Origin of the sequence: Bombilactobacillus apium (genome assembly GCF_013385145.1) — a bacterium.
In the GTDB taxonomy this organism is placed as follows: domain Bacteria; phylum Bacillota; class Bacilli; order Lactobacillales; family Lactobacillaceae; genus Bombilactobacillus; species Bombilactobacillus apium.
This window is the reverse complement of the sequence record NZ_JABZEC010000008.1, coordinates 1-52,327: the sequence shown is the minus strand read 5'-3', so window position 1 is coordinate 52,327 and position 52,327 is coordinate 1. Positions and strand designations below refer to the sequence as shown.

At 39.9% G+C, this 52,327-nt stretch carries 50 protein-coding genes, 27 tRNA genes, 1 rRNA gene and 2 pseudogenes; 10 read left to right on the top strand and 70 right to left on the bottom strand.

What is annotated here, in order from left to right:
* Window positions 1-58: 58 nt before the first annotated feature.
* Window positions 59-265 (top strand): annotated as a pseudogene (locus HU830_RS08195) (transposase); the annotation flags it as partial.
* 358 nt (window positions 266-623) lie between these two features.
* On the opposite strand, the gene HU830_RS08190 reads toward HU830_RS08195, so the two are convergent.
* The 11 genes from HU830_RS08190 to glmS all read right to left on the bottom strand — a co-directional run bounded on the left by HU830_RS08190 (window position 624) and on the right by glmS (window position 9,728).
* Window positions 624-1,814 carry an acetate/propionate family kinase gene (locus HU830_RS08190; protein ID WP_176943264.1) on the bottom strand — a complete coding sequence of 397 codons (1,191 nt, stop codon included), beginning with the start codon at window positions 1,812-1,814 and terminating at the stop codon, window positions 624-626.
* Window positions 1,807-2,841 carry a class I SAM-dependent methyltransferase gene (locus tag HU830_RS08185; RefSeq protein ID WP_176943263.1) on the bottom strand — a complete coding sequence of 345 codons (1,035 nt, stop codon included), beginning with the start codon at window positions 2,839-2,841 and terminating at the stop codon, window positions 1,807-1,809. The genes HU830_RS08190 and HU830_RS08185 overlap by 8 nt, the downstream gene beginning before the upstream one ends.
* Before the next feature lie 202 nt (window positions 2,842-3,043).
* Complete coding sequence (locus HU830_RS08180; protein ID WP_176943262.1) at window positions 3,044-3,523, bottom strand: hypothetical protein; 480 nt, start codon at window positions 3,521-3,523, stop codon at window positions 3,044-3,046.
* Window positions 3,450-3,758, bottom strand: a complete 309-nt coding sequence (locus HU830_RS08175; protein ID WP_176943261.1) for a hypothetical protein — start codon at window positions 3,756-3,758, stop codon at window positions 3,450-3,452. Before HU830_RS08175 ends, HU830_RS08180 begins: the two co-directional genes overlap by 74 nt.
* Complete coding sequence (locus HU830_RS08170) at window positions 3,742-4,215, bottom strand: hypothetical protein (protein WP_176943260.1); 474 nt, start codon at window positions 4,213-4,215, stop codon at window positions 3,742-3,744. The genes HU830_RS08175 and HU830_RS08170 overlap by 17 nt, the downstream gene beginning before the upstream one ends.
* Window positions 4,166-4,471, bottom strand: coding sequence for a competence type IV pilus major pilin ComGC (comGC, locus tag HU830_RS08165; RefSeq protein ID WP_176943259.1), 306 nt, complete (start codon window positions 4,469-4,471; stop codon window positions 4,166-4,168). Before comGC ends, HU830_RS08170 begins: the two co-directional genes overlap by 50 nt.
* Window positions 4,472-4,473: 2 nt before the next feature.
* The gene (locus HU830_RS08160; RefSeq protein WP_176943258.1) at window positions 4,474-5,475 is read right to left on the bottom strand and encodes a type II secretion system F family protein; all 1,002 of its coding nucleotides are present in this window, start codon (window positions 5,473-5,475) and stop codon (window positions 4,474-4,476) included.
* A complete protein-coding gene (gene comGA, locus HU830_RS08155) occupies window positions 5,441-6,412 on the bottom strand; it encodes a competence type IV pilus ATPase ComGA (protein WP_176943257.1) in 972 nt (323 codons plus the stop codon). Before comGA ends, HU830_RS08160 begins: the two co-directional genes overlap by 35 nt.
* 98 nt (window positions 6,413-6,510) lie before the next feature.
* On the bottom strand, window positions 6,511-7,242 hold the full coding sequence (locus tag HU830_RS08150; protein WP_176943256.1) for a YebC/PmpR family DNA-binding transcriptional regulator: 732 nt from the start codon (window positions 7,240-7,242) through the stop codon (window positions 6,511-6,513).
* Between the two features lie 71 nt (window positions 7,243-7,313).
* Window positions 7,314-7,832: a VanZ family protein gene (locus HU830_RS08145; RefSeq protein ID WP_176943255.1), complete on the bottom strand. Its 519-nt coding sequence runs from the start codon at window positions 7,830-7,832 to the stop codon at window positions 7,314-7,316.
* An 84-nt stretch (window positions 7,833-7,916) separates the two neighbouring features.
* Window positions 7,917-9,728, bottom strand: coding sequence for a glutamine--fructose-6-phosphate transaminase (isomerizing) (glmS, locus tag HU830_RS08140; RefSeq protein ID WP_176943254.1), 1,812 nt, complete (start codon window positions 9,726-9,728; stop codon window positions 7,917-7,919).
* A gap of 205 nt (window positions 9,729-9,933) precedes the next feature.
* Here glmS and HU830_RS08135 point away from each other — a divergent pair, with 205 nt between their 5' ends.
* Window positions 9,934-10,305 carry a hypothetical protein gene (locus HU830_RS08135; protein ID WP_176943253.1) on the top strand — a complete coding sequence of 124 codons (372 nt, stop codon included), beginning with the start codon at window positions 9,934-9,936 and terminating at the stop codon, window positions 10,303-10,305.
* Window positions 10,290-11,108, top strand: a complete 819-nt coding sequence (locus HU830_RS08130; protein WP_176943252.1) for an SPFH domain-containing protein — start codon at window positions 10,290-10,292, stop codon at window positions 11,106-11,108. Before HU830_RS08135 ends, HU830_RS08130 begins: the two co-directional genes overlap by 16 nt.
* A gap of 153 nt (window positions 11,109-11,261) precedes the next feature.
* On the opposite strand, the gene glmM is transcribed toward HU830_RS08130, so the two are convergent.
* From glmM to murB, 4 genes are read right to left on the bottom strand one after another with little or no spacing between them, the layout of a single operon-like run.
* Entirely contained in the window at window positions 11,262-12,626 is a 1,365-nt protein-coding gene (gene glmM / locus HU830_RS08125; RefSeq protein WP_176943251.1) for a phosphoglucosamine mutase, read from the bottom strand.
* A 15-nt stretch (window positions 12,627-12,641) separates the two neighbouring features.
* Window positions 12,642-13,634 (bottom strand): CdaR family protein, encoded by a 993-nt coding sequence (locus HU830_RS08120; RefSeq protein WP_176943250.1) that lies wholly within the window; start codon window positions 13,632-13,634, stop codon window positions 12,642-12,644.
* Window positions 13,634-14,476, bottom strand: coding sequence for a diadenylate cyclase CdaA (gene cdaA, locus HU830_RS08115; protein ID WP_176943249.1), 843 nt, complete (start codon window positions 14,474-14,476; stop codon window positions 13,634-13,636). The genes HU830_RS08120 and cdaA overlap by 1 nt, the downstream gene beginning before the upstream one ends.
* Before the next feature lie 16 nt (window positions 14,477-14,492).
* On the bottom strand, window positions 14,493-15,386 hold the full coding sequence (murB, locus tag HU830_RS08110) for a UDP-N-acetylmuramate dehydrogenase (RefSeq protein ID WP_176943248.1): 894 nt from the start codon (window positions 15,384-15,386) through the stop codon (window positions 14,493-14,495).
* Window positions 15,387-15,509: 123 nt separating this feature from the next.
* Between murB and HU830_RS08105 the strand changes: the two genes are divergently transcribed.
* Complete coding sequence (locus tag HU830_RS08105) at window positions 15,510-16,046, top strand: 3'-5' exonuclease (protein ID WP_176943247.1); 537 nt, start codon at window positions 15,510-15,512, stop codon at window positions 16,044-16,046.
* A 10-nt stretch (window positions 16,047-16,056) separates the two neighbouring features.
* On the opposite strand, the gene tsaE is transcribed toward HU830_RS08105, so the two are convergent.
* From tsaE to HU830_RS08090, 3 genes are read right to left on the bottom strand one after another with little or no spacing between them, the layout of a single operon-like run.
* Complete coding sequence (gene tsaE, locus HU830_RS08100) at window positions 16,057-16,515, bottom strand: tRNA (adenosine(37)-N6)-threonylcarbamoyltransferase complex ATPase subunit type 1 TsaE (protein WP_176943246.1); 459 nt, start codon at window positions 16,513-16,515, stop codon at window positions 16,057-16,059.
* 11 nt (window positions 16,516-16,526) lie between these two features.
* On the bottom strand, window positions 16,527-17,501 hold the full coding sequence (pta, locus tag HU830_RS08095) for a phosphate acetyltransferase (protein ID WP_176943245.1): 975 nt from the start codon (window positions 17,499-17,501) through the stop codon (window positions 16,527-16,529).
* Between the two features lie 21 nt (window positions 17,502-17,522).
* Window positions 17,523-18,203 (bottom strand): uracil-DNA glycosylase, encoded by a 681-nt coding sequence (locus HU830_RS08090; protein ID WP_176943244.1) that lies wholly within the window; start codon window positions 18,201-18,203, stop codon window positions 17,523-17,525.
* A 56-nt stretch (window positions 18,204-18,259) separates the two neighbouring features.
* Here HU830_RS08090 and HU830_RS08085 point away from each other — a divergent pair, with 56 nt between their 5' ends.
* Window positions 18,260-19,126 carry a Cof-type HAD-IIB family hydrolase gene (locus tag HU830_RS08085; RefSeq protein WP_176943243.1) on the top strand — a complete coding sequence of 289 codons (867 nt, stop codon included), beginning with the start codon at window positions 18,260-18,262 and terminating at the stop codon, window positions 19,124-19,126.
* Between the two features lie 20 nt (window positions 19,127-19,146).
* Window positions 19,147-19,671: a hypothetical protein gene (locus tag HU830_RS08080; protein ID WP_176943242.1), complete on the top strand. Its 525-nt coding sequence runs from the start codon at window positions 19,147-19,149 to the stop codon at window positions 19,669-19,671.
* On the opposite strand, the gene HU830_RS08075 is transcribed toward HU830_RS08080, so the two are convergent.
* The 19 genes and pseudogenes from HU830_RS08075 to HU830_RS07985 all read right to left on the bottom strand — a co-directional run bounded on the left by HU830_RS08075 (window position 19,668) and on the right by HU830_RS07985 (window position 40,231).
* The gene (locus tag HU830_RS08075; RefSeq protein WP_176943241.1) at window positions 19,668-19,841 is read right to left on the bottom strand and encodes a hypothetical protein; all 174 of its coding nucleotides are present in this window, start codon (window positions 19,839-19,841) and stop codon (window positions 19,668-19,670) included. The genes HU830_RS08080 and HU830_RS08075 overlap by 4 nt on opposite strands.
* A gap of 173 nt (window positions 19,842-20,014) precedes the next feature.
* Entirely contained in the window at window positions 20,015-20,317 is a 303-nt protein-coding gene (locus HU830_RS08070; protein ID WP_176943240.1) for a TetR/AcrR family transcriptional regulator, read from the bottom strand.
* A 2-nt stretch (window positions 20,318-20,319) separates the two neighbouring features.
* Window positions 20,320-21,349: pseudogene (locus tag HU830_RS08065) on the bottom strand (ABC transporter permease).
* A gap of 176 nt (window positions 21,350-21,525) precedes the next feature.
* Window positions 21,526-21,735: an ATP-binding cassette domain-containing protein gene (locus tag HU830_RS09115; protein WP_176943239.1), complete on the bottom strand. Its 210-nt coding sequence runs from the start codon at window positions 21,733-21,735 to the stop codon at window positions 21,526-21,528.
* 386 nt (window positions 21,736-22,121) lie between these two features.
* On the bottom strand, window positions 22,122-23,363 hold the full coding sequence (gene pepT, locus HU830_RS08055; protein WP_176943238.1) for a peptidase T: 1,242 nt from the start codon (window positions 23,361-23,363) through the stop codon (window positions 22,122-22,124).
* Window positions 23,364-23,366: 3 nt separating this feature from the next.
* Entirely contained in the window at window positions 23,367-25,001 is a 1,635-nt protein-coding gene (locus tag HU830_RS08050) for a peptide ABC transporter substrate-binding protein (RefSeq protein WP_176943237.1), read from the bottom strand.
* Window positions 25,002-25,517: 516 nt separating this feature from the next.
* Window positions 25,518-26,021 (bottom strand): hypothetical protein, encoded by a 504-nt coding sequence (locus HU830_RS08045; RefSeq protein WP_176943236.1) that lies wholly within the window; start codon window positions 26,019-26,021, stop codon window positions 25,518-25,520.
* A 37-nt stretch (window positions 26,022-26,058) separates the two neighbouring features.
* On the bottom strand, window positions 26,059-26,532 hold the full coding sequence (gene smpB, locus HU830_RS08040) for an SsrA-binding protein SmpB (RefSeq protein ID WP_176943235.1): 474 nt from the start codon (window positions 26,530-26,532) through the stop codon (window positions 26,059-26,061).
* 20 nt (window positions 26,533-26,552) lie between these two features.
* Window positions 26,553-28,859 carry a ribonuclease R gene (gene rnr / locus HU830_RS08035; RefSeq protein ID WP_407647503.1) on the bottom strand — a complete coding sequence of 769 codons (2,307 nt, stop codon included), beginning with the start codon at window positions 28,857-28,859 and terminating at the stop codon, window positions 26,553-26,555.
* 10 nt (window positions 28,860-28,869) lie between these two features.
* Window positions 28,870-29,622, bottom strand: a complete 753-nt coding sequence (locus HU830_RS08030) for an alpha/beta hydrolase (RefSeq protein WP_176943233.1) — start codon at window positions 29,620-29,622, stop codon at window positions 28,870-28,872.
* A 57-nt stretch (window positions 29,623-29,679) separates the two neighbouring features.
* On the bottom strand, window positions 29,680-29,916 hold the full coding sequence (secG, locus tag HU830_RS08025) for a preprotein translocase subunit SecG (RefSeq protein WP_176943232.1): 237 nt from the start codon (window positions 29,914-29,916) through the stop codon (window positions 29,680-29,682).
* Window positions 29,917-30,376: 460 nt separating this feature from the next.
* Window positions 30,377-33,223, bottom strand: a complete 2,847-nt coding sequence (locus HU830_RS08020) for a DUF3427 domain-containing protein (RefSeq protein ID WP_176943266.1) — start codon at window positions 33,221-33,223, stop codon at window positions 30,377-30,379.
* Window positions 33,224-33,255: 32 nt separating this feature from the next.
* Window positions 33,256-34,083 carry an exodeoxyribonuclease III gene (locus HU830_RS08015; RefSeq protein ID WP_176943231.1) on the bottom strand — a complete coding sequence of 276 codons (828 nt, stop codon included), beginning with the start codon at window positions 34,081-34,083 and terminating at the stop codon, window positions 33,256-33,258.
* Window positions 34,084-34,370: 287 nt separating this feature from the next.
* Entirely contained in the window at window positions 34,371-35,666 is a 1,296-nt protein-coding gene (gene eno, locus HU830_RS08010; protein WP_176943230.1) for a phosphopyruvate hydratase, read from the bottom strand.
* Window positions 35,667-35,735: 69 nt separating this feature from the next.
* Window positions 35,736-36,491: a triose-phosphate isomerase gene (gene tpiA / locus HU830_RS08005; RefSeq protein ID WP_176943229.1), complete on the bottom strand. Its 756-nt coding sequence runs from the start codon at window positions 36,489-36,491 to the stop codon at window positions 35,736-35,738.
* A gap of 21 nt (window positions 36,492-36,512) precedes the next feature.
* Window positions 36,513-37,727: a phosphoglycerate kinase gene (locus HU830_RS08000; protein ID WP_176943228.1), complete on the bottom strand. Its 1,215-nt coding sequence runs from the start codon at window positions 37,725-37,727 to the stop codon at window positions 36,513-36,515.
* A 95-nt stretch (window positions 37,728-37,822) separates the two neighbouring features.
* Complete coding sequence (gene gap / locus HU830_RS07995) at window positions 37,823-38,842, bottom strand: type I glyceraldehyde-3-phosphate dehydrogenase (RefSeq protein WP_176943227.1); 1,020 nt, start codon at window positions 38,840-38,842, stop codon at window positions 37,823-37,825.
* Window positions 38,843-38,873: 31 nt separating this feature from the next.
* Window positions 38,874-39,914, bottom strand: a complete 1,041-nt coding sequence (locus tag HU830_RS07990) for a sugar-binding transcriptional regulator (protein WP_176943226.1) — start codon at window positions 39,912-39,914, stop codon at window positions 38,874-38,876.
* Window positions 39,915-40,159: 245 nt separating this feature from the next.
* Window positions 40,160-40,231 (bottom strand) — tRNA-Arg (locus HU830_RS07985).
* A gap of 295 nt (window positions 40,232-40,526) precedes the next feature.
* On the opposite strand from HU830_RS07985, the gene HU830_RS07980 reads away from it, so the two are divergent.
* Window positions 40,527-41,081, top strand: a complete 555-nt coding sequence (locus tag HU830_RS07980; RefSeq protein WP_176943225.1) for an NADPH-dependent FMN reductase — start codon at window positions 40,527-40,529, stop codon at window positions 41,079-41,081.
* Window positions 41,082-41,184: 103 nt separating this feature from the next.
* Window positions 41,185-41,784, top strand: a complete 600-nt coding sequence (locus HU830_RS07975; protein ID WP_176943224.1) for an ATP-dependent Clp protease proteolytic subunit — start codon at window positions 41,185-41,187, stop codon at window positions 41,782-41,784.
* Window positions 41,785-41,834: 50 nt separating this feature from the next.
* Here the strand turns inward: HU830_RS07975 and whiA are convergent, their stop codons facing one another.
* The 6 genes from whiA to HU830_RS07945 all read right to left on the bottom strand — a co-directional run bounded on the left by whiA (window position 41,835) and on the right by HU830_RS07945 (window position 48,726).
* Window positions 41,835-42,773, bottom strand: a complete 939-nt coding sequence (gene whiA, locus HU830_RS07970) for a DNA-binding protein WhiA (protein ID WP_176943223.1) — start codon at window positions 42,771-42,773, stop codon at window positions 41,835-41,837.
* A gap of 8 nt (window positions 42,774-42,781) precedes the next feature.
* The gene (locus tag HU830_RS07965; protein ID WP_176943265.1) at window positions 42,782-43,813 is read right to left on the bottom strand and encodes a gluconeogenesis factor YvcK family protein; all 1,032 of its coding nucleotides are present in this window, start codon (window positions 43,811-43,813) and stop codon (window positions 42,782-42,784) included.
* Complete coding sequence (gene rapZ / locus HU830_RS07960) at window positions 43,813-44,709, bottom strand: RNase adapter RapZ (RefSeq protein ID WP_176943222.1); 897 nt, start codon at window positions 44,707-44,709, stop codon at window positions 43,813-43,815. The genes HU830_RS07965 and rapZ overlap by 1 nt, the downstream gene beginning before the upstream one ends.
* Before the next feature lie 184 nt (window positions 44,710-44,893).
* Window positions 44,894-46,096 (bottom strand): metal-dependent hydrolase family protein, encoded by a 1,203-nt coding sequence (locus HU830_RS07955; protein WP_176943221.1) that lies wholly within the window; start codon window positions 46,094-46,096, stop codon window positions 44,894-44,896.
* Between the two features lie 114 nt (window positions 46,097-46,210).
* Entirely contained in the window at window positions 46,211-47,851 is a 1,641-nt protein-coding gene (locus tag HU830_RS07950) for a peptide ABC transporter substrate-binding protein (protein ID WP_176943220.1), read from the bottom strand.
* A gap of 449 nt (window positions 47,852-48,300) precedes the next feature.
* The gene (locus HU830_RS07945; protein ID WP_176943219.1) at window positions 48,301-48,726 is read right to left on the bottom strand and encodes a cupin domain-containing protein; all 426 of its coding nucleotides are present in this window, start codon (window positions 48,724-48,726) and stop codon (window positions 48,301-48,303) included.
* 475 nt (window positions 48,727-49,201) lie between these two features.
* On the opposite strand from HU830_RS07945, the gene HU830_RS07940 reads away from it, so the two are divergent.
* Window positions 49,202-49,393: a hypothetical protein gene (locus HU830_RS07940; RefSeq protein WP_176943218.1), complete on the top strand. Its 192-nt coding sequence runs from the start codon at window positions 49,202-49,204 to the stop codon at window positions 49,391-49,393.
* Window positions 49,394-49,418: 25 nt separating this feature from the next.
* Window positions 49,419-49,583, top strand: coding sequence for a hypothetical protein (locus tag HU830_RS07935; protein WP_176943217.1), 165 nt, complete (start codon window positions 49,419-49,421; stop codon window positions 49,581-49,583).
* A 286-nt stretch (window positions 49,584-49,869) separates the two neighbouring features.
* On the opposite strand, the gene HU830_RS07930 is transcribed toward HU830_RS07935, so the two are convergent.
* The 27 genes from HU830_RS07930 to rrf all read right to left on the bottom strand — a co-directional run bounded on the left by HU830_RS07930 (window position 49,870) and on the right by rrf (window position 52,326).
* Window positions 49,870-49,954, bottom strand: a tRNA-Leu gene (locus HU830_RS07930).
* A gap of 47 nt (window positions 49,955-50,001) precedes the next feature.
* Window positions 50,002-50,072 (bottom strand) — tRNA-Cys (locus HU830_RS07925).
* A gap of 8 nt (window positions 50,073-50,080) precedes the next feature.
* Window positions 50,081-50,152, bottom strand: a tRNA-Gln gene (locus tag HU830_RS07920).
* 9 nt (window positions 50,153-50,161) lie between these two features.
* A tRNA-His gene (locus tag HU830_RS07915) sits at window positions 50,162-50,236 on the bottom strand.
* Window positions 50,237-50,250: 14 nt separating this feature from the next.
* A tRNA-Trp gene (locus HU830_RS07910) sits at window positions 50,251-50,321 on the bottom strand.
* A 10-nt stretch (window positions 50,322-50,331) separates the two neighbouring features.
* Window positions 50,332-50,412: transfer RNA gene (locus HU830_RS07905), tRNA-Tyr, on the bottom strand.
* A gap of 5 nt (window positions 50,413-50,417) precedes the next feature.
* A tRNA-Phe gene (locus tag HU830_RS07900) sits at window positions 50,418-50,490 on the bottom strand.
* A 6-nt stretch (window positions 50,491-50,496) separates the two neighbouring features.
* Window positions 50,497-50,570: transfer RNA gene (locus HU830_RS07895), tRNA-Asp, on the bottom strand.
* A gap of 2 nt (window positions 50,571-50,572) precedes the next feature.
* Window positions 50,573-50,646: transfer RNA gene (locus HU830_RS07890), tRNA-Met, on the bottom strand.
* A 13-nt stretch (window positions 50,647-50,659) separates the two neighbouring features.
* A tRNA-Ser gene (locus HU830_RS07885) sits at window positions 50,660-50,747 on the bottom strand.
* 39 nt (window positions 50,748-50,786) lie between these two features.
* Window positions 50,787-50,874: transfer RNA gene (locus HU830_RS07880), tRNA-Ser, on the bottom strand.
* A gap of 2 nt (window positions 50,875-50,876) precedes the next feature.
* Window positions 50,877-50,950, bottom strand: a tRNA-Ile gene (locus HU830_RS07875).
* A 4-nt stretch (window positions 50,951-50,954) separates the two neighbouring features.
* Window positions 50,955-51,025: transfer RNA gene (locus HU830_RS07870), tRNA-Gly, on the bottom strand.
* A 21-nt stretch (window positions 51,026-51,046) separates the two neighbouring features.
* Window positions 51,047-51,119 (bottom strand) — tRNA-Phe (locus HU830_RS07865).
* Between the two features lie 6 nt (window positions 51,120-51,125).
* A tRNA-Asp gene (locus HU830_RS07860) sits at window positions 51,126-51,199 on the bottom strand.
* A gap of 2 nt (window positions 51,200-51,201) precedes the next feature.
* Window positions 51,202-51,275: transfer RNA gene (locus tag HU830_RS07855), tRNA-Met, on the bottom strand.
* Window positions 51,276-51,311: 36 nt separating this feature from the next.
* A tRNA-Ile gene (locus HU830_RS07850) sits at window positions 51,312-51,385 on the bottom strand.
* 6 nt (window positions 51,386-51,391) lie between these two features.
* Window positions 51,392-51,465 (bottom strand) — tRNA-Met (locus HU830_RS07845).
* A 25-nt stretch (window positions 51,466-51,490) separates the two neighbouring features.
* A tRNA-Pro gene (locus tag HU830_RS07840) sits at window positions 51,491-51,564 on the bottom strand.
* Window positions 51,565-51,569: 5 nt separating this feature from the next.
* Window positions 51,570-51,643: transfer RNA gene (locus HU830_RS07835), tRNA-Arg, on the bottom strand.
* A 13-nt stretch (window positions 51,644-51,656) separates the two neighbouring features.
* Window positions 51,657-51,742 (bottom strand) — tRNA-Leu (locus HU830_RS07830).
* Window positions 51,743-51,753: 11 nt separating this feature from the next.
* A tRNA-Gly gene (locus HU830_RS07825) sits at window positions 51,754-51,825 on the bottom strand.
* A gap of 4 nt (window positions 51,826-51,829) precedes the next feature.
* Window positions 51,830-51,902: transfer RNA gene (locus HU830_RS07820), tRNA-Thr, on the bottom strand.
* A 54-nt stretch (window positions 51,903-51,956) separates the two neighbouring features.
* Window positions 51,957-52,040: transfer RNA gene (locus HU830_RS07815), tRNA-Leu, on the bottom strand.
* 4 nt (window positions 52,041-52,044) lie between these two features.
* Window positions 52,045-52,117: transfer RNA gene (locus HU830_RS07810), tRNA-Lys, on the bottom strand.
* 2 nt (window positions 52,118-52,119) lie between these two features.
* A tRNA-Val gene (locus HU830_RS07805) sits at window positions 52,120-52,192 on the bottom strand.
* 17 nt (window positions 52,193-52,209) lie between these two features.
* A 5S ribosomal RNA gene (gene rrf, locus HU830_RS07800) occupies window positions 52,210-52,326 on the bottom strand.
* Between the last annotated feature and the right edge of the window lies 1 nt (window position 52,327).

Genomic DNA, 52,327 nt, shown 5'->3' with positions numbered 1-52,327 from the left:
CAAGGTAAAGAGGTTCTCTGGATATTAGGGCCTAGAGACAGAATATGATGCTTAGTTTTACTTCTGCCATCCTTATTCACCGTGGGAACGTGGCAGCAATGAATACTTCAACCGTAAATTACGTTGGTTTTTCCCGAAAGGAACTAAATTTCAAACAGTCAGTAATGATCAAGTTCTTGAGGCCTTGGAATTGATTAATTATCGACCGTTAAAGATTCACCAGTACCAAACTGCCATTGAAGTTTTTAGAGCCTGTTCGGATTAAACTTGTAATCTGCCTTTGATAAAAAATCTAGGCGATTGCAAAATATTTTTCTGTTCTTCATTTATCTACTAGCGCCAAGTCGGGAATTAAAAAAACGGCAAAAAATATTTTTCTGATCAGCTTAAATTGTGTTCAAGGTTAATTGATTTATCAAACCAATTAGCACTATTAAACAGCGAGATCTATCTTAATTTAATTTCCAGAACCAACCATATCAAATCTGGACTAGAAAACAACTTTTAATTGCTTTGGTTGTAAGGGAGAGGATTCTGCATTCTTTTTTAGCCTCAAAAAATCGCTGTAAGAAAAAAGTGCTGGTAGAATTTCTCCACCAACACTAAATATTATAGAAATAAAACTACTTAACTAACCGTTCGAATTCGTGAGCAATGACTAATTCCTCATCCGTCGGAATAACTAAAGCAGTGATTTTAGAATCAGCAGTCGTAATCTTACGAGCTCCGTGGCCATTTTCATTTGCTTGGTCGTCAACCTTCATTCCTAAGAAGGCAAAGTGCTCCATAACCGATTTGCGAATTGCCGGATTATTTTCACCCATTCCAGCGGTAAAGATCATGACATCTACTCCCGCCATTTCTGTGAGATAACTACCGACATATTTAATTAACCGATTTACGAAAACTTCAATTGCCAATTGAGCATCTGGGTTAGTATCCCGAGCGGCAATCAAATCGCGCATATCTGGAGAAATACCGGAAATCCCCTTCAAACCTGACTGACTATTTAAAATCGTGATCATTTCATTAATATCATTGATTTGTAATTTATTCATTAAGAAAGCAACCAAAGACGTATCAATATCTCCAGCCCGTGAACTCATTGTCACTCCGGCTAGCGGGGTAAAGCCCATTGAGGTATCAATTGCTTGACCGTTTTGAACTGCAGTAATTGATACACCGCTCCCCATATGCAAACTAATCATTCTTAATTGATCATAATCTACCCCTAAGAACTTAGCAGCTTGATGGGTAACATAGGTATGGCTAGTTCCATGAGCTCCATAACGTCGAGCGGAAAACTTCTCCGTATATTCTTTAGGAATGGAATAAATTTGATTTACCTTGGGAAGATTCTGATAGAAGCTTGTATCAAAGACGGCAACTTGGGGTACATCTGGTAACATTTTGGCAAAGGCTCCAATCCCTTTGCGCTCGGCAGGATTGTGCAATGGAGCATAATCATCAATTTGAGCCAATTTATTCAAATTAGTTTCATCAAGAACTACTGAATCTTTAAAGAACGGTCCGCCAGAAACAACTCGATGACCAATCCCAGCCAATTCATGAATGTCATTAATGATTCCTGATTTAACTAATTGTTCAACTAGCAAGCTAACGGCTTCTTCGTGACTTTTAATTGGTTGTTCAATTTTATTCTTTTGATCTTGATAACTTAATTCAAAAACTGAATGATCAATTCCTAAACGATCAACCATTCCCTTGGCAAGCACTTTTTCAGCCGGCAGTTCAAATAGCTTGAATTTCAAAGTTGAGCTTCCAGAGTTAACTACTAAAATCTTCTTAGTCATTATTTGTCCCCCAATTAAATGTTTTCTGGCTCCAATCACGCAATTGATTTCTTAAGGTTACCAAACTAGTTGATTTATTTAGATCATCAATCTCACCTATTAAAACTTCGGGAGCTTGTTGAGCCTGCTCTCCGTGCCGTTGCAAGACAATAATTGACTTTGTAGCTGCGGCACTTGTAAATAAAGAACTCGGTAAACTTAAAACAGCTTGTAAGTAAACCGATTCCACCATCCATTTTGCTAGAATCGGAGCCTGCTCTGTCTGAAAAACCTGAGCGGGAACTACAAATAGACCGATTCCACCTGGACGGATATTTTTCATGGTTTGCTCAATAATTAAATGATGGGCATAAGAGTGACCTTCTTCTGCTCGAGTCTTAAAATTCACGACATTTTCATCTACCGGATAATAACCCACCGGTAAATCAGCCAGAGCTAAATCATAATCATGTTGCAACCAGTAAGCTACTGCATCTTGTTGATACAAGTCTACGGGTTGCTGAATAGCTTGCATATAGGCTGTTGCCAGAGCTAACAAGCTATCATTATTATCAAGACCCGTGAGATTGAAAGTTAAATCAGTGCTGGTCTGCAGTTGTTGCGCAACCGTCAACAATAGATTACCACTCCCCATACAAGGGTCAACAACTTTTAAAGGTTTTCTAGTTTTCTGAGGAAAAATCTCCGCGACAATTAAAGCCGTGATCACGCCGATGGCATCTGGAGTCATTAATAAATTAACTTCCGTTTGATCGACTTTTTGGGCTTTAACGATCGCTAATTCCACAGCTTGTTTAACCACAGTTAGCGGATAATCTTGTAAAGTCAGAGTTTGATATTCCTTATCTAATTGGGCTACTTGTTCTGGCGTCGGAAAATCATCTTCTACATAGGTCTTTTGTTGTAAGATATTTAAAATATTTTCCGAGAGGGCTTCATGATAAGAGACCCGTAAAATTTTTTGTAATTGGACTGTTGTTTGATCAATAAACTGGAATACTTGATCAAGTTTGGGTTGTCGCGTCATTTATTTTCATCCCTTAGCTATATTCTTCCAGTTTCTATGTTAACTAAATTTACGGGATTTAGCAAAGTCTAATATTTTTTGCGTATAGATTTGCTCCAACTGCTGCTGATTTTTGATTTCTTGGCTTTCGTAATTCAAATAAACCAGCAGCAGTAGGGACTCTAGATTTAAGATCAATAAAGCTAGTAAGGTGGTAAAAGCGCTATGAACTTTTCTTAAAGACAAAATAATATTCCCACTTTCGCGACAGATGATCGACAACTAATAAATGAACTGTTTCTTGTTGAAGCTTGATTTGTAATGATTTTTGGTGAACTAATAAAGGCATATGTCCTTCACTAGCTCCCGTAACTCGTAACATATCTTGATAAATATTTAAATGATACAATTTTCGCGGATATTTATAATTAGCTGAAGTTACAAAAGCCACATCATTACTAGTTACCTGCTTTAACTCTGCTCCGCGAAACATGTCTTCTAACTGCAACATAGCCGTTGATTCACTACTGGTTTCTTGCCATAATCCGTTCTTTTGTTGTTGATAATTTCGCGCCAAAATCAAGGTTAAACTTACCGTTAAGCTCAGAATAAATAAGGAAACAAGTAACTCACTGAGGAGAAAAGCGGAATTTTTGGCCTTGTGAATCATATTCCAAGTGATTTTGACCCTGACTAATTTCAAAAATCGAACCTCGCTGTTTGAAATAATAAAGCTTACTATTTAACCTGATACTCTGAAGTTGTGGTAGCTGCAATTTCTGCCAGAGTGCCACTTTTAATTCCGTCCGAACTTGCACCTGCCGCAACTTTTGCTGTGTGGGGACAACCGTTAGGGGAATTAAGGTTAGGGTTTGTAAAGTTAGAAAGAAGCCGAGCATACTGTCCAACAATAAAATAGCTTTAACTTTTTTGAACAAGTAAGCGCCCCCACTTCATTTGAATTCGATAATAATAATTGTTTCCAGTTAATTTTGAGTAGAAACGAATCGTTTGTGGCTGAACTGAATTAGGTTTAATCTTGATCAAAACTTTCTTACTATAACAAGCCAAGGACTGCGGTAAATGTTGGTGATAACTTTGAATTTGCTGGGAGAAAACTCGAAATAAAATATCATGCTGACTATTATTAACCTGAACGATTACCAAGCTATGATTTAAATAGGCCGCTTTTACCGTACTATTCCAGTTACTTTCAAAATTAGCCAAAGCAATCTTTTCTTGCTGTATTTCTAGTTGCCGTTGATAATTAATCCCCGGAATCAATAAGATTCCACAAATCAAGCTCAAGGTAATTACAGCTTCGACTAAGGTAAAAGCCCCCATCCTACTTTGCCGCGGGACCTTCAACCACGCCATCATTAATTGTATAACCATCACTTGTCGCCTTTTTTAATTGAGAATTGGAAAGATACTTATCCTTGGCTAGCGCATCCCAGGTCGGGTTACTACCATCGTACATATTAACTTGAGTTTGCAAAGTAGTTTTAAAAGCATTATCGGTCTTCGAACGGGCCGCTTTCTTCTGTTGGTTAATATTAGGAATAATAATCAACATCAAAAGGGAAATAATGAATAAAACAATGACCATTTCAATCAAGGTAAAAGCTGAATGTTTCGTTTTAAAGTTCATTTTTAAAGTCCTTTCATCATTTGATAAATAGGCAAGAGAATACTCAAATAAGTCCCAAAGATAACTCCCGCCACAATAATAAATAAACAAGGTTGAATTAGGTTAATTAAATTTTGCAATTGCTGCTGTAAACGATCATGCTTAATCTGCCCTAAAGTCTGAAATTCAGCCGCTAACTGTAACTGAGTATGACCCAAACCAAGGGCAACATTAATTTCTTTAGATAAAAGTCGTTGCCGGCGAACAATCTGGGTTAAAGATTGTCCTTGAAGTAGTTGTTGTTGAATTTCAGCAGCTAATTGTTGTTGTAAAGATGCCTGCGGCAATCCTTGGCTGGCCTGCAAGACTTCTTGTAAAGAGAGACCGCTTTTTAAAAAGGTGGCTAAGCCACTCAAGATGACGGAGTGAAAATAATTTTGATAAATTGGTCCAACAAATGGCCAATGGGTCTTTTGAAGGGCTCGCTGTAAAGTAGTGGCGCGCCACCACCAGCAACTTTGAATAATTACTAGAAGACCTAGACAGCCCCCAATAGCAGTCAAAATCCATAATTGGTTCGCTGTCCAATGCCAACGGGGTAATTGTTCCGCCATTTCGAATCTCAAAAAAAGCAGCAAAGTTCCTAGACTCCCCAATAGAAATAAGGGATAGGTTAAAAGATTTCCGATTTGATGACGATTCTTTTGCCGAACCAATAAAGTTTGCACATTTTCTTGCAGACATTGCTGTAAATTTCCGTGCACATCTGCAATTGCTAACTGACTGATAATTGTCGCCGAAATTCCAGTGGGCAAAAGAGCCAGATCTAAGCTTGCTCCAGCTTGAAGTCGCTTTTGGACCTGTTCTAGAACACTCTTTTGTTGGGGAAGCAAAAGTTCTAAGGTTTTCAAGGCTACTTCTAAAGCAAAACCATTTTGTAGTAATTTGGCCAATGTATCTAAGAAAAACGGTTGCTGCCGGCGGGAAAGTTTAACCACCGCAAAATTGTTGATAAGTTTTTTCATTCAGTAATCCTTTCTGGACATCATCTTGTAATAGATTTTGCCAATCCCAGAAATTACTTTGCGGAATCTTAATCGCGGTTAATAAACGTTCAGTTGTCAAGAGATCTCGGTAAACTTTAATTTGTTGCGTCGTTTGTAAAATTAATCTTTGATAAACAATACAAGTCACGACGGCCGCTAATTCTGACTGGTTTACCCCTAGTTCCATCATTCGTCCCACGACTGCATATTTATTGCGCGCATGAACTGTTGACAAAACCAAATGACCACTTAAGGCGGCCCGAATCGCCATTCTCGCGGTTTCTTCATCCCGAATTTCCCCCAGAATTAAAACATCCGGTCGGTGGCGTAAAGAAGTTTTAATTAAATCCGCATAGCCCATCTGGGCCTGATGATTCACTTGAATCTGTAAAAATTCGGACTCAATTACTTCAACGGGATCTTCAATGGTTAAAACAACTTTTCCACTACTATAACTTTTAACCAACTGATACATGGCCGTTGTTTTCCCCGAGCCCGTGGGTCCACTAAATAAAATTAACCCATGTTGTTGCATGAGAGATTGCCAGAGCTTAACCTGCAATTCGGAATCTATCTCCCTTCGTAATGGATAGAGGAGACGAACAACTAATGATTCTCGATTGGCAAAATCTCCTAAAGATGACAGCCGCAGATTAACCTCTTGACCTTCAAAAATAAAGGGTCGAGCTCCTACCTGGGGACGACGATGTTCGCTAATATCCATATTGGAAGTAAATTTTAAATAGTTCATTACGCCTTCGACAAAGGCCGCCGGGACTATTTGATAAATATGGAGACCATCCATTTCCCGCATCTTAATCACTGTTTGTTGTTGCTGGGGTAAGAAAAAAATATCTGTCACCTGCCGTCGACAGGCGAAAGTTAATAATTGCTGGACATAATCTTCTGCTTGCATAGCACCTAAATCCTCCCTTCACTTTTAAACTACCCTAAAAACAAAAAAACTCCCCTTTTTAAAAGGAGAGTTTTTATCTAAAAATTTAAATTTAATTTTTAAGCTTCAAAATCAGCAGCAGCGGTGAAAACTTCGGAAACATCTTCGTCATCTTCCAATTGAGCAATCATATGTTCAAATTGTTCCCGCTTATCTTCAGGAACCGGAACTGTATTCTTAGGAATCATGGTTAATTCGGCATTAGCTAATTGATAACCCATGGCTTCCAAAGCATCCCGGACACTGGTAAACTCTTTAGCTTCAGTATAAATTTCGTAAGCTTCATCAGAAGTTTCTAAATCGTCAGCGCCAGCTTCCATTAGATCTTCCAACATCTTGTCTTCATCCGCCTCAGTTGTTGACCGATCGATTACTAAGTAACCTTTGCGGTCAAATAAGTAGGCAACTGAACCAGCAGAACCCATACTGCCACCATTACGAGTAATAGCTACCCGTACTGAGGTTGCGGTCCGATTCTTATTATCAGTGAGGGTATTAACTAAAACAGCAACTCCGCCGGGAGCATAACCTTCATAAGTTATTTCTTCATAGTTTTCCCCACCGGCACCAGAAGCTTTTTCAATCGCCCGTTTAATATTATCCTTAGGCATGTTAGCAGCTCGAGCCTTATCCATCACCAAACGAAGAGCGGCGTTATTCGCGGGGTCAGGATCACCACCCTTTGCTGCCATATAAATTTCCCGAGACAATTTTTGGAAAATCTTGCCCCGTTTTGCGTCTTGGGCATTTTTACGTCCCTGTATATTATGCCATTTTGAATGTCCTGACATCCGCTACTCCTTCTTTCCAAATCAGTTTGTAATAAAGCCGCCAATAATCATACCAAAAAAAGGCCACGGCTTCAATGTTTTCTCTGCTTTCGATGCCGCCAATCGTAATAAATTCGCCAACAAATTAAGGCTACAAAGATTCCGATAATTGCCCCAACACTATCTAGCATCACATCTTGGATTAAAGGAGTCCGTCCTCCCGTTAAGGATTCATGAAATTCATCAAAACCAGCTATGCCTGTAGCTACTAACCAAGCTACAATGGGTGCTACCCACCAGTGGCGTAATTCAGATTTTAAAAACATAAAACTAAAGCCCGCCAATAATGCAAAAACACTTAGATGGGCCAATTTACGAATTAAAAACTCGAGAAATTTAAAGTAACCAACCGCTGTAACCGATTGCGTTTTTCCACCATAATTAAATTGAAATTGCCGTAGAAAAGCCAATCCCGGTCGCTGGGATAAATGTTTTTCCAAAAAAGGAACTGAGGTTTGTTGCTGATAAGTCATTGAAGAGCTGACAAAAAGCCCTACTAAAACCAAAAAGACCGCAATCAACCAGAGCCAATATTTTTTATCCGTTTTCATAAACTACCTCAACTACTTGAAATATGAACCTAGAGGTTCATTATACCGCAGTCAAAACAGAATGATAACTCAGACCGGTTTCTCTTACTCTACAGTCACACTTTTAGCCAGATTTCGTGGCTGATCGACGTCATTTCCGCGCTCTAAAGCAGCATAGTAAGCCAATAATTGCATTGGCACAATGGCTGCTAAAGCATTGATCCGTTCATCTAAGTTAGCGAAAATAATTTGATCACCCTTTTGGGAAAATTGCCGTTGACTAACAACAATTGCTTGGGCACCACGACTAACAACTTCTCGAATATTTCCCCGAGTATGCGCCGCAGTTTGTCCTTCCAAAATGAAAGCCACTACTGGTGTCTGTTCTTCAATCAAAGCAATTGTCCCGTGTTTTAACTCTCCCGCGGCAAAACCTTCCGCATGAATATAGGAAACTTCTTTTAATTTTAAAGCTGCCTCTAAGGCCACCGCATAGCCATTACCCCGCCCAATGAAAAAGACCGTTTCTTGCTTTGAAAAATATTTTTGAACTAGAGCTTGAATTTCTTCCTTGGCATCAACTAAGGACTGCATCGCGTTAGCCGCCAAGCCCAACTGTTGCTGAACTGCTAAGGGCTTGCTTGGTGTCAATTCTTTTTCTTGACTGAGAGCTTGCGCCAAAATCACTTGCACCGCGATTTGAGCTGTATAAGCTTTCGTCGAGGCCACCGCAATTTCTGGTCCAGCGTGAAGCAATAAGGTATAGTCAGCTTCCCGAGCTAGGGTAGAATTAGGAACATTTGTTAAAGTCAAAATCGGATAATGAAGATCCTTGATCTGCACTAAAGCTTGGCGGCTATCAGCAGTTTCACCACTCTGGCTTAGGAAAATAAAGAAGGGATGTTTTGATAGTTGCGGTAAATGATAGCCAAACTCGCTCGCTAATTCTACTTCGACTGGAATTTGAGCCAATTGTTCTAATAAATTTTTTCCCACCAAGCCAGCATGGTAACTGGTTCCTGCAGCCACGATATAAATTCGATCTGCTTGGGCCAGTTCGTGTAATAACTCGGAATCAATCTGAATCCGATCATCGCTAAAATATTTCTGGACAATTCGCCGCAAAACTGCCGGCTGTTCATCAATTTCTTTGAGCATATAACTATCGTAGGTCCCCTTGGAGATCGCTTGAGGATCCATTTTAACTTGGTAGGATTCTCTAGTAACTTCCTGTCCCTGAACATCTTGAAGCTGAACTTTTTGAGCCTTAATAATGCCAATCTCACCATCTTTAATTTCTAAAAATTCCTGAGTTTGGTCTAAGAGAGCCATAGCATCAGAACTGATTAAATTACAATCTTTCCCCAAACCGACTAAAAGAGGACTCTTATTTTTAGCAATAAAAATCCTATTCGGGTTTTGTTGATCTATTAAAGCAAAAGCATAGGATCCTTCCACCAACTGGACCATTTTTTTAAAGGCAGCGAAAGTTGTTAAATGTTCCTGGTCGACCAAGTAAGCTACTAATTGGACGGCCACTTCAGTATCTGTATCACTAACAAAATTAACTTGTTTCAAATATTTTTGCCGCAATTGGGTGTAATTAGTTAAGACCCCATTATGCACTAAATAAAAGCGCCGGTCCTGCGAGTAATGCGGGTGGGCATTAGCCTGGGTCGCCTTCCCATGCGTCGCCCAGCGAGTGTGGCCAATTCCACAAGTCCCCTGATCTTCGGCTGTGATTTGCTGCCGTAAATTGGCGATTTTACCAACACTTTTTCGCAAATGGTCGACTCCTTGATTTGCTTGGACGTAAATTCCCGCAGAATCGTAGCCCCGATATTCTAATTTTTCCAATCCAGTTAATAAAATTTCTGTTGCCTGAGCATTACCGACAACACCTACAATTCCACACATTGATCATCACTCCAATAATTGGTCTAGCTCTTTAAAATACTTAATGATTAGTTTTCAATTGGTATCTTAACGGCAATCATAATCAATGTCAATTTTTTGCTTAATTGGTCTAGATTAATCTACCTTTTCTAAGTGTGCTTTGTTTAACTATTTAAATCTGGTATAATATTAGCATCTTGTTAAGTTAACATTAAAGGGAGGTTATATGACTAATCCACAAATTAATCTACAAGTTTCTCCCCAGCTCTATCATCAGCTTCAGGTTAAAGCTCAGGAAGAACAAGTAACTTTAGAGCAACTAATTCTCCACTATATCCACGAACATCTAAATTTTCAGCCGCAAACCATCCCAACGATTGAAAATAATTTAGCCCTTCATCAAATTGTCTCCGCCCAACAAGTTTTTCCTGATGAAGGTTTAGTCCAAGTAAATGGTATTTTCTATCGTTATTTAATTGTCGATAACGAACCTTACCAAGCACAGAAGAATTATGTAGTTTTGGCCGCAACTGGTAACGTTCTCACTTTACAAGCTCTAAAACCAAGAAATGAGGAAAAACAATGCCCTTTGGACTAAAGATTGTCCCGCAAAATTGTCAAGGTTTGATCGAACTTTTTGGAAAGTATCAGCATAGTGTTGAATCTGGATTACACTTCTATATTCCTTTGGTTCAACGTATTCGAACCGTTAATTTAGCAATGCGGCCCATCGAACTACCCCATTATTCGATTATTACTAAGGACAATGCGGAAGTTTCCACTTCCATCACTTTAAACTATCATGTTACGGATGCCGCTAAATTCGAATATAATAATACTGATTCAATTGAATCCATGGCTCAATTAGTTCGGGGACACTTACGTGACATCATTGGCCGAATGGAACTCAACGATGCTTTGGGCTCAACCGCCAAGATTAATGCCGACTTAGCGCAGGCCATTGGTGATTTGACTAACACTTACGGAATTAATGTTGACCGAATTAATATTGATGAACTTTTACCTTCACAAGAAATTCAAAAAGCGATGGATAAGCAATTAACCGCCGATCGGGAGCGAGTTGCGGCAATTGCTAAGGCTGAAGGTCAAGCCGAATCAATTCGCTTAACGAACGAAGCCGAAAACAATGCCCTCATAGCGACCGCTAAGGCTCAAGCCCAGGCTACGCGAACCCAAGCGGATGCCGAACGCTATCGAATTGATACTGTTCAAGCCGGATTACAAGATGCTGACGACAAATATTTTAAAAATCAATCAATTGATGCCTATAAGCAATTAGCTAATTCTGATACTAATTTAATTGTGATTCCCAATGAGGATAATTCTAGTTTTGGTCAAACTGCTTTACTGGCCCAAGCGATTAAAAAATCAAAGGACTAAAATTAAGCCGAATTTTTTCATAGTTTCTGATAAAAGTAACTTTGCTTTCTAAACATATTTTTTGTCTCACTTTTTCTTTAAAAGTAAACTAAAAACCCGTTTGACTTCCCTAGTAATCAAGGCTAAGTCAAACGGATTTTATTTTTTAAAGAATTAATCTTCAGTCTTTAGGCCCATTTCGGATTGAACGACTTGGGCAATTTGTTGCGTATATTGGATAGCTAGATCGGTCGTCTTGGCTTCCACCATCACTCGTAGTAAAGACTCGGTTCCACTAGGCCGAACTAAGACTCTCCCCTCGCCAGCCATATCAGCTTCTACGGCCTCAATAGCGGCCTGAATTTGGGGATGTTGCTGCCAATTATTTTTATCTTGAACCGGGATATTAACCAACTTTTGCGGATAGTTTTGAACTGGAGCTGCTAATTCTGACAAGGACTTACCAGTTTGCTTCATCACGTTCAATAATTGGATTCCGGTTAGCATCCCGTCTCCCGTGTTATGAACATCAAAAATAATAACATGACCAGACTGTTCGCCCCCTAAATTGTAGCCATTCTTAACAATTTCTGCGGCCACATGACGATCGCCAACCGCGGTTTGGACGGAATGTATTCCGTACTCTTCAATAGCCTTATACAGTCCAAGATTACTCATCACTGTAGTTACGATAGTATCTTTTTTCAAACGTCCATGAGCTTTAAAATAATTTCCTAAAATGAACATAATCTTATCGCCATCAACAATGTTTCCCTTTTCATCAACCGCAATACACCGATCACCATCACCATCAAATGCTAAGCCGGCTTGAGCATTTTGGGCAACAACTTCTCTAGCCAGACGTTCTGGATGAGTTGAACCGACCCCATTATTAATATTAACTCCATCAGGATTAGTAGCAATCGTCGTAAAATCAACATTCAAATCAGCATATAACTTTGTTAATAACTTGCTGGTCGATCCATTAGCTCCATCTAAAACTATCTTCAGACCAGAGAGATCTTCTGATAAACTTTGCCGTAAAAATTCCAAATACTTGAGTGAACCTTCACGATAATCTTCTAAAACTCCTAATCCCGCAGCTGCTGGCCGTGGCAAGGTATCTACTTCTTGATCTAGGAAGTTTTCAATCTCTTCTTCGGTTGAATCCTTTAATTTATAACCATCAGAGCCGAAGAATTTAATTCCATTATCCTGAGCCGGATTATGGGAAGCAGAAATCATAATCCCTGCATCAGCATCTTGAACTCGAACCAAGTAAGATACTGCGGGAGTTGTAATAATACCCAAGTTCAAGACCTCAATTCCGACCGATAACAAACCAGAAATCAGCGCTGACTGTAACATTTGTCCCGATTTACGAGTATCTCGAGCCACTAAAACAACTGGGGCTTCATCGTTATCTTTTTGCTGCGCTAAGACATATCCTCCAGCTCGGCCTAACTTAAAAGCTAGTTCTGGGGTCAACTCTTGATTGGCTATTCCCCGAACCCCATCTGTTCCAAAATATTTTGTCATTATTTATTAACCTTTCTAGTGTTCTGAAGAATCAGTATTATTCTCACTGGCAGAATCTTCTTTCACAATAACTTTAACTGTACTAGGATTCGAATCTATAATACCAGAATTTATCTGTTTAATTGTAATTAACTGCGATTTTTGTTTATCAGCCTTGGTTACATCGACGGGAACTTCCAGTTCCGTTAACTTCTCTAAGACCGACCTTTTAGCATAAACTTGAACCTTATCGACATTACTATTAAAGGTGTAATTCTTATTCCCCGTATTCTTACCCACGAACTTAAGGTTTACAGTCTTATTAGGCAGGGAGATTGGTATTTTAACATTAGTCGTTTGCGGATTAATCAGGACTGATAAAGTATGCCCCTGAATATCTAAAGCTTGCAGTAAGACTTCCTGCTGAAAGTTAGTTTTTGTATTCTTAGGGACATTAATTTGCGCCACAACTTGACTAACTCGTTCTACTTCTGAACGGGCTCCAATTACCTGTACTACCTGCGGATTAACTTTTAGCTCATGAACTTGATAACCAGTTGCAATTTGTTTTCGATCATAATTTGTTTGAATCGGGAAAGTTTCCTCTAATCTTGGTTCAATCTTAATATCTAAGGAGCTAGGTTTAATTTGATAAGTTAGATCTCGATTTAAGCCGCGTTGTTTAACTCGGACACGATGTTTTCCCACCCCCAAACGATTTAAATCAATATAAGTTGTAAAATTCTGCGTATTCTTAGTTGCTGTAACTAAGGCCGCTGGCCCCTTAACTTTCACGGTAACTTGCTTCGGGTAACCAGTAATAAAATAGGCTTGGGTGTTGGCATTTACTTGGAGATTCATAGTTATAGTAGCACTTTTATTTGCAACCGCAACATTATTCGAATTAGCACTATCCCGCGTATTATTCAACAAAGGTGAAGAAATACTAACATAAATCCAGATAGCTAAACCTAACGATAATACGATATAAAAATATTTTGATTCTGCAAAACGGCGCCAATATTTCATCACTTCTGCTCCTTTTGAGAATGATGTCGGGAAAATAAATTAGTCAAAAATGATCCGGTCGGTTCTTCAGGGGTTTTTAATTGCGCCTTGAGATAATTTAAATAATCACTTTGGCTTAAATCTGACAACATATGATTATTATGGGTAATCATTACCGAGCCAGTTTCCTCCGAAACCACCACTGTCAAAGCGTCAGTAACTTCACTGATCCCCACTGCGGCCCGATGTCGGGTTCCTAATTTTTTGGGAATCGCATTACTTTCAGAAAGAGGTAAATAAGCTGCGGCCGCTTCAATTTTATTATTACTAATAATTACGGCTCCATCATGCAACGGGGTATTGGGAATGAAAATATTAATCAATAATTCCCCCGTCACCGCCGCATTCAACTCAACCCCAGTTTCGGCGTATTCCTCTAAGCCAGTGTCCATCTGAATCGTAATCAAGGCTCCAATCCGTCTCTTGGACATATACTGGATGGACTTATCTAAAGCAGCAATTAAGCTGTTCGCCAGTTCTTTCTTTTCATTTCGGACCGGAAAAAGAAAAGGCATTCGCCCTAATTTCTCTAAACCACGACGAATCTCCGGTGTAAAGATGATAATAATGACAATTACTGACCAATTGAAAACTTGATCAGTTAAAAATGCCACCGTTTTTAAATTCAAAAACCAACTCACAATTTTGATGATAATGATGATTGTCAGCCCTTTAAGTAATTGGATTGCCTTGGTCCCCCGAATCATCATCAACAGCTTATACACTATATACCAAACAAAGAGAATATCCACTAAGCTGGTGAGTGTTCTAATTGAAAAAAGTTGCAGCCAAATATTTTGCATTTTTTTAGTCCTAACCCTAACTAATTTTATCTTCCCCAATAATCCGTACTTCAGTTTCCAGCTGGACTCCAAACTTTTCTAAAACTGTTGTTTGGATTAAATGAATTAAATCTAAATAATCCGTAGCGGTAGCAGTCCCTAAATTAATGATGAAACCGGCATGTTTCAAAGAAACTTGGGCCCCACCAACAATTTTTCCTTGCAAACCCGCTTTAATAATTAGCGGTCCAGTAAAATGACCTTCCGGTCGTTTAAAGACACTTCCACAAGAGGGATACTCTAGCGGTTGTTTACTCCGACGGGCCGCATTAAATTGATCCATCTGGGCTTGAATCGTGGTTTGTTCTCCCGGCTGCAATTGAAATTGAACCGCGAAAACAGTTCCTTTATTTTCCTGAACTGCACTATGTCGATAAGAAAAATGAAGCTGTTTTCCGGTTAAACAGATTTGTTGACCACTTGGTAAAATTTCCTCAACTTGGCTAATCACTTGAGACATTTCACCACCGTAAGCCCCGGCGTTCATAAAAGCGGCCCCACCGACACTTCCAGGAATCCCCGCGGCAAATTCTAAACCAGTTAATCCCGCTCGACAGGCAACTTTGGTGACCTCGATAATCGAGGCTCCTGCTTGCGCTTGGATAAGGTTACCGTGAACTTGAATTTGTTTAAATTCGGTCAGCATAATGACCAAGCCCCGAATTCCCCCGTCCTTAATAATTAAATTACTGGAATTACCCAGAGTGGTCACAGGCAATTGGTGTTCTTTGGCATAGTTAATTAATTCCTGTAATTGTTCTAAGTCTTGCGGAAAGGCTAAAAAATCCGCTGGTCCTCCGGTTTTAGTGAAAGTATAATTACTTAACGGTTCTTGCGTTTTTACTTTAATTGGTAAGTCTAAAATTGTCATGGTTTTCTGCTCACTAGCTTTTATTTAAATTCCTATTAGATCAGTCCGAAGAGAATATTTCTCCCCCTACATAGTATAGTATATAATAAATTTATTAAATAATTTACCGAAGGAAGTTAGAACATGAACTTTGTCGCGATGGATTTCGAAACGGCCAATCAAAAAGCAAGTAGTGCCTGTTCTTTAGCCCTTGCTCTCGTAGAAAATAGCCGGATTGTGGATACTTTTTACACTTTAATTAATCCCCAAACCCACTTTAATAGTCGAAACATTGCCATTCATCATATCAATCCCCGTATGGTTCAAACGGCGCCAACTTTCGATCTGGTTTGGCCACACATTAAAGCACTCTTTAATGAAGATCACTTAGTAGTGGCTCACAATGCTCCTTTTGACAATCGAGTCTTAAAAGAAACCCTGGCCTTTTACCAGCTCCAGGCCGCTCCCTATTGGAGCTTGGATACCGTTCGAACTTCCCGTAAATTCTATCCTGAGTTTCCCAATCACAAACTTAATACAGTTGCCCAAGCCTTAAAAATTAAACTAGAACATCATCATCATGCTCTAGATGACACCCTTGCCTGTGCGGAAATTCTCTTAACCACCCAGGCTCAAGTTGGAACTGAAGCACTAAAAAAGATGACCCGAATAATTCAATAAGTCACCTTTTTTACTTTCTCAAAGAAGCCACCAATTCTTGATAGCGCTGGCCTTGGGCTTGGAAAGTCAGTTGGCGTTGCTCATCGGCTTGGGCCAAACGCGTAATTTGAATTCTTAAATACTGCGCTGGTAAAAAGTCTGCAACAAACTGGGACCATTCCATCACAACCACGCCATCGCCGGCAAAATATTCAGATAAACCCAATTCTTCCGGACTAGAATCTTCCAAACGGTACATATCCATATGATAAAGAGGAATTCGTCCCATCTGATACTCACGAATCAAGGTAAAGGTTGGACTTTTTATCGGTCTTGTAATCCCTAATCCTTGAGCCAGTCCTTGCGTAAAGGTTGTCTTACCGGCTCCTAAATCACCATCCAATAATAGAAGATCTTGAGCTTGAAGTAAGTGCCCCAACTTTTTTCCCCAGGCAACAGTCTGGGTGGCATTTTCTGTTCGTAACTGCACTTAAAATTGACCTAAGCTTTCACGGCTTGAGCCGCAGTAATTAAAGCTAATTTGTAAACATCCTCTTCGTTACAGCCGCGAGACAAATCTGAAACTGGCTGATTCAACCCTTGTAAGACCGGACCAATTGCTTCAAAACCGCCAAAACGTTGGGCAATTTTATAACCAATATTTCCAGATTGTAATTCTGGGAAAACAAAGACCGTGCTTTGACCAGCTACCGCAGAATCAGGAGCCTTTTGTTGTGCAACTTCAGGTACAAAAGCAGCATCAAACTGTAATTCTCCATCTACTGCAAGCTCTGGGTGCTGTTCTTGGACAATCTTAGTAGCCTCAGCAACTTTATCAATTTCTTCACCTTTAGCTGAACCCTTAGTAGAAAAGCTTAACAAAGCTACTTTAGGTTCAATATCAAAGACTTTGGCAGTTTGGGCGGAAGTGGCTGCGATCTCCGCAAGTTCTTGAGCCGAAGGATTGATGTTGATTGCACAATCAGCAAAAAGATAGCGTTGGTCGCCCTTTTGCATAATGAAGGCTCCACTAGTCCGTGTTAAACCAGGTTGTACTTTAATGATTTGTAGAGCTGGCCGCACCGTATCACCTGTTGGATGAATAGCTCCAGAAACCATTCCGTCAACTTTTTGCATGTAGACTAACATTGTTCCAAAGTAATTGGGGTCGCGCAACATAGTTTGAGCTTGTTCTGGAGTGTTTTTACCATGGCGCCGCTCAACAAAAGTAGTTACCATATCTGCGAAATCCGAATAATTGTTTGGATCTAAAGTTTCAATTCCTGTGATATCGACTTGAGCAGCACTGGCTGCTGCTTGGACAGCTGTCGGTTCTCCCAAAAAGACCGGTGTTAAAATATGTTCTTGAAATAGACGCGTTGCGGCCTTCAAAATTCGACTATCGGTTGCTTCAGGGAAAACCAATTTCAAATTGTGACCTGTGACTTTTTGTTTCAAGGATGTAAATAATTCCATAATAATAAACCTCCCAAATTTTTAATCAATCTGCTGGGGCAATTGCCAGTCAATTGGTTCTTTTCCATAATTAATCAAAGCTTGATTAGCCTTGGAAAACGGCCGTGAACCAAAGAAACCATAATTAGCCGAAAAGGGACTGGGATGAGTCGAACTCAAAATTGTATTTCGAGTTGCATCAATCAAACTAGTTTTTGATTTAGCAGCTTTACCCCATAAAATGAAAACTACTTGTCCTTTTTTCGACAGAGCTTGAATCGCCTGATCAGTCAGTTGCTCCCACCCTTTACCTTGGTGGGAAAAAGCTTGACCTTTCCGAACCGTTAATACCGAGTTCAACAACAAAACTCCTTGGTCAGCCCAAGATTTAAGGTAACCGTGGTTGACCGGTTGACAACCAACATCAGCTTGTAATTCTTTATAAATATTTTGTAATGATGGTGGGACTTTGTTTCCTGGTAAAACGGAAAAACTTAGACCATGAGCTTGATTAGGACCATGATAGGGATCTTGCCCTAAAATAACCACTTTAGTTTGGGTATACGATGTCCATTCAAAAGCCTGAAAGATATGAAACATATCCGGATAAATGGTCTGGGTTTGATATTCCTGCTTTAAGAATTGATGCAACTGACGGTAATAATCTTTTTCAAATTCTGGTTCTAAAATTGTTTGCCAATCATTTTTTATTAATTGCTTCAACCTATTAACCACCTGCTATGATAAAATTTGACCTAGAAACTAAAGGAGGAACTGCTGTGATTAAATTAATTGCTTCAGATATGGACGGAACCCTTTTAAACCAGCAATCTCGCGTAAGCGCTTTAAATATCGCTACTATCAATCAAGCTCATGCTCAAGGGATTAAATTCGCCATTGCCACTGGACGAACTTTAGATGAAGCTCGTCCCTTTGTGCGAAAGTTAAACTTTCAGCCGGATTTCATTACGCTTAATGGGGCTCTGGTCTATAACCAACAGTTCGAGCCTGTAGTTCAAATTCCGCTTCGCCACCTAACTCTCCAGCATAGTATTCAGATCCTCCAAAAGTATAATCTATACTTTGAACTAGTTACTAACGCCGGTCTCTATTCTAATAGTCGTCAGCTTCGTTTGCAAAATATGATTAAACATCTGCAACACCTGAACCCGACTTTATTGTACAAGAAGGCGTTCTCACAAGCAACTGCCCGTCTCCCTTCTTTAAAGATTCACTACGTCCCCGATTATCAGCAACTTTTACAAACGAAAAATATAAAAGTTTTTAAAATTATTGCTTTTAATCTCCAAGATTCCCCTGACTTTACTGATGCTAAACAAGAATTAGCCCTAGATGATCAAGCTATTATTACCTCCTCTGGTCGCAACAACTTAGAAATCAACGATCGGCAGGCTCAAAAAGGTCTAGCCTTAAAAAAATTAGCTCAACAATTAGGCTTTGACTTAAAAGAAGTTATGGCAATTGGCGATAACTTAAATGATTTTTCCATGATCCAAACAGCTGGAGTTGGGGTAGCGATGGGCAATGCCCTCCCAGAAATCAAAGAAATCGCCCAGTATCAAACTGCTACTAACGTTCAAGACGGGGTGGCCCAAGCAGTCCATTATGCCCGTCAATTACAATAGTATAGAAGGGGCTGAAAGTAATGATTTATTATTTGAAGTTTAATGCGGCTAATCTGCCTGGCATTATTCAAGTTAACGATACTGAAAAAAAGTTTGCTTATCTGCTCGTAAAAACTGCCCCTACTTGGCAACAAAATTATCAATTACGGACCGCCAATCAGACGGTAGTCGGAGGAATTTATCAAACTTCAGCTCATCTCTGGCCCAACTATAGCCTTGTCCTAGGAGATCATTGTGTCGCTAAAATTATTCATCTTAATGTATCCCGACATCAATTAATGTTGGTTCCCACTTTTCATTGGATCATTCACGGAAATTTAATTGAAAATAATTACTTTATCCAAGGTCCTCATCGAAAAATTATGATGACTGTTGATAATATTTACTATCCCGATGGCCATGAAGGCTATCTCTTGCGGATCGCCGCCTCTGTTGAACCGCCCCTAGGAATCTTAATTGCGGCAATTTTAAATCAGACCAGTCGCAAAAATAAAACCCAGCGTTCCTACCGTCGTTTTCTTAACCGCCGCTGGAGTGTCAATTAAAGCCTTGCTTTTTTCAACGACCAAGCTACCCGCAAAACTAATTGTTCAATCTTTTCCAACTCAAGCGGGACATCGATAGCCAGATAAGCTCCCAAACGATACTGGCGTAAAAATAAAAGTAATAACTGAGAAATAATTAATTGACCTAGTTCGGAGCCAGAAATATCCAAGCGGTCCCCTCCTATTTTTTCCAAAGTTTGGTAAATTAGGCTTAGTTTATGTTTAATTGGACCGATATTTTTTTGGATCAAAGCCTCATTTACCAAAAATTGTTCCAAAATAATTAACACGAAATTTTTATTTTTCGAAATAAAAGTATAGCGATCCTGAATAATAAAGTGAATTAATTTAGGAAAGTCAGTTTCCTTAGACGAATACTCTGAAGGACTTTTTGGCTATATTGGGGCACTAAATTATTGACAATAATTTCTAAAATATAATCTAAGAGCTTATTTTTAGTCGGAAAATATTTAAAAATCGTTGCCTGACTCAAATTAGCAGCTTGAGCAATTGCAACAGTGCTAGTCGCACTATACCCATCTTGAGCGAATAGTTGAACCGCAGCTTGTAAGACTAGCTTCTTTCCGGCTGGCATCTGAGCCTGTTTGATCCATTGATTAAGGTCTTGAACAACTAAATTCGTCATAATTAAATCTTCCTATAGCGACGTAAGCCCCAAATATTGGCGACTAATAAAACGATGAGAAATAAGAGTAAAACTCCCAGATTAGGCAAAATAACCCTTAAACTAGCCCCTTCTAAAACTACTTGCGTCATTGAATCAGCCGCATACTTCAAAGGAAAAATTGCCCCCAAAGCTTGCGCCCAATTGGCTAACATATTACTAGGAATAATTCCCGAAAAAATTAATTGGGGCACCACAATTAAGGGAATAAATTGCATCATTTGAAATTCTGATTGCGCTAGGGTGGAGATTAAAAGTCCCAAAGCCAAGGCAACTAGGGCTAAGAGTCCATTGATTAAAAATAAATTGATGATTGAACCCATGACTTCAACTTTCAAAATATAAATGGTAAATAAAACGATCAAGGCTGTTTGGGCTATGGCCACGAGACCATAGCTTAGCAAATATCCCAGAATAATTTCCGAACGCCTCACCGGTGTCGCTAGTAAGCGGTCCAAAGTTTTTGAGGTTCGCTCCTTCAATAAAGCAATTCCTGAAATTAAAAAAACAAAGAAAAAGACAAAAAAACTCACAAAGATTGGCATAATGGCTGCAAAAAAGTTGGTATCCTGATTACCGTAACGATAATTCTCCTTCAAAACTACTTTCTTAAGAGAGTTTGCTGGCTGACTTAACCCCAATCGCGCTGCCAAACTCGCCTCGGTTTTCAAAAGTTGCTTTTTGTTGATTAGCAAAAGCGGTTTTGATTGCGGTTTTCGCTAAAGCTGTTTTACTCGTATTAGTATTCGCATACAAGCTCCGATACCGTTTAGGACCCTCTTGCTGTAAAACAGTATCAATTTTTTGATCTCTTAAAGCTGCCTGAGCTTGATCGTAGTTAGCATACGCTTGTATTTGCAGATGATCGCTAGATTTTAATTCTTGTTTTAAAGCCGAATCAATCCCTACAGTTCCCATTTTTACAATCGGCGACGTATTCAAAGAGAACACATAATTTAATAAGACTAAAATAACTAAGGGTGCCACAAACATCAACACTAAAGTCCGCCAAGCAACAAGGCGACCCGATCGGCTAGTTAGGCCTCACTCATCCCATGAGTTGTGAGTAAAATTGCCCGTCCTTGATCGTAATTCTTGCCAAATCCCTTGCCGTAAAGCGGGATCAATCCCCACTGTTGGCTCATCTAAAATCAAGAGCTTCGGATCGCCTAGAAAGAGCAATGACCAAAGAGCCGTCTCTTCATTCCACCCGAAAATAGAGCTACTTTCTTATCTAGAGCTGCCGTCAAGGCGACGATTTGCGCAACTCGAGCAATTTCTGCTGACAAAGAAGATCTTGTTAAGTCTTTCGTTTTGACAAAAAAGCTTAAATTTTCGGCCGCGGTTAATGACTCATATAAAGCATCTGATTGAGCCATATAACCGATTGTTTTTAGAATTTGTCTCTGGGCATTACTTGATCAAATACTCGAGCTTAGCCAGAATCCGTCTGCTCAGATCCCAAAGAAATTTTAATAATCATCGATTTTCCAGCTCCTGAAGCTAAACCCGATTCTATATTTCGTAAAACCTGCTGAGTGCCAAAGCTCTTACTAATCTTAGTTAAAGTCAAAATATCAGCTATCTTCTGCCCTCCTTGAGCTTGGACATTTCAGGTGAGTGATCACTCACTTACTAAGGCTGATTATAGCAAGTAACTTTTTTATTAGTAATTTTAGAAACTATTCCATACAAAAACTCCTCTCGAACCGAAAATCTAAATTTTCATTTATTTTCTGGTCCATAAGGAGTTTTTATATTTAAACTATTTAACTTGCAGATGACTAATCTCAATAATTGTCTGCGCTAATTGGCTCAAAGCTTCTACCGTCACAAATTCATAGGGACCATGAAAATTTTCACCGCCATTAAATAAATTAGGAGTTGGTAAACCTAAATAAGTGATTTTTGAACCATCGGTTCCCCCACGAAAAGAAATGATTCGCGGGGTAATCTGGAGATTACGTAAAGCTTGTTGCGCCAATTTTACTGGGGTCGGATCTTTTTTAATAATATCCGCCATATTGTAGTATTGATCGAACATTTTAATTGCAAAGCGTTGATCACCATATTTTTGATTCAGGCGTTCAACAAGTGTCTGTAAAACTTGTTTTCGAGCTAAAAATTGCTCATAGTCAAAATCCCGCACGATATAGACTAAGCGAGCAGTTTCAATTTTGGCAGAGAAATCAACCAACAAATAGAAACCATCCCGACCAGAAACCTCTTCTGCCCGTTGGTCGACTGGAACTTTCCGATCAAATTCTTCCGCTAAAGTTATCGCATTTACTAATTGACCATAGGCTTGTCCAGGATGAACACTGGTCCCGGTGATCGTAATTTCTGCCTGGGCGGCATTAAAGGTTTCATATTCAATATCTCCTACCAAGCCATTATCGAGAGTATAAGCCCAGCGAGCTTGAAAATCGGCGACATCAAAGCGATCAGCTCCGCGACCAATTTCTTCATCTGGACCAAAGGCTACCTTCAAGGCCCCATGCTTAACTTCGGGATGATTTACGAGATAAGTTACGGCTCCGATTAAGCCGGCTATTCCCGCTTTATCATCGACTCCCAAAAGAGTCGTGCCATCGGTGGTAATCAGAGTCTGCCCTAGATAATTTTTTAAATTAGGAAACTTCTCGGGGCTTAATTCTAAACCATTCTCCCACTTAATTGCTTGCCCCTGATAATTAGGATGAACTTGAGGATTAACCTTCTCACTGGCGTAATCTGCCGTATCCAAGTGGGCTATAAAGCCTAAAGCTGGTAAATCTGAACCACTATTTCCGGGCAATAAGGCTGTTAAAAAAGCATTTTGGGGGTTAATTTTAACTTCCTGCAGTCCTAAATCCTTAAGCTGGGTGGCCAAAAGTTGTGCTAACTTGGTTTGACCTTCCGTCGTGGGAACTCGATCTTGGGGAGCTTGTTGATCGGAACGAGTATTAATCTGCACGTACTGCAAGAAATTGGCTAGTAAAGCCGTGTTATCAATTTCATACTTCATTACTTACTCCTTTGTGAAATGGGCTAATTTGAAGTCGTAAGGTACTCCTGAACCATTGTAAACAATTCCTTTAACTTGTGGATTCAATAATTGGGCTTGCGTTGCTTGATAAAGAGGAATTAAAGGTTGTTGTTGTAGTAAACGCCGTTCAGCCTTTTGGAGGACTTTCCACCGTTTTTGAGGTTGGTTAGCATACTTATTTTCTGATAAATCTAGATAATGATCAAATTTAGAATCTTGGTAACCGGAAGCATTATAAGAAGACCCTGTTTCCCAAATATCTAAGAAGTTAATCGGATCAGAGAAGACTGACTGCCACTTAGTAGCAACTAAATCATAGTTTCCTTTTCTTTCCTGAGTTAAACGCTGAACTTTCGGTAAAGTCTTCAAGGTTACTTTCAAGTGCGGTAATTTTGCCATTGATCCTTGAATAAACTCTCCGGTTTTCTTATCGGTTGCCGTATCATCAATTGTCAAAGTTAAATTCAAATTCTTAGTATGGGTTTCCTTCAATCCTTGCCGCCATAACTTTTTAGCTTTTTTCACATTGGTTCCAACTGCTGACTTTACAAGGGTACTCTTGGCAAAGTCTTGTCCCGTCTGCGGATCTTTCGCTAACCCTTGGGGAGTAAAGCCTTGCGGAGTTAAAGACTTATCTTGCAAAACATGCTTAACCAATTGAGAACGATTAATGGTTAAAGATAAAGCCTGCCGTAATTTTTTATTTTTCAAGGCCGGAACTTTCTTTTGATTGACCGTAAGATAACTCATATTAGAAGACTTTCGCGGTGTAAAAGCGGCTTGACCTTGATAATTAGGGACTTGCTCCCCTGCTAAAATTGTCGCATCTACTTTGTGATTTTCATAAAGGCTCAAACCAGTTTGCGGATCTTTGACAACACTTTCATTAATCTTTTGTAACTTAACCCGCTTTTGATCCCAGTAGTGTTTATTTTTAACTAAGGACCAACTAGAACTGCTTCCATCCCATTTTTTGAGGACAAAAGGTCCACTAGCTAGGGTCTTTTGCGAGCTTGTTCCATAACTTTTGCCATACTGTTCAACTACTTTTTGATTTTGTGGGAAGAACAAGGGCCAAGCTAGTAACTTTTTAAAATACGGCACTGGCTTTGTCAAATTGACAGTTAAATGATGCTTCGAAACAGCTTTAATCCCTAAAGTTTTTAAATCAGCTTTTTGTTGATTAATCTCTTCAGCATTCTTTATTTGATACAAATAAAAAGCATCTTGGGAATTAGTTTTAGGATTGACTGTTCGCTGCCAAGAATAGACAAAGTCTTGGGCGGTAATTGGATCACCATTAGACCATTGAGCATGGGGTCGCAACCAAAAGTCATAACGCAAGCCATCCTCAGAAACTTTGGCCTTCCGAGCCAAAGCCAAACGAGGTTGGCCTTTTTTATTAAAACGATACAGACCTTCCTGAGTATTGAGCAAAACATTAAAGCTTAAGGTGTCTGTAGCTTGGGAAATATCAGCAGTAGCTAATTCTGCTGTTTCCGTCCAGTTTAAAGTCTGCTTACTAGCAGCCTGGGTTGTTTGTTGGGGAATACTGACCCCTAATAGAGCCGCGACAGCTCCGACTTGGATTCCTCTTAACCATAATTTATTCATCATGTACCTCCTCAAAAAATAAAAAATCCTACAAACTCGAAAGTTTGCAGGACGATTTTGTCGTGTTACCACCTGATTTTGGCCGAATTCTCACGAATTCAACTCTCAAAAAGTGATCGAAAATTACTTAACCACTTACGCGCTAATGGGCGTCTCCATAGTTACCTTGATAATTACAGCTCGGCAACTAGATTCTAATTTAGACCATCTTCGTTAAATCCAAGGCGATACGTTTCAGCTTTTCGTATCTCTCTGCTGGCCCGTGATTTAAGTACTCATCTAAATTTGCTTCTGGCTAGAATTATAAAAACTAGATTAAGAATTGTCAACAAAAAATTAAAAAAGTTAGCCATTTCTAGAAAATGACTAACCTCCTTGTCGTTTGTTGCTTCTTTCTAAATTTATTACTAGTACTAGCAACGGTTTTAATATAACAACTACTTACGAAAAATACGAGTTACAATAATAAAGAAATGTTTCATTATGCAATGCCTTCTTGAAAATGACGAGAATTATTATCTAAATGACAATTTGCGAGGGAACAGACAGAAACTCAATCACTTCTTCTCGAGGGGCCCGTAATTGGTTACTAAACCATTTCTCCGAGTTCCAAAGAATTCCCCCAACCATAAAATCTGCTAATCCGGGTAAAGCCATTCCTGGTAAAATAACCTCTTGTTCCAGTAAAGCTCTTTTAATTAACTGTTCCCAAAAAACTTTCGGCAAAACTGGTCGGGCTAACTTATAAAAGTTTTGGAATCTTTGCCGCTGTGCGAGGATTTGATCTACACAATAATTCACAAATTCCAGCCAGTTGGTCCCGGCTAGGTCGAGGGCGGTTTGGGTACGCTGCTCAATGACCAGTTCGTATAAATCCGGTAGCCCACCAGCAAAACTCCGATACACTGTACTGCGACTTACTTCCGCATACAGAGCAAATTCTTTGACAGTAAGTATCTCCACGTCAGTCTGTATTAAAATTTCTTCTAAACATTGAGTTAAATACCGGGTTGTAGATTTCATCGAAACAATCTCCTTTAGCAAAAGTTCTTGCCAAAAGTTATCTCAAAATCTGTTTGAAGTTTCGTTGTAATTCTCGTTCTTGGTCGCGCCGCTTAATTGTCTCTCTCTTATCATATTGCTTCTTACCTTGAGCTACTCCCAGCAAGACTTTTGCAAAACCATGCTTCAAGTAAACCTTTAAGGGGACAACAGTAATTCCCTTATCTTGAACTTGATTAGCAATTTTAGCAATTTCTTTTTTATGCAGCAATAACTTGCGATTCCGCAAAGGGTCATGATTAAAACGATTGCCCTGATCGTATGGACTAATATGGACATTAGAAAGTAGGACTTCCCCATTATGAACTTGGGCAAAGCCATCCTTTAAGTTAATCTTATGGGCTCTGATAGATTTAATTTCGGTGCCAGTTAAAACCATCCCGGCTTCATACGTTGTCAAAATATTATAGTCATGCCGGGCTTTTTTATTATTAGCCAGCACATTATCAGACTGTGGTTTCCTATGTTTCATCGTTAATCACCCTCATTTACTTAGTGTTGGGGTTTTGAATTGTGGCGTTCATATTTTCCTGTCCGTTGATGTGACTTTCGATCTGAACGCCCCCCACGTCGGTCTGAGCGGCGGAATTGATTACGGCGCTGTTGTTCAGCGTCAGCTAATTTTTGTTGTTCGGGAGTGAGAATCGGTGCAAAGTCCACTTGACGTTGCTCGGCATCGGCCCGAATTAATTTGACCTTAATAGGATCACCCATCGTATAAGTGTGATGGGTTCTTTTTCCAACCATTGATAGAGCTTGCTCGTTAAATTCATAATAATCATCCAAAAGATTAGAAATATGAACTAAACCTTCAACCGTGTTTTCTAGGGAAACAAACATCCCAAAACTGGTCACCGAACTAATAATCGCATCAAAAGTTTGACCCACTTTGTCAGCCATAAATTCAGCTTTTTTCAGATCAGTCACAGCCCGTTCAACATCAATTGATTTCCGCTCACAAGTCGACGTCCGAATTGCAACTTCATCTAATTGTTCAGCCCAGTGATTTTGAATTTCTGGATCGATTCCTTTTTCAGTATAGCTATGAATCATTCGGTGAACCATTAAATCCGGATACCGCCGAATTGGTGACGTAAAATGCGTATAATACGTAGCGGCCAAGCCAAAGTGTCCCAAAGGATCCACCGCATAACGGGCCTGTTGTAAACTCCGTAATAACATCGTCGTGATAACCGGTTCCTGCGGTGTCCCCGCAACTTTTTGTAAAACCTGCTGGAACATCTTAGGCGTAACCTCATGCAGACTCCCGGGAACACTAACTCCAAAAGAACTGGCGATTTCAAAAAAGTTCTTCACTTTTTCGGAATCCGGTTTTTCATGAACCCGATACAAGAAAGGAACATGAAGTTTATTAAAATGTTCCGCAACAGTTTCATTGGCTGCTAACATGAAGGATTCGATCATTTTCTCTGCTGTTCCGCGTTCTCTTAGCTTAATATCAGTCGGGTGACCTTGTTCGTCGACAATAATTTGGGCTTCAGTTTCTTCAAAGTCCAGCGCCCCTCTTTGATGGCGCATCGCAAATAAGATCTCATGTAATTCCGCCATTGCCGTTAGCATTGGCACTAAATCCGCATATTGTTGCCGAACTTGAGCGTCACCTTCTAAAACTTTATTGACATTATTATAAGTTAAACGGGCATGAGAACGGATTACACTTGGATAAATCTCATGACTTACTACTTGACCTTGGCCATCAATTTCCATATCACAAGTCAAAGTGCAGCGAGCTTCATTGGGATTTAAAGAACAAATTCCGTTGGAAAGACGAAATGGGAGCATCGGAATTACTCGATCTACTAAATAGGTACTTGTCCCCCGTTCAAAGGCTTCCGTATCCAAGGCTGAATTAGGCTGTACATAATGAGTTACATCGGCAATATGCACTCCCAAATGATAGTTACCATTGTCCAATTTCCACAGAGTAACTGCATCATCAAAGTCCTTAGAATCATCACCATCAATGGTTACCGTTACTTGATCGGTTAAATCTCGGCGACCTAGCCAATCAGTCGCTTCTAAATGATCTGGAATCTCTTGGGCCGCAGCTGTAACTTCTTCCGGGAATTCTGCCTTAACATCCTTCTGGTAAACGATCGCCATTTCATCGACTCCAGGATCGGCCTTATTACCTAAAATTCGCGTTGCAATCCCGACCATACTCCGAGGAAATTTAGGATCTGGATACTTGACAATTTCTGTTTGAACCATGTCTCCCATCTGCGGATGCAGGCCCGCATCCTTTAAAAAAACTGGATTATTGGCTAATTTCTTTTCGTGGCTTTTGATATAACCGAGAAGTTGAGTCTTTTGAACCTGAACGTCACTGTAGGGCATAAATTCCCCTACTAATTGCTTAAGTCCATGTTCAATAATTCGGGTTACTTCACCTTCAGCACCATTATCGCCCCACGGATTAGCCGGCTTAATGACTTTAACTTCTACTTCATCATCATTTAAAGCTTGTAAAGTATTGGGCCGTGCAATAAAAATATCCGGCTCCTCATCATCGTAACGTACAAAGCCAAAGCCCTTATCATTAGCCCGAAAATTCCCGGTTACCAACTGATTAACAATCGTTAACTTGAATTTATTTTGATCATGAATCGTGATTTTATTTTCGCCTTCTAGAACTGCCAAAGCTTTTAAAATTCGATTATAAGCTGGAGTTCCATGGAGACGCAATTGGTCGCTAATTTGCTGCGCCGTAAACTTCTGTTCTGGTTCTCGACGGAAAATCTCTAAAACGTCGGAAATCAATTTATTTTTCTCTATCACCATAAGGTTTCTATACTCCTACATGCATTGTTAAAAAATTTAAAACATCGGAAATTAATTGCTCGCGAGCCTGATTAACCGTAATTACGTGTCCCGCCTGGGGATATAAACGAAAATCCACCTGTTGAACTGGTAGTTGTTGTCGAACTTTTTCTGCCGCTTTTACTGGAACCATCACATCATCTTGACCATGACCAATAAAGTAAGGCTGCTGCAATTGAGTTAATTGACTCGTTGTTTCTTGTTGAGCTTGATAAATTGCTTCTAAAGCTTGCGGTAATAACTGATCGACCACTTGACGTTGGCCTTCCTGTTCAGTTTCCGGAATTTGATAGTAATGGCCAATCCAAGTCAGATACTGATAAAATCCCGCCCGGACATTAGTAAAATCGGTTGTGAACAATGGTGAGCCAAAAACTCCTCCACACTGGAGTTCAGGGTGCTTGACTAGAGCTCTCGTAGCAAAAATAGCACCCAAGGATAGTCCAAAAATAGCCCGCGGTGTCTTTCCCTGAGACTGGACAAAGCTTAAGGCAGCTTCCATGTCTTCTTGCCAGCGGGCCGGATTACCCTCTTTTAAAATATCTACCACATTTTCGGTTCCGTGTCCCCGAAACAAAGGAGCGTAGACACTATAATTAGCTTTGGCTAAATTTCGGGCCAAAGCTCGCATATCATTAGGGGTCCCCGTATAGGAATGCAGCAAAATAACAGCTTGAGGTCCCCGATTCCAGAATAAAGATTCTGGCTTCACTACTTTCATTGCACCAACCTCGGTATATAAAAAAATCCTGCTACTAAGAACAGGAAGGGAAAAGAATTATTTTGATGATAAAAACGCTAATGCAAGCGCACCTACAAAGAAAAGGATTGCTAGAATGGTTGTTACCTTTTCCATAAAGGCTTCAAATCCTCGCTTCTTCTGGGTGTTGAACAAATCGCCCGCCCCACCAGAAAGAGCATTTAAAGCATCCTGTTGCTTCTGCGGCTGCATCATAACGGCAATAACAATCAAAATTGAATCAACTATCATGAAATTCATTAATAAATTATACACGTTTAGCCCTCCGCTATTAACACTCATTCAAGGATATCATAAACCCCTAAACTTTACTAGTCAGGAACTGACTTCTAAATCAGATTACTAACCGCTATTTAGCTAGCTCAATAAGCACATTAATTGACTCGAACTGTGAGTTTCCCATTAAGTAGCTGCTGATTTTTAGCAATTAGCTCGATCAGACTTATCTCAAATAATTCAACTTTTAATGACCATAATCTTTCCTAAGATGTGCTTTCAAAAAATATCTCTTAAAACTTAAAGTTATTTTCAAAATAATTCTAAATAAACTTCCGTTTCTTTAGATCAGGAGGATTAAACTAAAGCATCGTTTTCTACAAAATTTTTAAATCTAAATTCTTACCTTATTTAAATTTTAGTTAGAGAAAGATCTTTGATCCGGCTTCCTCAGTAAGTCAGATCTTACTGATCTAAATTAGCTTCTAAACCACGACTTTTAGACTTCTTCATTAAATAATAATTGATACATCGAAACTGTAAGTGGTTGCTTTAGTAATAAATTCATGCCCACGGCAGCTTTTTTCTTTGGCCCCAAAAGTTCTTCTCGCACACTATCTTTTTGAATCATTGCCGGTCCTAGATAAAAGAATCTTTTCCCAATTGCATCACTTTTTTTAACAAACAAGTGGATCTTCATCTGTGGAGTATTTAGTAAACTCTGGACTTCATTTGAGGACAGATGGCGGGGAGTCCGTGTATACCAGCGCAAACTCCGACCATCTTCCAGAGTATTTTGATAGAGGGCACTGCGTTTTTTAAGGGCATCCTTTTGATAAGTAATAAAAATTGGCGTTTCATTCTGACCAACTCGATAGCCATACATGGGGGCAGAAACATCCTTCGGCCAATTAAGCAAACGACAAACATCTTTGCGATCATACTGTTGATATAAGGTAAATTGTTCCCTCTGATTATAATTTTTACTTAGCGAAAGCCCCGTTTTAATTACATCCTGGAATAAAATTTGAAAGCTGGAATTACTCTTGAGCGCTTGGGTCAAAGTCGAAGTCAACTGATAGTCTAAGAGGTTAACTTTCTCAACTAGAGCTTGACCACCGTATTGCGCTTTTTTACTGGTCTTTCCTTGCTTAATGTCAAAAAAACGCAAAGATAAAATATCTTCAACCGCAGTTAACACTGCACTATTAACATATGCTCCCTGCTTTTTGAGAGCCAGCTCGAATTCCGTCTGACTAAGTCGGGAACTTTTCAATAATCGTTGTAATAAAAGCAATTCATGGACTCGCTTACCATTTAATAATTCCTTGGTCAGAAAGGTTAACACTTGGTTTTCATATTCTGATAAGGCCAGATTTTCACCCATTTTGATCAAGAAGATTCCATAATTATTCAAACTATGATTATCAGCAAAGACTGACGGTGAAGTCGAACCATACTGCGCAAAATCAAATAATAGGGGCGGACGCCCAAGCTTCTCTTTTAATTCTTGGTAAGATTTACGTAATTCCTTTAAACTGTCAAGCTTAACTTTCTCTAGTGAGCGCAAGATCTTTTCGGAGGCAATTGTATTAAAATTAATGGTTGATAAACCAATAAAGGTTGGTAACGTAGTTTCTCTCCGGGCTCGATCCTGATCCCGACTGGCATCTTGGTTTAAAGCTAAGGGAATTAAATAATTATTCTTATAATTACCGATAAAGTCGATTACAGTCACGTAATTTTTCCCGGGAAATTTGCGCAAGCCGCGGCCTAACTGTTGCACAAAAACGATGCTCGATTGAGTATTTCGGAGCATCACAATCTGATTTAATGAAGGAATATCAATCCCCTCATTAAATAAATCAACGGTTATCAGATATTCAATTTTGCCTGCTTCCAATTCGCTGATCGCCGTATTTCGTTTTAACTCGTTATCCTGATTAGTCAAAGCCACTGCTGGATGCTTCTTTTGAGTAAAAATTTTGGCCAGCTCACGAGCTTCCTCTTGGCGGCTGCAAAAAACTAATCCTCGCGGCAAGTCACCACAATAACCATAATAATCCAGTTCTTGAAGAACATAGTCAACCCTTTTTTCGGCTAATAGATAGCGTAATTTACTGGTCTCTTCAATTCTTATTCCGTCTTCTTCATAGTCTTGTACTCCCACGTAATGAAAAGGAACGAGCATCTTTTCTTCCAGAGCATCCCGCAAACGAATTTCATAAGCCAAATTATAATCAAAGATTTTATAAACATCTTGATCATCCATCCGCTCTGGAGTCGCTGTCATTCCTAAGCAAAATTGAGGTCGAAAGTAAGCTAGAACCTTCTGATAACTTTTGGCCGCGGCTCGATGGGCTTCATCAATCAAAATATAATCAAATTCTTCTCGAGCTAGCTGAGCCAAAATATCTGGTTGACTGAGAGTCTGGACCGTAGCAAAGATATATTGCCGTTCCAATTGATGTTTATTTCCCGTTAACAAACCATAATTAGCGCGATCACCCGCCAGGACGCGATAAAAGCTGGCGAGAGCCTTTTTAGCGATTTGTTCGCGGTGAACAACATATAAAAATTTTCGAGGATGAAAATTCTGCACGGCAAAGGCCCCCAAATAAGTCTTTCCCGTCCCGGTTGCCGAGACAACTAGGCCCCTTTTTTCTCCCTTAGCAACTAGACCATTTAGTTCTTGTAAAGCTGCTGCCTGCATTTGATTGGGAATAATCTTTTTCAAAGATCCTTGCGACCAAGAATTACTCTCTTGAATGGGCCGCCAATCTGCTTCATATTTAGCTAACCAAGCAGAACTTAGAGGAAGGCTATCTTCTGCTAAGTCTTTGAGTTGTGCACTTATTTGTTGGGTCAGGCTGGCATTTCCCTTTGAACTAATTTTTAAGGCCCACTCATAATTACTCAGTAAAGCTGCCCGAGTAAAATTAGCACTCCCAATAATCAGCGTCTGGTAAGTATCATGCTGAAATAAATATCCTTTAGCATGAAAACCAGCTTTATTGGCAATTCGCACTTGTAAATTAGGAATTTTCTTTAATTCGTAAAAAACTTTTGGATTATTAAAGGCTAGATAATCTCCCGTAATCAAGGTACCGGAAATATTCTTAACTGCTAAATCAGCCATTACCAGTTTGAAGGGCACCAGCATATCTAAAGTCACAAAAGCTACAGCCCAAGTAAAAGTTTGACAAGTCAATAATTCCTGTCTGAGGGTCAACCAAATCTTGTTATCCCGATCATTTTTCAAAATTTTCGGTCCCAGTAATTCATGTCCCGGATAACGTGGATCATATAGGCCGTTAAGAATCGCATCTCGCAGCGGATGATTTATTGGTTTTTCTTCAAAGTTATCCACTAAACGATCTAAACCTCAACCTCTAACAAAATAGGACAATGATCTGCCCGAGCGCCAGTATCTATCATTTCTGAACGTTTAACCTGCTCTGCGATTCGATTACTTACCAACCAATAATCAATTCTCCAGCCAGAATTATTACTCTTAGCTGTTCGTACTCGTTGGGCCCACCAAGAATAAACTCCCGCGATATCACCGTTAACTTTTCTAAAAGTATCAGTAAAACCGGCCGCCAAAAGTTGATCAAAGCCGGCTCTTTCTTCATCAGTAAAGCCCGCAGAATGATGATTATTTTCTGGATGTTTTAAGTCAATTGGCTGATGCGCACAATTATAGTCTCCACTTGCTAAAACCGGCTTCTTTTGGTCCAAACCTTGTAAATATTCGCTATATTTTTGATCCCAAAGCTGCCGTTCAGCCAATCTTTTCAAACCATTACCGGCATTGGGCGTATAAACCTGGGTCATAAAACAGTTTGGAAATTCTAAAGTAATAATTCTCCCTTCAAAATCCATCGGTTCTGGAGCTTCGATCTGCGGATAACTCACTTCAGGTTTTAATTCTTTTTTATAGAGATACATCGTTCCCGCGTAACCCTTCCGCGCTGGTTCTTCGGAAGAACGCCAAACCCAATCATACTCAGGAAACTTTTCATTTAAAATCTCTTGATGCTTTTTAGTCGGTCCGGTTGTCCGCAATTTGGTTTCCTGAATGGCGATGATTGCTGGATTCTTAGCGTGAATTTTCTCCAAAACTTTCCGGGTCTCCTCGGCGCGAGAAGATTCACCCGTGAGGGCAGCATTTAAGGAATCAATATTCCATGAAATTAAAATCATTTTTATCTCCTTTTGATCAATGTTTTTCAACACTGAATTCATCAATATCATATTTAGTGGCCATTTTGAACAAGTTCACTCAAATAATTGATCTTTATTTTTAGGTTTCTAGTTAACAACCCTATCTTAACAAAAATCAACTACTTATTCTGTAAATTTTAACCCTAAATAATACTCACCATTGCAGTAAATTAAAAGTAATTCAACATTCTAGAAGAATAATACCGGCTAACTATCTAGAAACAAAAAAGCTGACCTCCGCAGAGACCAGCTTAAAATAATTTTTACTACTTTTTAACGTTGTAGAAGCTCTTGCCACCCTTGTAAGTTGCAGCTGAACCTAATTGTTCTTCAATCCGCATTAATTGATTGTATTTAGCAATCCGATCAGTCCGGCTCATGGAACCAGTCTTGATTTGGCCTGCATTAGTAGCAACAACTAAGTCGGCAATCGTAGTATCTTCAGTTTCACCAGAGCGGTGAGAAACAACAGCAGTATAGCCAGCTTCTTTAGCCATTTCAATAGCTTCAAAAGTTTCAGTTAAGGTACCAATTTGGTTAACCTTAATTAAGATTGAGTTGGCAACACCCATGTCGATACCTTTTTGGAGATAGTCAGTGTTGGTAACAAACAAGTCATCACCGACGATTTGAACCTTTTCTCCTAATTTGGCGGTCAACATTTGCCAATCTTCCCAGTTGTTTTCATCCAAAGGATCTTCGATAGAAACGATCGGGTACTTGTCAACTAAGTCTGACAATAAGTCAACAATTTCTTCAGCTGTATAAGACTTGCCGTCACCCTTCATGTCATACTTACCAGTTTCGGTATTGTAATATTCAGAAGAAGCACAGTCAAAGGCAATCGCAATATCTTCACCTGGCTTGTAGCCGGCACGTTCAATAGCTTCAACTAAAACTTGGAATGGTTCTTCGTTGTTAGCCATCTTGTTAGGAGCAAATCCACCTTCATCACCAACAGCAGTGGAGTCGCCACGTTCTTTCAAGATTGTCTGTAAGTTATGGAAAGTTTCAGAACCCATCCGAATTGCTTCGTGAATGCTCTTAGCACCTACTGGCATAATCATGAATTCTTGGAAGTCAACATTGTTGTTAGCATGCTTTCCACCATTGATAACGTTCATCATTGGAGTTGGTAAAACATAACTGTTTGGTCCACCCAAGTATTCGTACAAGGGTAAGCCTAATTCGTCAGCAGCAGCATGAGCAGCAGCCAAGGAAATACCTAAAATTGCGTTAGCACCAAACTTGGCTTTGTTAGGAGTACCATCTAATTCAATCATCTTTTGATCGATGGCCCGTTGATCGGTAACATCCATCCCAATAATTTCTTTAGCAATAACGTCGTTGACATTCTTGACAGCTTGAGAAACGCCTTGGCCAACAAAACGAGTCTTGTCGCCATCACGTAATTCAACTGCTTCATGTTCACCAGTTGAAGCCCCAGAAGGAACACTAGCACGGCCAAAACCGCCTAATTCAGTATACATTTCAACTTCAACAGTTGGATTGCCACGAGAATCCAAGATTTCGCGAGCAACAATATCAGTAATTACAGACATGTAAATTCTCCTTATTTTCATTTAATTGACAGTTTTAGTTTAACATTTTAGTTAAGTTAAATAAACTGCTTAATTTTGGTAGTTGACCAATTGGAGATAAGATTGAGGATCTAAGCTAGCGCCCCCAACTAAGCCACCATCGATATCTGGTTTACTCATTAACTCTTCTACATTGGCTGGTTTTACAGAACCACCATATTGAATCCGAACGTTAGCAGCGGTTTGATCATCGTATAAGTCTTTAACCGTTTGTCGAATAACTTGGCAAATTTCTTGGGCTTGGTCAGAGGAAGCGGTTTTTCCAGTCCCGATTGCCCAAATTGGTTCATAAGCAATTACCAAACTAGCTACCTGAGCAGCGCTTAAATCGGCTAAAGCAGCTGTCACTTGATTCTTAACCCATTCTTCAGCCTTGCCAGCTTCGCGAGTTTCTAAAGTTTCGCCACAGCAAATAATTGGCGTCATTTCATTCTTGAAAATGGCATGAGCTTTTTTATTGATTTCGGCATCAGTTTCATGGAAGTAATCCCGCCGTTCAGAATGACCGATTACGACATAGTCAACACCCATCTCGTGCAAGACTTTCGGACTAGTTTCACCGGTGAAGGCGCCTTGATCTTCAAAATAGCAGTTTTCAGCCGCAGTTTTTAAGTTGCTGCCTTTAGCTGCTGCTAATAAAGCTGGCAAATCAACTGCAGGAGCTGCAATGACAGCTTCAACTTGATCACTAGCTGGTAAATCAGCTTTTACAGCATTGACAAAGTCGGTTGTTTCTGTGGGATTATTATTTAATTTCCAGTTACCGGCAATAATTGGTGTCCGCATTTTAGTTCTCCTTTTTACAATTTATTTATCAGAAATAGAAGCAATTCCTGGTAATTCTTTGCCTTCTAGGTATTCCAAGGAAGCTCCGCCACCAGTGGAGATGTGACTCAATTGATCAGCAATTCCTAATTGTTGAGCAGCAGCAGTTGAATCGCCTCCACCAACAATTGTGATCGCATCTTGGAGTCCACCTAAGGCTTTACCAACTTTTAAGGTTCCGTTAGCAAAGTTGCTCATTTCAAAAGCACCCATTGGGCCATTCCAAACAACGGTCTTAGCACCCTTTAAGGTATCTTCAAATAGTTGAACCGTCTTGGGACCAATATCTAAAGCCATGGCATCGTCTGGAATATCCACACCGGAAGTTACTTCTGGTTGACTATCATTGGAGAATTCTTGGGCAACGACGTGATCAACTGGTAAAACAATCTTGTCGCCGGCTTTGGCAAGTAATTCTTTAGCCATTTCTACCCGGTCTTCTTCAAACAAAGATTTTCCAATCTTGTGACCTTGAGCAGCGAGGAAAGTATAAGCCATTCCCCCACCAATTAAGATATGGTCGGACTTTGGAATCAAGTTATCAATTACCGCAATCTTATCGGAAACTTTTGCTCCACCTAAAATTGTGACAAATGGATGCACTGGATTTTCAACAGCATTACCCAAGAATTTAATTTCTTTTTCCATTAAGTAACCTGCAGCCACTGGCTTACCAGCAGCTTTCATAGCTGTTGCAATTCCAACATTAGAAGCATGGGAACGGTGAGCAGTTCCAAAGGCATCGTTCACAAAAACATCACCTAAACTAGCCCAATATTCACCTAACTTCGGATCATTTTTGCTTTCCCGCTTACCAAAGTCGTTATCGATATCTTGGAAACGAGTATTTTCCATCAATAAAACATCGCCGTCATTCATAGCTGCGATTGCGTCCTCTAATTCAGAACCTTCGTTAGTAGCCACAAATTTAACTTCTTGTTTTAATAATTCTGACAAGCGTTGAGCAACGGGAGCCAAGGTTAAACCAGCCTTGTCAGCATCACTTTTTACCCGACCTAAGTGGGATAACAAGACTAACTTGCCATGATGTTCTAAAACATACTTAATTGTTGGCAAAGCAGCCACAATCCGGTTATCGTTAGTAATTTGATTATCTTTGACAGGAACGTTAAAATCGGCCCGCATTAAAACCTTTTTTCCGTTTACGTCAACATCTGAAACGATTAATTTTTTCATTAAATGGGTCTCCTATTTCATGAAAAAAAGGCCGAAGGAGAAAACTCCCTCCGCCTTCTTCCAGTAATCAGTTAATCATTAAGTTTAATTATCGATTACAACAAGCTTGCAAATTTTTGCAAAGTACGGATCATTTGGGCAGTAAAGCCAGATTCGTTATCGTACCATGCAACAGCCTTAACAACTTGGTCGCCGTTAGAGCCTTCAACTACTTGAGTTTGGGTTGGGTCAAAGACGGAACCAAATTCAGTACCAATGATGTCAGAAGAAACAATTTCGTCACCGTTGTAACCAAATGATGCGTTACCGTCAGTAACTTTCTTCACAGCAGCATTAACTTCGTCAGCTGTAACTTTCTTGTCCAAGATAGCAACTAATTCTGTCAAAGAACCAGTAATTACAGGAACACGTTGTGCATGACCGTCAAGTTTACCCTTCAATTCTGGGATAACTAAGCCCATAGCCTTAGCAGCACCTGTAGAATGAGGAATGATGTTTTGAGCAGCAGCACGAGCGTTACGCTTGTTACCACCACGATCAGGACCATCTTGTAACTTTTGAGTAGCTGTATAAGCATGAATTGTGGTCATGGTACCAGTTTGGATACCAAAAGCATCGTTCAAAGCTTTAGCTAAAGGAGCCAAGCAGTTTGTGGTACATGAAGCAGCGGAGATGATTTGATCATCTTTAGTAATGGCATCATCGTTAACACCATAAACAACTGTCTTCAAGTCGCCAGCAGGAGCTGAAATCAAGACCTTCTTAGCACCGGCATCGATATGAGCTTGTGACTTTTCTTTTGAAGTATAGAAACCAGTACTTTCAAGTACTAATTCTACGCCGTCGTTCTTTACCCAAGGAATGTTACGGGCATCAGATTCTGCATAAACAGGGATCTTCTTACCATCAACAACAATTGCGTCGTCTGTAGCTTCAACTTCATGCTTGAAATTACCATGAGCTGTATCATATTTAAGCAAGTGAGCCAACATATCTGGGGAAGTTAAATCGTTAATTGCAACAACTTCCAAATCATTACTTGCAACTTCATAAATACGACGTAAAGCCAAACGACCAATACGTCCGAAACCATTAATACCTACTTTTGTAGCCATACTAAGATTTCCTCCTTCAGGAAAAATATAATTATTTTAAAGGTTTATCCCTTAAAATCATCTCTGAGGCTGCCTCATCAGTAATTAAAATTGTCTGATGAGGAGCAATTTTCATATATGATTGAATGGCTTGAGCTTTCTGAGCTCCACCGGCAATTGCAATCACATCTGAAACTTTATCTAAGTCCGAGACCTGTAAGCCGATCTTCGGTACTTTATAAACTACTTGGCCGTGGACATCAAGAAAAACACCAAAAGCTTCTGAAACAGCCTGTCGTTCTTCCAAAAGCTGAATCTCAGATGTCGTCATATTCCGTCGCTGAGCCATCACTTTTGCACGACCAATACTGTGAATCACGACATTAGCCCGACTAATTTGTTCTAAAACAGACCGAACTACTGGTTCTCCCACTAAAGATTGAAAACTCTCCGGACTAATATCTTCCGGAACATATAGATTTCGGTAATTGCCCGAACTATGCGCGGCCATTTCAGCACAAATCGTATTTGCCTGAATGCCCATGGTCTCGCCTAACCCCCCTCGAGCGGGAACAAATAATAGCTGCCGTTGCTTGGATAATTGCGGCGTTAAAGCCGTTGCTACTGCGGCCATCGTTGTTCCACCCATTGCGGCAATTGTCGAAGACCCTAAGGGTAAGAGTTTATCTAAAACTCGATTCAACTCTTCTCCCATCGATTTCAAAACTTGAGTATGGCTCCCACTATCACCAGGAATAATAATCACCCGTTGAATTCCGAGATGGTGAGCTAACTGCTCACCTAAAACAAAGGTATCATTCAACTTACTCATAATAACATCTAAATGAGCAACTAGTTCTTTTCCCTCTGCGGTTAAAATCATCCCTGACTTAGAAGAATCTAGGAGTCCCTGTTCACGAAACAAATCAGTTTCCCGACGCAAAACCCGTTCTGACATCTCTAATTCACCAGATAAGGTCCGTCGCCCAACCGGTTGCAACCAAGCAATCTGCTGTAAAACTCGATACCGCTGACGCAAAGATTGCACTAAGTCAGGTACTAATGCATTCAACCAATTTAATTCATTCTTCATTCTGAATTCGTCCTAACAGTGGGACATCAACAGTCCCTGTGTGGCATATTAAGACCCAGCAAGTCAAAAATATATATGAGCTCGTCTACCTCACTCACAAATCAAATTATAGCAAGGTCTTTTTCGATTTGCAATACAATTAGACCAATTGTCATTTTTAATCACAAATTACTTTTAAAGTTTAAATATCCTCTCAAAGAAGAAACAAAAAAAAGACATCAAATAATTGATGTCTCACAAAATTATGCGCCACCTGGGAGTCGAACCCAGATCTCAAGAACCGGAATCTTGTGTGCTATCCATTACACTAGCGGCGCAACATGAGTTATATAATACCTGATAATTTCCAATTTGACAAGACAAAATTTACTTTTCCTTTAAAAACAAAGATTACGTTCTGGTATTTTTCTTGAAGTAAACAAACTGTGACTTTACCTAAACAAACTTTTTAAGCTAGCTCTTGATAGTCATCTTTCTTGAAAAGTTGTCTTTTTTCAATCACAGAACTAAAAAGAAATGAATTTGAAACAATAGTATTCCTCTAAGAACTTTTGTATACTAAATGGACGTTTCTTAATTATTAGATTTTTAAACAAAGGAGAGCGACTTTTCATGACTAAAACTATTGGTATTCTAGTAGGAAGTTTACGAAAACAATCTTACTCAAAGATTGTTGCCCAGACTATGGAAAAATTATTTCCGGAATCGTACCAGACTAAGGTAATCGAAATTGGTGACCTACCACTTTATAATCAGGATTTCGACGACGAAGATCAAGCTCCCGCCAGTTATCAACGCTTTCGCGGCGAAATGAAAACCGTTGACGCTGTTCTTTTTGTAACTCCCGAATACAATCGTAGTATTCCAGCAGTTTTAAAAAATGCGCTTGATATCGGGTCACGGCCTTATGGTCAAAGTGTTTGGGAACATAAGCCAGCCGCAATTGTATCTTTATCACCGGGAACAATGGGCGGCTTTGGCGCTAACCATCACCTTCGCCAAGCTCTAGTCTTTCTAGATATGCCTACTTTACAACAGCCCGAGGCTTATTTAAGTAATGTTACTCAATTTATGAACCCTGCTGGAACTGAGATCACTAATCCTAAGACCTTACAATTTCTTCAAGCCATTACCGATGCTTTCGTAAAATTAATTGAACGTTACTAAAATAAAATCAATTCCGCTCAATAATCAGTTGACTTTTCCAATTAATATGCTAAATTAGCAGAGTAAGCATTTGAGTGCTAATGATTTTTTTAGGAGGTAGCTTATGTTAGTTCCAACAGTTATCGAACAAAGTGCCCGTGGTGAACGAGCTTATGATATTTATTCCCGATTACTAAAAGATCGGATCATCATGCTTTCTGGAGAAGTTACCGACGACCTAGCTAATACGGTTATCGCGCAGTTACTTTTCTTAGATGCCCAAGATTCTGAAAAAGATATCTATATGTATATTAACTCACCAGGTGGTTCAGTTACTGCCGGATTGGCTATTATGGATACCATGAATTTTGTGAAATCTGATGTCCAAACGATTGCTATGGGAATGGCCGCTTCAATGGCTAGTGTTCTATTATCTTCCGGAACCAAGGGCAAGCGCTTTGCTTTACCGAATTCCACCGTTTTGATTCACCAACCTTCTGGTGGGGCTCAGGGACAACAAACAGAAATTGAAATCGTAGCAGAAGAAATTTTAAAAACTCGGCAACGATTGAATCAAATCTTAGCTGACAATTCCGGTCAAGATATCGCGACTATTAAACGCGATACGGAACGAGACAACTATCTTACTGCTCAAGAAGCTAAGGATTATGGTCTAATTGACGATATTATGGCCAACAACAATACTCAGAATCAAGATAAATAAATTTCCAAATAAAAAGACTGAGTCTCTGTAAAAGTAGAGACTCAGTCTTTTTATTTACCTCTCTTTTGTGTAATCAATTCATTTAATTTCCGCAAACGATGATTAATTCCTGATTTTGAAATTGACCCACTAGGGACCATTTTTCCTAATTCCGATAAAGAAACCTCAGGATGAGCTAAACGTAACTCGGCAACTTCGCGTAATTTAGGTGGAAGATCATGAAAACCATAATGCTCTTGCAGATACTGAATATTAGCAACTTGTTGGCTGGCAGCCTTAATCGTTTTATTAATATTCGCATTTTCACAATTCACTAAACGATTAACCGAGTTACGCATATCACGGACGATTCGAATATCTTCAAAGCGTAACATTGAGGAAGTTGCTCCAATTAATTGGAGAAAATCGGAAATTTTTTCAGCCTCTTTAAGATAGACAATATAACCGTTCCGCCGCCGCGTTGTTCTAGCATTGAGCTGAAAATCGTTCATCATCTGTAAAATACCCTGACTTTGGTCTTCGTAAAGGGAATAAATCTCTAGATGATAACGAGCCGTCTCGGGATTATTCACACTACCCCCAGCTAGAAAAGCCCCCCGCAAATATGATCGACTTCGTTGGGAAGACTGCAAAATGGTTGTGGGAACAGCCGTTTGGATTTGAAAACCAGTAGCCGAAATAATCTCTAAATCTGCCAAGATCAAGTCGACATGTTGACGCAGGCGTACAATATACTGATTATTTTTCTTTAACTTCATCTTTCTTCGGACGACTAGTTCTGACTCCACCGTATATAACTGATGCAATAAAGAATAAATCCGGCGCGCAATTGCCGGATTTTCTGTTTGAACATTTAAAATTAAATGGTGATTGGCTAAAGATAAACTCCCATTCATCCGCAAAAGCGCCGATAACTCCGCTCGAGCATGCTCTGGATGAACTTCCAATCCTGTTAATTCTTTCTTAACAGTACTTGCATAAGATGCCACTTCTCGTGTCACCCTCTCTTTTGATGATTAGCTTGCAAGGCAATATTCATAATTTCCCGAGAAACTTTGATCCCATCATGGAAAGCTCCCCCATCACGCAAGCATAAGAAGTTATCGGTAATCACCCGACATCCCATGGACCGTAAACCCTGAAAATCAGATTTGACTTGACTCAAGCATTCATTATACTTCAAATGATCAACATAGGTCTCGGGAACCGGAGCATTATTAATCAAAACTGTATCAATAAAATTTCCTCCCAAATGTTGCTTTAAAACGCGTACATGATCGGCATCTGTAAAATCAACTGTTTCACCCTTTTGCATCATGATATTACAAATATAGACAATCTCGGCGGAGGTAGCTTTTAAAGCTTCCCCCAAATTCTTAATCATCAGGTTAGGTAAAATACTGGTAAAGAGACTTCCCGGTCCTAAAACAATCACATCCGCGTTGGCAATCGCCTCTAAAACAGGAGCAACAGATTGGGGCTCGCGTTGACTATCATTAGAATTAGTTACCCAAACTCGCTTAATAGTTTTATCGGCATAGGTAATTTCATGCTCACCGGCAAGAGTTGATCCGTCACTAAACTCGGCATTTAAAGTCAAGGGTTCATTAGAAGCGGGAAAGACCTGCCCTTCGACTTCCATCATCCGGGATAGTTCTTGGACAGCATCAAAAATATTTCCTGATTTCATTTCTGACAAAGCAGCAATAATTAAATTTCCAATTGAATGTCCGGCAAAAAAAGAATCTTCACTTGCAAAACGATATTGAAAGATATTCAAAGCTAAATCATCTAAATTCGACAACGAAACTAAGACATTTCGAATATCCCCCGGTGGGACAACATTAATATAATCACGAATAATTCCCGAAGAACCACCATCATCAGCTACAGTAACTACGGCAGTCACGTCAGCATCTAATTCGCGCAGTCCTCGAAGAACTACCGGTAAGCCGGTACCACCACCAATGACTGTAATTTTAGGGCGCCGTCCCCTAATTACCCGGATGGTCTTTAAATCATTATTCATCATGATCGATTCACAGACTCCTTATGTTGATTAATATCACGGTGAACAATTTCCACAGAATAACCTAACTTCTGTAGGTCAGTTCCTAATCGTTGCGCAATAGCAACTGAACGATGGCGTCCACCTGTACAACCAATCGCAATTGTTAAATTAGTTTTACCTTCCTTTTGGTATCCTGGTAAAATCGATTGCATTAATTTAAAATATTGTTGATAAAAATTAGTCGTTGCTTGGTTTTTAAATACATAATCTGCCACATCTTTTTGTAAACCCGTCTGCATCTTTAAACTAGGGACGTAATAAGGGTTGGGTAAAAAACGAATATCCATCACATCATCAGCATCGATTGGCAAACCATATTTAAAGCCGAAGGACATCACAACAACTCGGAAAATTTGCGTACTTCGATTAGTAAAGCGGTTAAAAATCTTTTCTCTCAGCTGGCGAGGAGTTAAATTAGTCGTATCTAAATCACAATCAGCCCGTTCTTTTAAAGGCTGCAATAATTTACGTTCTGCTACGATTCCATCAACCAATCGGCCATCCATTGCCAAAGGGTGCGAACGGCGAGTTTCCTTATACCGGGCTACTAAAGCTTCATCAGTCGCATCCAAAAACAAGATTTGCGTATGCATTGATTGCACATCTTGAAAATCAGTGAATAAACTCCAAATTTGATCATAGAAAATTCGCGAGCGAATATCAATCACTAAGGCGATCTTATCAATTGTTCCTGCTTCACGAACTAGTTCACCAAATTTAGATAGTAAATTTGGCGGCATATTGTCAATACAAAAATAACCCAAGTCTTCAAATGCTTGAGTTGCTACAGTTTTACCGGCTCCACTCATTCCTGAAATAATTACAAAATCTTTAATTTTAATTTCACCAGCCATATTGATATTCTAACCTGCTTTCTCAAGTGTATCATACCCAATTAAAGGTGGGTAAAATAAGAATCACTATCATTATAGTAATAATCCTCCTTGATAACTAGCCCTTGAATCAATAATTCCCGAAACATAAAAAAACTTTGCAGAAAAAGCAAAATTTATTCTGCAAAGTTTTAAACTTTAAATTTTAATTTTGATCGGGGCAAGAATGGACACAGACTCCAGCTTGATAAACTGCCTTTTCTTCTTGTAAAATCCGAATATCTTCAACAGGGTTGGCGGCCATAACAAGAAAATCAGCTTTTTTGCCTACTTCTATACTGCCGTAATCTTCAGCAACATGTAGCGCACGAGCACAATTAATTGTCGCACTGTCAATCGCTTGTGCCGGGGTCATGGCCGCTTTGGTAACATACAATTCCAATTCATAAGCACTTTCCGTTTGAAAGCCATTATAAGGAGTCCCCGCATCGGTTCCCATGGCAATTGGAATCCCCGCTGCAGCAGCTTTGGTAATGCTGGCAAAATGTTTCTTAATATTAACAATTACCTTTTGACGGGCCCAATCAGGTACTGTTCCTTCCCCATAACGATAAATAGCATACATGGCATTCATTGTCGGAACGATAAAGGTTTGATGATCCTTCATCAACTGGATGGTCTCGTCATCGACTTCAAAGGCATGTTCAACCGTATCAACGTCACAACGGACAGCTTCTTTTACACCAGCACCACCTTGGGCATGGACAGCAACAGTTTTATTTTTATGATGAGCTTCTTCGACTGCGGCTTGTACCTCTACGGCATTGAATTGAATATCATCAGGTGTCTCTCCATTTCTTAAGACACCGCCGGTTACCATTAATTTAATATTGTCAACGCCAATCTTCAAAGCTTGGCGAACACCTTTAGTGACTTCATCAATCCCATCAACTTCTCGACCGCTATCAGCTCCGTGGCCTCCGGTAATAGTAAAGGCCCGACCAGAAGTCATAATATGGGGACCAGTAATAAATCCTTGTTGTTGCATGACCTTCAAGGGAATATCAATGTCGTAACTGGCACCCACGTTACGAATATAGGTCACCCCATTTGCCAATAAATCTTGGAGATTTTGCATCGCCGCCGCTGTACAAAATTCCCGACTTTTAGTTTGACTAGCAGTTGCCTTTGAACTCCAAGCCAAAGGAGAATTTGTAATATGCGTATGGGCATTCATCAATCCCGGCATCATATATTTTCCAGCAAAATCAACGGTTTCTTCTACTTTTGCTGTCGCTGAATCAATTATTCTTCCGGTATTTGTATCTACAACTATTTCTGTGGGACTAGTAAAATTTTGTGTTTGATGCTGATAAACATGGACATTTTGATATTTAATAACCGTCATTTTATTTCCCTCTCATATAGTAAAAATTTCTTACAATTCAAAGCCATTACATTGATTTAGATGTTAGCTAATATTCCTAAGCATTCATTAGATCTAAGTTCAATTAATCTAGACTTATTTGCTACTCTTCCAATAAGCATACTGGATTTGTCCAGAAGCTCCAGACATAGCATCCCAGGAAAGACCACCAACCTTAGAATTAACGAAATGGGCTTGGGAAGTTTGGAAGGTCGGGGCAACTGCCGCAATATCCATTAAGCGTTGATCAGCTTTCTTTTCAAGGTCATAACGTTCTGCTGCCGTATACTTATCCGTCTCATCAACTTGATCCATTAAGTCATCAAATTGTGGATCTTTAGTCTTCGCAAAGTTAATTTGATTATTACTCCGCATTCCGTCGAGATAGTTTTGAGCATCGGGATAATCTTGTCCCCAACCAACAGTACAAATATCAAAGTCACAACTAAAGTCACGAGAGACATGCGTACCATGTGGTACAGAAACTAAGTTAATCTTAAAGCCAGGTAAATTCTTTTCCACAACCCCTTGAACATATTCACCTAATTTCTTTTCGGTTTCGGTATCATCAATTAAAAAGTCCAGTTTAACTTTCTTGGTCCCTAACTCGACCTGGGCCTTTTGCCAATAGCTCTTAGCTTTAGTAATATCCGTCGGAGCCAGATTACCAACTTCCGTAATAAAATCTTTACCTGTCGTTGGATTATAAGCGTATTTCTTTGGAACAATGTTGCTAGCTGATTGCGAACCATCTTGAAGAACCTTATCCGTCAGTTGGCGGCGATTGATTACTAAACTAACAGCATGGCGAATATTTTCATTAGCAGTTACCTTGCGTTTAGAATTAAAGTAGATGTAATTATTCCGTCCAGTTGGTGTAACCACTAAATCCTTATTTCCTTTGTTTTGTTTTACTAACTGGCCCGTAATACTGGTTAAATCAATTTCACCAGCTTTAAACATACTCTGAGCTGTATTATCATCCTTCACGACATTAACTTTGACTTGGGGAATCTTTACATTCTTTGCATCCCAATAATATTTATTTTTCTGATACTCCCAAGAATTATTACTTCCGTTCCAACCCTTGATTACATAGGCTCCATTAGCAACTGTTTTTGCTGATGTTGACCCATATTGCGCGCCATATTTTTTCAGAGCTGCGGTCTGGAGTGGGCGATAAGAAATAAATTCATAATCCATAAATGGTACTGGTTTGGTTAACTTCAGACTAAAACTACGTTTGTCTCCCGCATACACCCCAATCTTGTCTGGAGCCATCTTCCCCTCATTGACGGCTTTAAAATTCTTTAGGTATTGGATTGCTGTTGTCTGCTGTGATTTTGTTTTGGGATCAGCATTTCGACGAATCGCATTGACAAAATCTTGAGCTACAATTGGCGTCCCATCTTGCCAACGAGCGTTCTTTTTAATTTTAAAAGTATACTTGGTTCCTGCTTCAGTCGGTTGAACCTTCTTTTCCACCACACCCGGAATAATCTTATGTTTTCGATCGCGCCGATAAATTCCTTCGCTAATTTGCTCAATTACGGCACCACCATTAGTCTCAATCGACTTGCTGGGGTCAATCGTCATTGGTTCACCCGGAATAGTAATCTTTAAAGGTTGCTCAGCTTGTTTACTTGACTTCGAGGAACAGCCGCCCAACAAAACTGCCATCGCTCCTAGAATCGTAATATTGACAAACAGTTTTGTTGATTTACTTTGCTTTGACATTGGTCATTCCTCCACTTTTAAATTTAATTAAATATCAATTAAAAAAGCGCCCTCTTAGAAATTAATCTAAAAGGACGCTTTTGCGCGGTACCACCCTACTTGTGAAATTTAAATTCCACCACTTTACTTGAAACCTTGGTCGACACAAGATCTCTCAACGCGATACGGGGCGCTTCCACAATTACTCCAAATGACTTTCATTATTTAAGACCCAACATCTTCCCAGAAAACGATGCTCTCTTCCTAGATCTTAAAGTTACTCCTCAATTTGTTCTTAGTAATAATTAATTAATATTTAATGTTCATTACTATAACGACTCTTGGACTATCTGTCAACAGTCAAAATAAAAATAATGCTGAATCAATATTATTTTTGATCCCCAAAGACGCTGATTAGATCTTGATTTAATGACTCTTTTAATCTTAGAAAAAATTTTATGATCATTGTCCTAATTTTTAGCTATTTTATCCAATTTGGCATAATCTGCGTCTGATACCGGTTCTAACCATTCGGGAGTGCCTGCAGTAATTGCCAAATGGGCAAACCAACTATTTTTAGTCGCCCCATGCCAATGTTTAACACCATCATGCGTAACGATCACGTCACCAAGATTTAATTTCTGGGCCTTTTTGCCCTCTTCTTGATACCAGCCTTGTCCTCCTGTTACTAACAAAATCTGGTAGCCATTATGATGAATATGCCAATTATTCCGACATCCGGGCTCAAAAGTAACTAATCCAACCCCAACATTAATCTGCGGGTCATTAACCAGATTATTTAAATAACTTTGACCAACAAAATACTGGGCATATCCATCATTTTGAGAACCTCTAGGAAAAATAATTCCTTGCTTGACTTTTTCATTTTCGTTCATTTTTAATTCTCCTTCAGTTTAGGTTAGTCTCGATCTTACAGCTTCGAGTATTCTTTAAGTCAAGAGAATTAATTCAATCAGTCCTTGAAAAACAATATTCAGTAACTGCTGGTCAGACTTTCCAATCTAGCTCCATAGATACACACAAATATCTACTAATCTGCTTCCATAAATTATCATTAGTACTTCCTCTTCCTAAGGTGATAAAATTAAGGAAATCAAACAAGACTTGGAACTTTAAAACTGATCTGACAATCAAGTTTTTCCAGGTCCAGATTAAGCTAAGAATTTTTAGAAGTTTTTTTAGTGTTACTTGATTCAAAAATAAGGGGAACTTTTTCAATGAAAAAATTCATTAGTTATTCAAATAAAAATATTGCTGGTACTAGAAAAATAAAATTAACTATTGATATTCCTAGCTGGATTTCGATACTATTATTAATCTTCGCTAGTCTCCTAATTTGGAGTAAGATTCATGGGTAAAACACAGATAGAACTAAACAAAAAATATCGCCAGAAACATCCTGAACATGCCAGATATTTACGCAATAAGAGTAATGCAAAAACTTTTATCCGGAAATATGCCCAACTAAATGACCTAAATGAACTAATTGAGATGATCAACACTCGGAAATCAGAGTTAAAAGATATTGATCCTTTTTCATAGTATTATTTCAAGGAGATTTTAGATTATGATCAACCTAATTAGTGTCATCTTAACAGTAATTTTCATTATTTGGCTTATCTGGACAGTCTTTGGCGAAGGTATCAAGTGGCTGGTGATGATTGTTTCTTACATTATTGCTTTACCATTTGTCATTATTGCAGCTATCGTTAAAGCAATTAAAGTAAGATAAAGAGTTATGTCTAACTACTGATACAGACAGCCCTTTTGAAAGATTTCTTTACTTTTTGGTTCGACCCCGTGAATCGTTATTCACGCTTACTCCCCCAAGGAATAAAGCCGGAGGCCAAGCAAAAATACCGTGGTTGGAGGCCAGCACATTTTCTTGGAGGCCTCCAAAAGGCCTCCAAATATTTTTTTCTATCTTTTTCTCTCTGTTTCTAAACATCAAAAAAGCCTAGAGACTAGCGTTTCCGCTTTCTCTAGGCTTCTCTATTTTTCTCATAAATGCTCTTTAATACCGGTGATCGGGGTCGAACCGATACTCCCGCAAAGGGAACTGGATTTTGAATCCAGCGCGTCTGCCAATTCCGCCACACCGGCAAAATAAATATAAAAATAATCTTAGACAATTGTTTGGCGTTAGCCAAAGGCGGTAACCGGATTTGAACCGGTGATAAAGGTTTTGCAGACCTCTGCCTTACCACTTGGCTATACCGCCAGACAAAATTGGGTTAGCTGGATTCGAACCAGCGCATAATGGAGTCAAAGTCCATTGCCTTACCACTTGGCTATAACCCAATAACAAAGGGCGGTATATGAGATTCGAACTCATGTATGCCGGTGCCACAAACCGGTGTGTTAACCATACTTCACCAATACCGCCGTAATATTACTAACAGGGATAGTAGGAATTGAACCCACACTGACGGTTTTGGAGACCGTAGTTCTACCTTTAAACTATATCCCTATTATTAAAATGGAAGGGAGTGGATTCGAACCACCGAACCCGAAGGAGCGGATTTACAGTCCGCCGCGTTTAGCCACTTCGCTACCCTTCCAAAAATGGCGCGGGACAGAATCGAACTGCCGACACATGGAGCTTCAATCCATTGCTCTACCGACTGAGCTACCGAGCCATTATACGGTCCTAACCGGACTTGAACCGGTGATCTCCTGCGTGACAGGCAGGCGTGATAACCAACTACACCATAGGACCAATTGCGGGAGTAGGGTTTGAACCTACGACCTTCGGGTTATGAGCCCGACGAGCTACCAGACTGCTCCATCCCGCGATAATATTTAAAAAGGAGGATGTGGGATTTGAACCCACGCACGCTGTTACACGCCTGACGGTTTTCAAGACCGTTCCCTTAAGCCACTTGGGTAATCCTCCAACAAGTTTTGCGTATAACTTTGAAGACAAATTCTTCAACGGAGAAGGAGGGATTTGAACCCTCGCGCCGCTTGCGCGACCTACACCCTTAGCAGGGGCGCCTCTTCAGCCACTTGAGTACTTCTCCAATGGGCCTAAATGGACTTGAACCATCGACCTCACGCTTATCAGGCGTGCGCTCTAACCAACTGAGCTATAGGCCCATAAAGCGGGTGACGAGAATCGAACTCGCGACAACAGCTTGGAAGGCTGTGGTTTTACCACTAAACTACACCCGCAAATCTAATAACATAATACAATGGCGCGGGACAGAATCGAACTGCCGACACATGGAGCTTCAATCCATTGCTCTACCGACTGAGCTACCGAGCCATTATACGGTCCTAACCGGACTTGAACCGGTGATCTCCTGCGTGACAGGCAGGCGTGATAACCAACTACACCATAGGACCAATTGCGGGAGTAGGGTTTGAACCTACGACCTTCGGGTTATGAGCCCGACGAGCTACCAGACTGCTCCATCCCGCGATAATATTTAACTACAGAGGTCAACCAAACCAATGATGGACCTTGTAGGACTCGAACCTACGACCGGACGGTTATGAGCCGTCTGCTCTAACCAACTGAGCTAAAGGTCCGAAGAATAGCGGCGAAGGGGATCGAACCCCCGACCTCCCGGGTATGAACCGGACGCTCTAGCCAGCTGAGCTACACCGCCACAAATAATAGCAATTTCTGCTAAATCGGGAAGACAGGATTCGAACCTGCGACCCCCTGGTCCCAAACCAGGTGCTCTACCAAGCTGAGCTACTTCCCGAACAATGCACCTAGTAGGAGTCGAACCTACAACCTTCTGATTCGTAGTCAGACACTCTATCCAATTGCGCTATAGGTGCATATTCATTATAATGCCGAGGACCGGAATCGAACCGGTACGGTGATCACTCACCGCAGGATTTTAAGTCCTGTGCGTCTGCCAGTTCCGCCACCCCGGCAAAATAATGAAAGCGGAAGACGGGATTCGAACCCGCGACCCCCACCATGGCAAGGTGATGTTCTACCACTGAACTACTTCCGCAAAATGCCGACTAGAGGATTCGAACCTCCGACCCTCTGTTTACAAGACAGATGCTCTGCCAGCTGAGCTAAGTCGGCATTAATTCATAATTTCGCGTTAATGCATTTTAAAATTTCAAAGTTCCAAACAAGTGCGGGAGAAGGGACTTGAACCCATACGTCCAAAAGGACACTAGAACCTAAATCTAGCGCGTCTGCCAATTCCGCCACACCCGCGAAATGAGTTGCGTGGGGCTCGGACCCACGACCCACGGCTTAAAAGGCCGTTGCTCTACCAACTGAGCTAGCAACTCAATGGAAGTTACAGGGCTCGAACCTGTGACCCTCTGCTTGTAAGGCAGACGCTCTCCCAACTGAGCTAAACTTCCAGATAAGAGATTCAACAGCGTGGCAACGACCAATCCTCGCAGGTAGTTTCCCACCAACTACTTTCGGCGTTAAAAAGCTTAACTTCTGTGTTCGGCATGGGAACAGGTGTATCCTTCTCACTATCGCCACCACAC

Bases quoted from the DNA above. Each gene is read 5' to 3' on its own strand.
- HU830_RS08030 (WP_176943233.1), bottom strand. From the start codon at position 29,622: ATGAAAGTAGTGAAGCCAGAATCTTTATTCTGGAATCGGGGACCTCAA.
- tpiA (WP_176943229.1), bottom strand. From the start codon at position 36,491: ATGCGGACACCAATTATTGCCGGTAACTGGAAATTAAATAATAATCCC.
- gap (WP_176943227.1), bottom strand. From the start codon at position 38,842: ATGGCTACAAAAGTAGGTATTAATGGTTTCGGACGTATTGGTCGTTTG.
- HU830_RS08000 (WP_176943228.1), bottom strand. From the start codon at position 37,727: ATGAAAAAATTAATCGTTTCAGATGTTGACGTAAACGGAAAAAAGGTT.
- HU830_RS08135 (WP_176943253.1), top strand. From the start codon at position 9,934: ATGACTAATCCACAAATTAATCTACAAGTTTCTCCCCAGCTCTATCAT.
- HU830_RS07990 (WP_176943226.1), bottom strand. From the start codon at position 39,914: ATGAAGAATGAATTAAATTGGTTGAATGCATTAGTACCTGACTTAGTG.
- eno (WP_176943230.1), bottom strand. From the start codon at position 35,666: ATGTCTGTAATTACTGATATTGTTGCTCGCGAAATCTTGGATTCTCGT.
- HU830_RS08070 (WP_176943240.1), bottom strand. From the start codon at position 20,317: ATGACGAATTTAGTTGTTCAAGACCTTAATCAATGGATCAAACAGGCT.
- cdaA (WP_176943249.1), bottom strand. From the start codon at position 14,476: ATGCAAAATATTTGGCTGCAACTTTTTTCAATTAGAACACTCACCAGC.
- HU830_RS08050 (WP_176943237.1), bottom strand. From the start codon at position 25,001: ATGATGAATAAATTATGGTTAAGAGGAATCCAAGTCGGAGCTGTCGCG.
- pepT (WP_176943238.1), bottom strand. From the start codon at position 23,363: ATGAAGTATGAAATTGATAACACGGCTTTACTAGCCAATTTCTTGCAG.
- HU830_RS08190 (WP_176943264.1), bottom strand. From the start codon at position 1,814: ATGACTAAGAAGATTTTAGTAGTTAACTCTGGAAGCTCAACTTTGAAA.
- HU830_RS08170 (WP_176943260.1), bottom strand. From the start codon at position 4,215: ATGGTTATACAATTAATGATGGCGTGGTTGAAGGTCCCGCGGCAAAGT.
- HU830_RS08150 (WP_176943256.1), bottom strand. From the start codon at position 7,242: ATGTCAGGACATTCAAAATGGCATAATATACAGGGACGTAAAAATGCC.
- HU830_RS08160 (WP_176943258.1), bottom strand. From the start codon at position 5,475: ATGAAAAAACTTATCAACAATTTTGCGGTGGTTAAACTTTCCCGCCGG.
- HU830_RS08185 (WP_176943263.1), bottom strand. From the start codon at position 2,841: ATGACGCGACAACCCAAACTTGATCAAGTATTCCAGTTTATTGATCAA.
- HU830_RS08080 (WP_176943242.1), top strand. From the start codon at position 19,147: ATGATTTATTATTTGAAGTTTAATGCGGCTAATCTGCCTGGCATTATT.
- HU830_RS08120 (WP_176943250.1), bottom strand. From the start codon at position 13,634: ATGAAATATTGGCGCCGTTTTGCAGAATCAAAATATTTTTATATCGTA.
- pta (WP_176943245.1), bottom strand. From the start codon at position 17,501: ATGGAATTATTTACATCCTTGAAACAAAAAGTCACAGGTCACAATTTG.
- HU830_RS07980 (WP_176943225.1), top strand. From the start codon at position 40,527: ATGACTAAAACTATTGGTATTCTAGTAGGAAGTTTACGAAAACAATCT.
- HU830_RS07940 (WP_176943218.1), top strand. From the start codon at position 49,202: ATGGGTAAAACACAGATAGAACTAAACAAAAAATATCGCCAGAAACAT.
- HU830_RS08045 (WP_176943236.1), bottom strand. From the start codon at position 26,021: ATGAAATCTACAACCCGGTATTTAACTCAATGTTTAGAAGAAATTTTA.
- HU830_RS08015 (WP_176943231.1), bottom strand. From the start codon at position 34,083: ATGATTTTAATTTCATGGAATATTGATTCCTTAAATGCTGCCCTCACG.
- glmM (WP_176943251.1), bottom strand. From the start codon at position 12,626: ATGACAAAATATTTTGGAACAGATGGGGTTCGGGGAATAGCCAATCAA.
- HU830_RS07945 (WP_176943219.1), bottom strand. From the start codon at position 48,726: ATGAACGAAAATGAAAAAGTCAAGCAAGGAATTATTTTTCCTAGAGGT.
- comGC (WP_176943259.1), bottom strand. From the start codon at position 4,471: ATGAACTTTAAAACGAAACATTCAGCTTTTACCTTGATTGAAATGGTC.
- HU830_RS07965 (WP_176943265.1), bottom strand. From the start codon at position 43,813: ATGAATAATGATTTAAAGACCATCCGGGTAATTAGGGGACGGCGCCCT.
- HU830_RS07955 (WP_176943221.1), bottom strand. From the start codon at position 46,096: ATGACGGTTATTAAATATCAAAATGTCCATGTTTATCAGCATCAAACA.
- HU830_RS07975 (WP_176943224.1), top strand. From the start codon at position 41,185: ATGTTAGTTCCAACAGTTATCGAACAAAGTGCCCGTGGTGAACGAGCT.
- HU830_RS09115 (WP_176943239.1), bottom strand. From the start codon at position 21,735: ATGGCTCAATCAGATGCTTTATATGAGTCATTAACCGCGGCCGAAAAT.
- comGA (WP_176943257.1), bottom strand. From the start codon at position 6,412: ATGCAAGCAGAAGATTATGTCCAGCAATTATTAACTTTCGCCTGTCGA.
- HU830_RS08145 (WP_176943255.1), bottom strand. From the start codon at position 7,832: ATGAAAACGGATAAAAAATATTGGCTCTGGTTGATTGCGGTCTTTTTG.
- HU830_RS08130 (WP_176943252.1), top strand. From the start codon at position 10,290: ATGCCCTTTGGACTAAAGATTGTCCCGCAAAATTGTCAAGGTTTGATC.
- HU830_RS07950 (WP_176943220.1), bottom strand. From the start codon at position 47,851: ATGTCAAAGCAAAGTAAATCAACAAAACTGTTTGTCAATATTACGATT.
- smpB (WP_176943235.1), bottom strand. From the start codon at position 26,532: ATGAAACATAGGAAACCACAGTCTGATAATGTGCTGGCTAATAATAAA.
- glmS (WP_176943254.1), bottom strand. From the start codon at position 9,728: ATGTGTGGAATTGTAGGTGTTGTCGGTAATGCTCAGGCAACAGAAATT.
- HU830_RS07935 (WP_176943217.1), top strand. From the start codon at position 49,419: ATGATCAACCTAATTAGTGTCATCTTAACAGTAATTTTCATTATTTGG.
- rapZ (WP_176943222.1), bottom strand. From the start codon at position 44,709: ATGGCTGGTGAAATTAAAATTAAAGATTTTGTAATTATTTCAGGAATG.
- murB (WP_176943248.1), bottom strand. From the start codon at position 15,386: ATGACAATTTTAGACTTACCAATTAAAGTAAAAACGCAAGAACCGTTA.
- HU830_RS08105 (WP_176943247.1), top strand. From the start codon at position 15,510: ATGAACTTTGTCGCGATGGATTTCGAAACGGCCAATCAAAAAGCAAGT.